The sequence below is a fragment of the Candidatus Blastococcus massiliensis AP3 genome (assembly GCF_000582785.1).
Classification (GTDB): Bacteria; Actinomycetota; Actinomycetes; order Mycobacteriales; family Geodermatophilaceae; genus Blastococcus; species Blastococcus massiliensis.
Map to the genome: position 1 here is coordinate 696,465 of NZ_HG931175.1, position 44,862 is coordinate 741,326.

47 protein-coding genes are annotated in these 44,862 nt (G+C 74.1%); 28 read left to right on the forward strand and 19 right to left on the reverse strand.

Annotation, left to right across the window (positions count from 1 at the left end; genetic code table 11):
- Nucleotides 1-307: 307 nt before the first annotated feature.
- Entirely contained in the window at nucleotides 308-607 is a 300-nt protein-coding gene (locus BN344_RS17420) for a DUF4193 domain-containing protein (protein WP_040339741.1), read from the reverse strand.
- 298 nt (nucleotides 608-905) lie between these two features.
- Between BN344_RS17420 and BN344_RS17425 the strand changes: the two genes are divergently transcribed.
- Together BN344_RS17425 and BN344_RS17430 are read left to right on the forward strand one after the other, a co-directional pair.
- Entirely contained in the window at nucleotides 906-1,952 is a 1,047-nt protein-coding gene (locus BN344_RS17425) for a phosphotransferase family protein (protein WP_040339742.1), read from the forward strand.
- 67 nt (nucleotides 1,953-2,019) lie between these two features.
- Nucleotides 2,020-2,565: a LytR C-terminal domain-containing protein gene (locus BN344_RS17430; RefSeq protein WP_040339743.1), complete on the forward strand. Its 546-nt coding sequence runs from the start codon at nucleotides 2,020-2,022 to the stop codon at nucleotides 2,563-2,565.
- A gap of 8 nt (nucleotides 2,566-2,573) precedes the next feature.
- On the opposite strand, the gene BN344_RS17435 is transcribed toward BN344_RS17430, so the two are convergent.
- Nucleotides 2,574-3,389, reverse strand: coding sequence for an inositol monophosphatase family protein (locus BN344_RS17435; RefSeq protein WP_040339744.1), 816 nt, complete (start codon nucleotides 3,387-3,389; stop codon nucleotides 2,574-2,576).
- A gap of 55 nt (nucleotides 3,390-3,444) precedes the next feature.
- Here BN344_RS17435 and ppgK point away from each other — a divergent pair, with 55 nt between their 5' ends.
- The 5 genes from ppgK to BN344_RS17460 all read left to right on the forward strand — a co-directional run bounded on the left by ppgK (nucleotide 3,445) and on the right by BN344_RS17460 (nucleotide 10,159).
- On the forward strand, nucleotides 3,445-4,218 hold the full coding sequence (gene ppgK / locus BN344_RS17440; protein WP_040339745.1) for a polyphosphate--glucose phosphotransferase: 774 nt from the start codon (nucleotides 3,445-3,447) through the stop codon (nucleotides 4,216-4,218).
- 308 nt (nucleotides 4,219-4,526) lie between these two features.
- On the forward strand, nucleotides 4,527-5,909 hold the full coding sequence (locus BN344_RS17445) for an RNA polymerase sigma factor (RefSeq protein WP_040339746.1): 1,383 nt from the start codon (nucleotides 4,527-4,529) through the stop codon (nucleotides 5,907-5,909).
- A gap of 509 nt (nucleotides 5,910-6,418) precedes the next feature.
- Nucleotides 6,419-6,643, forward strand: coding sequence for a DUF7455 domain-containing protein (locus BN344_RS17450; protein WP_081788800.1), 225 nt, complete (start codon nucleotides 6,419-6,421; stop codon nucleotides 6,641-6,643).
- Between the two features lie 142 nt (nucleotides 6,644-6,785).
- The gene (locus tag BN344_RS17455) at nucleotides 6,786-8,978 is read left to right on the forward strand and encodes a VanW family protein (protein ID WP_040339747.1); all 2,193 of its coding nucleotides are present in this window, start codon (nucleotides 6,786-6,788) and stop codon (nucleotides 8,976-8,978) included.
- A 71-nt stretch (nucleotides 8,979-9,049) separates the two neighbouring features.
- Nucleotides 9,050-10,159: a YihY/virulence factor BrkB family protein gene (locus tag BN344_RS17460; RefSeq protein ID WP_051516068.1), complete on the forward strand. Its 1,110-nt coding sequence runs from the start codon at nucleotides 9,050-9,052 to the stop codon at nucleotides 10,157-10,159.
- Between the two features lie 71 nt (nucleotides 10,160-10,230).
- Here BN344_RS17460 and BN344_RS17465 read toward each other — a convergent pair whose 3' ends face one another.
- The 3 genes from BN344_RS17465 to BN344_RS17475 all read right to left on the reverse strand — a co-directional run bounded on the left by BN344_RS17465 (nucleotide 10,231) and on the right by BN344_RS17475 (nucleotide 11,586).
- On the reverse strand, nucleotides 10,231-10,458 hold the full coding sequence (locus BN344_RS17465; protein ID WP_040339748.1) for a DUF3039 domain-containing protein: 228 nt from the start codon (nucleotides 10,456-10,458) through the stop codon (nucleotides 10,231-10,233).
- A 74-nt stretch (nucleotides 10,459-10,532) separates the two neighbouring features.
- Nucleotides 10,533-10,865, reverse strand: coding sequence for a DUF3099 domain-containing protein (locus tag BN344_RS17470; protein WP_040339749.1), 333 nt, complete (start codon nucleotides 10,863-10,865; stop codon nucleotides 10,533-10,535).
- Nucleotides 10,866-10,992: 127 nt separating this feature from the next.
- Entirely contained in the window at nucleotides 10,993-11,586 is a 594-nt protein-coding gene (locus BN344_RS17475) for an HhH-GPD-type base excision DNA repair protein (protein ID WP_081788733.1), read from the reverse strand.
- 247 nt (nucleotides 11,587-11,833) lie between these two features.
- Here BN344_RS17475 and BN344_RS17480 point away from each other — a divergent pair, with 247 nt between their 5' ends.
- Nucleotides 11,834-13,249 carry an NAD(P)-binding protein gene (locus BN344_RS17480; RefSeq protein ID WP_040339750.1) on the forward strand — a complete coding sequence of 472 codons (1,416 nt, stop codon included), beginning with the start codon at nucleotides 11,834-11,836 and terminating at the stop codon, nucleotides 13,247-13,249.
- A gap of 45 nt (nucleotides 13,250-13,294) precedes the next feature.
- Here the strand turns inward: BN344_RS17480 and BN344_RS17485 are convergent, their stop codons facing one another.
- Nucleotides 13,295-14,227 carry a DUF368 domain-containing protein gene (locus BN344_RS17485; RefSeq protein ID WP_197022368.1) on the reverse strand — a complete coding sequence of 311 codons (933 nt, stop codon included), beginning with the start codon at nucleotides 14,225-14,227 and terminating at the stop codon, nucleotides 13,295-13,297.
- A gap of 153 nt (nucleotides 14,228-14,380) precedes the next feature.
- On the opposite strand from BN344_RS17485, the gene BN344_RS17490 reads away from it, so the two are divergent.
- The 3 genes from BN344_RS17490 (at nucleotide 14,381) to sigB (ending at nucleotide 16,802) form a co-directional block, all read left to right on the forward strand.
- On the forward strand, nucleotides 14,381-15,058 hold the full coding sequence (locus BN344_RS17490) for a DUF1028 domain-containing protein (protein WP_040340113.1): 678 nt from the start codon (nucleotides 14,381-14,383) through the stop codon (nucleotides 15,056-15,058).
- Between the two features lie 76 nt (nucleotides 15,059-15,134).
- The gene (gene dtd / locus BN344_RS17495; protein ID WP_040339751.1) at nucleotides 15,135-15,566 is read left to right on the forward strand and encodes a D-aminoacyl-tRNA deacylase; all 432 of its coding nucleotides are present in this window, start codon (nucleotides 15,135-15,137) and stop codon (nucleotides 15,564-15,566) included.
- Between the two features lie 243 nt (nucleotides 15,567-15,809).
- Nucleotides 15,810-16,802 carry an RNA polymerase sigma factor SigB gene (sigB, locus tag BN344_RS17500; protein ID WP_040339752.1) on the forward strand — a complete coding sequence of 331 codons (993 nt, stop codon included), beginning with the start codon at nucleotides 15,810-15,812 and terminating at the stop codon, nucleotides 16,800-16,802.
- 52 nt (nucleotides 16,803-16,854) lie between these two features.
- On the opposite strand, the gene BN344_RS17505 is transcribed toward sigB, so the two are convergent.
- On the reverse strand, nucleotides 16,855-19,554 hold the full coding sequence (locus tag BN344_RS17505) for a bifunctional acetate--CoA ligase family protein/GNAT family N-acetyltransferase (protein ID WP_040339753.1): 2,700 nt from the start codon (nucleotides 19,552-19,554) through the stop codon (nucleotides 16,855-16,857).
- Nucleotides 19,547-20,728, reverse strand: a complete 1,182-nt coding sequence (locus BN344_RS17510) for an acetoin utilization protein AcuC (protein WP_040339754.1) — start codon at nucleotides 20,726-20,728, stop codon at nucleotides 19,547-19,549. Before BN344_RS17510 ends, BN344_RS17505 begins: the two co-directional genes overlap by 8 nt.
- Nucleotides 20,729-20,896: 168 nt before the next feature.
- On the opposite strand from BN344_RS17510, the gene BN344_RS17515 reads away from it, so the two are divergent.
- Together BN344_RS17515 and BN344_RS17520 are read left to right on the forward strand one after the other, a co-directional pair.
- Nucleotides 20,897-21,622, forward strand: a complete 726-nt coding sequence (locus BN344_RS17515; RefSeq protein ID WP_081788734.1) for a metal-dependent transcriptional regulator — start codon at nucleotides 20,897-20,899, stop codon at nucleotides 21,620-21,622.
- Nucleotides 21,623-21,709: 87 nt separating this feature from the next.
- Nucleotides 21,710-23,788: a S9 family peptidase gene (locus BN344_RS17520; RefSeq protein ID WP_051516071.1), complete on the forward strand. Its 2,079-nt coding sequence runs from the start codon at nucleotides 21,710-21,712 to the stop codon at nucleotides 23,786-23,788.
- A gap of 18 nt (nucleotides 23,789-23,806) precedes the next feature.
- On the opposite strand, the gene BN344_RS17525 is transcribed toward BN344_RS17520, so the two are convergent.
- From BN344_RS17525 to BN344_RS17535, 3 genes are all read right to left on the reverse strand, one after another.
- Nucleotides 23,807-24,925 (reverse strand): DUF4192 domain-containing protein, encoded by a 1,119-nt coding sequence (locus BN344_RS17525; protein WP_081788735.1) that lies wholly within the window; start codon nucleotides 24,923-24,925, stop codon nucleotides 23,807-23,809.
- Between the two features lie 79 nt (nucleotides 24,926-25,004).
- Nucleotides 25,005-25,760, reverse strand: coding sequence for a hypothetical protein (locus BN344_RS17530; RefSeq protein WP_155858934.1), 756 nt, complete (start codon nucleotides 25,758-25,760; stop codon nucleotides 25,005-25,007).
- A gap of 62 nt (nucleotides 25,761-25,822) precedes the next feature.
- Complete coding sequence (locus BN344_RS17535; RefSeq protein WP_040339756.1) at nucleotides 25,823-26,116, reverse strand: Dabb family protein; 294 nt, start codon at nucleotides 26,114-26,116, stop codon at nucleotides 25,823-25,825.
- Between the two features lie 96 nt (nucleotides 26,117-26,212).
- Here BN344_RS17535 and BN344_RS17540 point away from each other — a divergent pair, with 96 nt between their 5' ends.
- Genes BN344_RS17540 through BN344_RS17555 form a run of 4 tightly spaced genes read left to right on the forward strand, consistent with a single transcriptional unit; the run spans nucleotide 26,213 to nucleotide 30,177 of the window.
- Complete coding sequence (locus BN344_RS17540) at nucleotides 26,213-27,466, forward strand: glycosyltransferase family 4 protein (protein WP_081788736.1); 1,254 nt, start codon at nucleotides 26,213-26,215, stop codon at nucleotides 27,464-27,466.
- Complete coding sequence (locus tag BN344_RS17545; RefSeq protein ID WP_040339757.1) at nucleotides 27,460-28,236, forward strand: class I SAM-dependent methyltransferase; 777 nt, start codon at nucleotides 27,460-27,462, stop codon at nucleotides 28,234-28,236. Before BN344_RS17540 ends, BN344_RS17545 begins: the two co-directional genes overlap by 7 nt.
- The gene (locus tag BN344_RS17550; RefSeq protein ID WP_040339758.1) at nucleotides 28,223-29,332 is read left to right on the forward strand and encodes a prenyltransferase/squalene oxidase repeat-containing protein; all 1,110 of its coding nucleotides are present in this window, start codon (nucleotides 28,223-28,225) and stop codon (nucleotides 29,330-29,332) included. Before BN344_RS17545 ends, BN344_RS17550 begins: the two co-directional genes overlap by 14 nt.
- Complete coding sequence (locus tag BN344_RS17555) at nucleotides 29,329-30,177, forward strand: glycosyltransferase family 2 protein (RefSeq protein WP_040339759.1); 849 nt, start codon at nucleotides 29,329-29,331, stop codon at nucleotides 30,175-30,177. Before BN344_RS17550 ends, BN344_RS17555 begins: the two co-directional genes overlap by 4 nt.
- Here the strand turns inward: BN344_RS17555 and BN344_RS17560 are convergent.
- The 6 genes from BN344_RS17560 to BN344_RS17585 all read right to left on the reverse strand — a co-directional run bounded on the left by BN344_RS17560 (nucleotide 30,106) and on the right by BN344_RS17585 (nucleotide 34,617).
- Nucleotides 30,106-31,344, reverse strand: coding sequence for an RNA polymerase sigma factor (locus tag BN344_RS17560; protein WP_231486982.1), 1,239 nt, complete (start codon nucleotides 31,342-31,344; stop codon nucleotides 30,106-30,108). The two genes, BN344_RS17555 and BN344_RS17560, sit on opposite strands and share 72 nt — an antisense overlap.
- On the reverse strand, nucleotides 31,341-31,778 hold the full coding sequence (locus tag BN344_RS17565; protein WP_231486985.1) for a YciI family protein: 438 nt from the start codon (nucleotides 31,776-31,778) through the stop codon (nucleotides 31,341-31,343). Before BN344_RS17565 ends, BN344_RS17560 begins: the two co-directional genes overlap by 4 nt.
- Nucleotides 31,779-31,853: 75 nt before the next feature.
- A complete protein-coding gene (locus tag BN344_RS17570; protein ID WP_040339760.1) occupies nucleotides 31,854-32,180 on the reverse strand; it encodes a TraR/DksA family transcriptional regulator in 327 nt (108 codons plus the stop codon).
- Nucleotides 32,170-32,787 (reverse strand): class I SAM-dependent methyltransferase, encoded by a 618-nt coding sequence (locus BN344_RS17575; protein WP_231486986.1) that lies wholly within the window; start codon nucleotides 32,785-32,787, stop codon nucleotides 32,170-32,172. The genes BN344_RS17570 and BN344_RS17575 overlap by 11 nt, the downstream gene beginning before the upstream one ends.
- A 14-nt stretch (nucleotides 32,788-32,801) precedes the next feature.
- The gene (locus BN344_RS17580; protein WP_040339762.1) at nucleotides 32,802-34,070 is read right to left on the reverse strand and encodes a YibE/F family protein; all 1,269 of its coding nucleotides are present in this window, start codon (nucleotides 34,068-34,070) and stop codon (nucleotides 32,802-32,804) included.
- Between the two features lie 79 nt (nucleotides 34,071-34,149).
- Nucleotides 34,150-34,617: an STAS domain-containing protein gene (locus BN344_RS17585; RefSeq protein ID WP_231486988.1), complete on the reverse strand. Its 468-nt coding sequence runs from the start codon at nucleotides 34,615-34,617 to the stop codon at nucleotides 34,150-34,152.
- A gap of 46 nt (nucleotides 34,618-34,663) precedes the next feature.
- Here BN344_RS17585 and BN344_RS17590 point away from each other — a divergent pair, with 46 nt between their 5' ends.
- From BN344_RS17590 to BN344_RS17625, 8 genes are all read left to right on the forward strand, one after another.
- Nucleotides 34,664-35,332: a hypothetical protein gene (locus BN344_RS17590; RefSeq protein ID WP_155858935.1), complete on the forward strand. Its 669-nt coding sequence runs from the start codon at nucleotides 34,664-34,666 to the stop codon at nucleotides 35,330-35,332.
- A gap of 100 nt (nucleotides 35,333-35,432) precedes the next feature.
- Nucleotides 35,433-35,933: an Hsp20/alpha crystallin family protein gene (locus BN344_RS17595; protein WP_081788738.1), complete on the forward strand. Its 501-nt coding sequence runs from the start codon at nucleotides 35,433-35,435 to the stop codon at nucleotides 35,931-35,933.
- Nucleotides 35,934-36,006: 73 nt separating this feature from the next.
- Entirely contained in the window at nucleotides 36,007-36,366 is a 360-nt protein-coding gene (locus BN344_RS17600) for a helix-turn-helix domain-containing protein (protein ID WP_040339764.1), read from the forward strand.
- 56 nt (nucleotides 36,367-36,422) lie between these two features.
- A complete protein-coding gene (locus BN344_RS17605; protein ID WP_040339765.1) occupies nucleotides 36,423-36,725 on the forward strand; it encodes a metal-sensitive transcriptional regulator in 303 nt (100 codons plus the stop codon).
- Between the two features lie 28 nt (nucleotides 36,726-36,753).
- Nucleotides 36,754-36,960, forward strand: a complete 207-nt coding sequence (locus BN344_RS17610; protein WP_040339766.1) for a heavy-metal-associated domain-containing protein — start codon at nucleotides 36,754-36,756, stop codon at nucleotides 36,958-36,960.
- A gap of 27 nt (nucleotides 36,961-36,987) precedes the next feature.
- Complete coding sequence (locus tag BN344_RS17615) at nucleotides 36,988-37,914, forward strand: hypothetical protein (protein ID WP_040339767.1); 927 nt, start codon at nucleotides 36,988-36,990, stop codon at nucleotides 37,912-37,914.
- Nucleotides 37,911-40,208: a heavy metal translocating P-type ATPase gene (locus tag BN344_RS17620; RefSeq protein WP_040339768.1), complete on the forward strand. Its 2,298-nt coding sequence runs from the start codon at nucleotides 37,911-37,913 to the stop codon at nucleotides 40,206-40,208. Before BN344_RS17615 ends, BN344_RS17620 begins: the two co-directional genes overlap by 4 nt.
- Nucleotides 40,205-40,564, forward strand: coding sequence for a hypothetical protein (locus BN344_RS17625; RefSeq protein WP_040339769.1), 360 nt, complete (start codon nucleotides 40,205-40,207; stop codon nucleotides 40,562-40,564). Before BN344_RS17620 ends, BN344_RS17625 begins: the two co-directional genes overlap by 4 nt.
- Here the strand turns inward: BN344_RS17625 and BN344_RS17630 are convergent.
- Both BN344_RS17630 and BN344_RS17635 read right to left on the reverse strand, forming a co-directional pair.
- The gene (locus BN344_RS17630) at nucleotides 40,550-41,479 is read right to left on the reverse strand and encodes a M56 family metallopeptidase (RefSeq protein ID WP_040339770.1); all 930 of its coding nucleotides are present in this window, start codon (nucleotides 41,477-41,479) and stop codon (nucleotides 40,550-40,552) included. The genes BN344_RS17625 and BN344_RS17630 overlap by 15 nt on opposite strands.
- A gap of 19 nt (nucleotides 41,480-41,498) precedes the next feature.
- Nucleotides 41,499-41,849 carry a BlaI/MecI/CopY family transcriptional regulator gene (locus BN344_RS17635; RefSeq protein WP_040339771.1) on the reverse strand — a complete coding sequence of 117 codons (351 nt, stop codon included), beginning with the start codon at nucleotides 41,847-41,849 and terminating at the stop codon, nucleotides 41,499-41,501.
- A gap of 126 nt (nucleotides 41,850-41,975) precedes the next feature.
- Here BN344_RS17635 and BN344_RS17640 point away from each other — a divergent pair, with 126 nt between their 5' ends.
- The 3 genes from BN344_RS17640 to BN344_RS20415 all read left to right on the forward strand — a co-directional run.
- Nucleotides 41,976-43,580: a cytochrome ubiquinol oxidase subunit I gene (locus BN344_RS17640; protein ID WP_081788739.1), complete on the forward strand. Its 1,605-nt coding sequence runs from the start codon at nucleotides 41,976-41,978 to the stop codon at nucleotides 43,578-43,580.
- A 37-nt stretch (nucleotides 43,581-43,617) separates the two neighbouring features.
- Entirely contained in the window at nucleotides 43,618-44,661 is a 1,044-nt protein-coding gene (gene cydB / locus BN344_RS17645; protein WP_051516073.1) for a cytochrome d ubiquinol oxidase subunit II, read from the forward strand.
- On the forward strand, nucleotides 44,658-44,862 hold a 205-nt coding region (locus tag BN344_RS20415), incomplete at its 3' end, for a hypothetical protein (protein ID WP_040339772.1). The genes cydB and BN344_RS20415, both read left to right, overlap by 4 nt.

The following is a 44,862-nucleotide window of genomic DNA, read 5'->3' on the forward strand; positions in this document are numbered from 1 at the left end:
ACGGCGCCGAGGACGTCCCCGCAGCCCGGCTCGGGCGGTGGGCCCGGCCGTGTCCCCGCCTGGGGCGGCCTGTCCCGCACCGACCAGCCCCGACACGGCCTCGGCGACCAGCCGGGCCGCGCGACCCAGACCGCTCTCCTCCGCGGGGGCGGGGGCGGGGTCACCGGCCGCGGTGCCGGGACGTCCCGGACCGGCCCGCTGCGCGCGCCGTCCTCGGTCATCGCGTCCCTTCCCGGCCGATCGGCCACGGCCTCGTCACGGGGCCCGCCCCCGAGCCTGCGACGGGCGGGGAGGACGAGGTCCTTCCTCAGGCGCAGTCGCGGCAGTACAGCTCGTTGCCCTTGGTCCTGGTCAGCCGGCTGCGGTGCTGCACCAGGAAGCAGCGCGAGCAGGTGAACTCGTCCTCCTGCTTGGGCAGCACGCGGACGGTCAGCTCCTCGTTGGAGAGGTCCGCGCCGGGCAGCTCGAGGTTCTCGTTGAAGTCGGTCTCGTCGACGTCGACGGACGAGGACTGGGCTTCGGCGCGGCGTGCCTTGAGCTCCTCGAGCGAGTCCTCGCCGAGCTCGTCGGCCTCGTTGCGGCGCGGAGCGTCGTAGTCGGTGGCCATGGTGCCCTTCTTCCGGTGTTCTCGCGGGCGTCGCGCCCGCTTCGTCTGGCGCTGCGCCGGGTGGTGCGCATCGTCTGGTCCGGTCGCCGGTGGGCGACAGGTGGTCCGTCCGCAGGGCCCCCTGGTCCGGAGCGCCCGGCGGCGCCGGCTCCCGTTCCTCGCCCAGGTGGACGAGGGATGGATCCGCCAGCCGCCCAACGCCCTGAGGGCCGGGTTTGTGCCCGAAGGATCGCGGGCGACACCTCGGCCCGTGGAACGGGCTGCCGGGCTGCGGAGCGCCAGAGGTTACCCTGCCGCCGTGGCGACTCCCGTGGGTGCTGATCCGACCGTCGTGGGCCCCTACCTCGCGCGTGCGCTGGGGGACGAGCAGTGGCGGGAGGTCACCGTCGAACTCATCGCGGCGGGCATGTCGAACCTCACGTACATCGTGACCCCGCAGGGCGGCTCGCCCGACGACTCCGTGATCCTCCGCCGGCCCCCGACGGGCGCCGTCCTGGCCACGGCGCACGACATGGCGCGCGAGCACCGGGTCATCTCCGCCCTGGGCCCGACGAACGTGCCGGTGCCCCGCACGCTGCACATGTGCACCGACGACTCCGTGCTCGGGGCGCCCTTCTACGTCATGGAGCGGGTGCACGGCATCCACGCCGTCAGCGAGTTCCCGCCCGGGTACGCCGACGAGCCGGCACAGCGGCGCGCCGTGGGCGAGGGGCTCATCGACGTGCTCGCCGACCTGCACTCGGTCGACTACGAGGCCGTGGGCCTGTCCGACTTCGGTCGCCCGGAGGGCTTCGCCGCCCGCCAGGTGCGCCGGTGGACCAAGCAGTGGGACGCCACCCGCGACCGCGACCGCCCCGCACTCGACGCCCTGGCAGCCCGGCTGGCCGAGACGGTGCCGACCACGCAGCGGTCGAGCATCGTGCACGGCGACTACCGGCTGGACAACTGCCTGCTCGACCCGACGACGCCGGGGCGCATCCGCGCCGTCCTGGACTGGGAGATGTCCACGCTCGGCGACCCGCTGACCGACATCGGGATGATGTTCGTCTACTGGCCGCAGGCGGGTGAGGAGCGCGCCTCGAGCCAGAGCGGGCTGACGGCCCTGCCCGGCTTCCCCACCCGCCTGGAGGCGGCCGAGCGGTACGCGAACCGCACGGGCGCCGACCTGGCCGACCTCAACTGGTACGTCGGGTTCGCCTTCTTCAAGTTCGCCGCGATCATCGCCGGGATCGTCGCCCGCTCCGCCGCGGGCGCGATGGCCGGCAAGAACACCAGCGGCTACGCCGAGCGCATCGACCCCGTGGTGGAGATGGGACGCGCCGCACTCGAGGACGGTGCGATCTAGGGAGCCGGCCCGGCTCTAAGCTCCACCAGACCGGGATGTCCCCCCGGGCCCGGCGAGGAGAGTGACAGTGACGCTGCGCACCGAGCGCCCTGTGGTGCGGGCCCGCAGCGGGCGCCGGCCGCTGCCGCCGCTGATCTTCCTCGTGGCGCTGGCGCTCGTCGCGCTCGGCGTGTGGTGGAACGTCTTCCGCGCGGACGCCGAACGGCAGGCCGAGCAGGACGCCGCGTGCGCCGAGGCCGAGGCGGCGCCCCAGGCGCTGGACCCGGCCACCGTGTCGGTGCGTGTGTTCAACGCCTCGGACCAGGGCGGTCTGGCCCAGTCGGTCGCCGACGACCTGGCCGCCCGCGGGTTCACCATCGCCGAGGTCGCCAACGACCGCAGCGGCCGCGAGGTCACCGGTGTGGGCGAGGTGCGGCACGGCCCGAGCGGCAAGGGCACCGCGGCCTTCGTGGCGCTCTACCTCCCTGGCGCGGGCTCCTGGCAGGACACCCGCGCCACCCAGCAGGTGGACCTCGTCCTCGGGCCGGGGTTCGTGATCGGCGAGAGCCTGGCGACCGACGACGAGGTCAACGCCACGCTCGATGAGGCCGAGGAGGCCACGGCCGCCTGCTGACGCCGTCCTCAGGGGTGCAGCTCGGCCAGCAGGGCCAGGAACTCGTCGGCGACGGACGGCGCGGCGACCACCGCCAGCGGCTCGGCGAACGGCCGTCCCGGCAGACCGGCCACGACGAGGCCGGCCTCGGCGGCCACCAGGGCTCCGGCTGCGTGGTCCCACGGGTGGAGGCCGGCCTCGTAGTAGGCGTCCACCCGTCCGGCGGCGGCCGCGCACAGGTCGAGCGCAGCGCTGCCGAACCGGCGGATGTCCCGGACGCGGGGCAGCAGGGCAGCCACGACGGCGCCCTGCTCCCGCCGCTGCTCGACCCGGTAGCCGAAGCCGGTGGCGACCAGTGCCTGCTCGAGCGACGCCGGCCGGCTGCCACCCAGCCGCACCGGTTGCGGCGCCGCGGGGCCGGACACGAACGCGCCGCCGCCGGCGACGGCGGTGAACAGCTCACCGGTGGCCGCGTTGAGGACCACTCCGGCGCGGACGACGCCGTCGACCTCCGCCGCGATGGAGACGGCATAGGCGGGCAGGCCGTAGAGGAAGTTGACCGTGCCGTCGATCGGGTCCACCACCCATCTGACCCCGCTCGTGCCCGGGCGGTCGGCGCCCTCCTCCCCCAGCACGCCGTCGTCGGGCCGCTCCCCCAGCAACCGTCCGACGACGAGCTGCTCGCTGGCGGTGTCCACGGCGGTCACGACGTCCGTGGGGCTGGACTTGGCGTCCACGGAGTCGGCCGCGACCGCCCGGCCCTGCCGGACCAGCTCGGCCGCCTCGTGCGCGGTCGCGACGGCGAGCCTCAGCAGGGCCTGCGGATCGGGGTGCGCTGCGGTCACGGGCCGATCCTGCCGCAGCCGTGCCCGGGGACGCTCCCCTCAGTACGTTGGCCCGATGCAGGGCTTCGGCGTGGACATCGGTGGCAGCGGCATCAAGGGGGGTCTGGTCGACCTCGAGGAGGGCCGCCTCGTCGGGGAGCGGGTGCGGATCGACACGCCGCAGCCCGCCCGCCCGGAGCCCGTGTTCGACGTCGTGACCGAGATCGTCCGCTCCTTCGACTGGACGGGCCGCGTGGGGGTGACGTTCCCCGGCGTGATGAAGAAGGGCGTCGCCCATACGGCCGCCAACGTCGACCCCAGCTGGATCGGCACCGACGTCGACGCGGGCCTGTCGGGGCTGATCCCCGGCACCGTCGAGACCCTCAACGACGCCGATGCCGCCGGGATCGCCGAGATGCGCTTCGGCGCGGGCCGCGACCGGGACGGCGTCGTCCTCATGCTGACCTTCGGCACCGGCATCGGCAGCGCCCTGTTCGTCGACGGGCGCCTGGTGCCCAACACCGAGTTCGGGCACATCCAGGTCGACGGCGAGGACGGCGAGCACCGTGCCGCGGCGTCCGCACGGGAGCGCGAGGACCTCAGCTACCCCGCGTGGGCGAAGCGGGTCGACCGCTACCTCGACGTGCTCGAGGCCGGCCTGTGGCCGGACCTGATCATCGTCGGCGGCGGGGTGAGCAGGAAGGCGCACAAGTGGGTGCCGCTGCTGTCGACCCGGACACCGGTCGTGCCGGCGCTGCTGCAGAACACCGCGGGCATCGTCGGTGCGGCGCTGGCCGCCGCCGAGCGTCCGGAGGCCGGCCACGACCCGGAACCGGTGGGGCGCACGTGACCCCAGGGGCGCCGGGAAGCCCGCGCGGCTCCCGGACCCGGCGGGGCCCCGCACGCTCCACGGCGGGCGGAAACGCCCCGTCGGAGCGAGACCGGCGGTGCTGGGGCGGTGGAAACCGCGGGGGCCGTCGTTACAATGGAAAAGCCCCAGCCCGTCGCCCTCCAGCCGGGAGGGATCCCCTGCCCGTCAAGCGGTCAAACACCGCGCCGGTCTGCCGGGACCTCTCGACCCCAGGGCGAGAGCCGGAGCCGCTACCCGAGGACCACACGGTCCCCTGGAGTACGCCCCCAGCACGGGAAGGAACCTGAGTGCCCGCCGACAAGCCAGCACCGGACGCAGCCGCCGCGAGCACCGCCAAGCGGTCCAGGACGGTCGCTGCCGGTACCCGGGCCCCCAGGGCCACCTCGGCGGTCCCGGAGAGCGACGGCGCCGCGGCGCCGGCCACCCCGGCCCGTGCGGCGAAGAAGGCTCCCGCGAAGAAGGCGGCGAAGGCTCCCGCGAAGTCCCGGACGAAGCCCGCGATCGCACCCTCCCCCGGAACCGGTGAGGGCGCGGTCCTGACCGCCGTCGCCACCGACGGCGCGACGGTCGCGGTGGTCGACGCCGGCTCCGAAGGTCTCAAGCTCGACGAGACGGTCATGACCGGCAAGGACGGCGTCGAGGTCGCCCCCGCCGAGGACGAGGCCGCCGAGGGCGGCACCGACTTCGAGTGGGACGAGGAGGAGGAGTCCGAGGCGCTGCGGCAGGCCCGCAAGGACGCCGAGCTCACCGCCTCGGCCGACTCCGTCCGCGCCTACCTCAAGCAGATCGGCAAGGTCGCGCTGCTCAACGCCGAGGAGGAGGTCGACCTCGCCAAGCGGATCGAGGCCGGGCTCTACGGCTCCGAGCGCCTGCGCCAGGTCGAGGAGGAGGGCATCAAGCTCTCCCCACAGATGCGCCGCGACCTCAACTGGATCGTCCGCGACGGCGAGCGCGCCAAGAACCACCTGCTCGAGGCCAACCTGCGCCTCGTCGTCTCGCTCGCCAAGCGCTACACCGGCCGCGGCATGGCGTTCCTGGACCTCATCCAGGAGGGCAACCTCGGCCTGATCCGTGCCGTCGAGAAGTTCGACTACACCAAGGGCTACAAGTTCTCGACGTACGCGACGTGGTGGATCCGACAGGCCATCACCCGCGCCATGGCGGACCAGGCCCGCACCATCCGCATCCCGGTGCACATGGTCGAGGTCATCAACAAGCTCGGCCGCATACAGCGTGAGCTGCTCCAGGACCTGGGTCGCGAGCCCACTCCCGAGGAGCTGGCCAAGGAGATGGACATCACCCCGGAGAAGGTGCTGGAGATCCAGCAGTACGCCCGGGAGCCGATCAGCCTCGACCAGACCATCGGCGACGAGGGCGACAGCCAGCTCGGCGACTTCATCGAGGACTCCGAGGCCGTCGTGGCCGTCGACGCGGTCAGCTTCACCCTCATGCAGGACCAGCTGACCAGCGTGCTGCAGACCCTCTCGGAGCGGGAGGCCGGCGTCGTCCGGCTGCGCTTCGGGCTGACCGACGGCCAGCCGCGCACCCTCGACGAGATCGGTCAGGTCTACGGCGTGACCCGCGAGCGGATCCGCCAGATCGAGTCCAAGACCATGTCGAAGCTGCGCCACCCCAGCCGCTCCCAGGTGCTGCGCGACTACCTCGACTGAGTGATCGTTCGTCCACCGGACGACACCGCGGCCAGGAGCCGTACCCCGGCGGCGACGAGCGCGTCCGTCGTGCCTGCGCGGGACCCTTCGGGCCCCACTCGGCACGACCCTGGGTCGTCAGTTCCGTTCCGTGGACCGTCCGCGTTGCCGGTCGCGGCTGCCGTCCTCGGCTCCTCCCCACCACCCGGAAGGGGTCACCGGGGAAGCCGGGCGGGTTGGCGCCGACATCTGTCGGGTAGACCGCGTAGCGTGGGGGACGTCAGAACAGCAGCGGACCCACGGCCGCACCGGTCACCCGACCGGTACGGCGCGCGAGACCAGCACGTGCACGACCGGTACCACCCCAGTGACGTCCCCTGCTGAAGCCCGATCCGACGCCCGACATCACGGACTCATCTCATTCGGCGAGTCAGTGTTCACGGGCAGCGGAACGGGAACACGAGGGGCCATCCTGGCGCTGTGCAGGAGGCCGATCCGCAGCCGCGGGTCCGTGCGGTAGAGAGCGAGTGATGAGCCAGATGACCCAGACGCTGACGACGACCCCGCCCACCGAAGACCTCGTCGTTCCCTTCCACTGCGACCGCTGTGGGGCTCTGGCCAAGGTGCGAGTCGTACTCGCCAGTGGCAGCGACCTCGTCTTCTGCGGGCACCACGCACGCGCGTACGAGAGCAAGCTCCGCGACATCGCGGTCGACATCATCGACACCGAGGGCGACCAGCGCGTAACAGCGTGAGAGACCCGCTATCGTCGCGCCCGCGATGACAGCCTCACCCGACGACGCCGCCGGCACCTCCGTACCGCCTCGAGCGGACGGGGGGCCGGCGGCTCCGTCGTTCCCGGGGACCCCCGGTCGACGGCGACCGGAGGACACCCCGATGTCCCAGCACCACCCCGCGCCCGACGAGACGGTGCGCATGCGCGCCGACGGGGCCGACAACCGCCCGCCGCTCGAACCCGCACGGCCGTCGTCCGCCGAGGACGACGCGCCGCAGGGACCGGACGCCGCCGACGGCGTCGAGATCGACGACACCCGCCCCGTCCCGCGGGACTGGCTCAGCGGCGCGCCCGAGGCCGAGGCAGCTCCGGCCGACCCCTCCCCCGCGCCACGCGACGCTGCCCAGGCCTCCACGGCACCTCCTCCCGTCGCGCAGCCGGACGACGCGGAGTGGGAGACCCAGCAGCTCGGTTCCGCGGCCGACATCGCCGCGGCCCACCCGGGCGATGACGACGGCGGCGACGACGGCGGTCACGGCGCACTCCCGCCGGCCGGTGGCCGGGGCCGCTCCTGGTGGCGCCGGCGGGCAGTGCTGATCCCGGCCGGTGGCGTCGCGCTGCTGGCCGCCGTCTACGGCGTCGACCTGCTGGTCGCCTCCGGCGAGGTGCCTCGTTCCACGGTGGTCGCCGGCCTCGACATCGGCGGTCTCTCCCCCGCCGCGGCGCGCGGTGTGCTCGAGGAGGACCTCGCCCCGCGGGTGGCGGCCGACCGCCCGTTCGTGGCCGAGGACGTGGAGGGCACCTTCTCCCCGGTCACCGCCGGCATCGGCCTGGACGTCGCCGCCACCGTGCGCGACGCCGACGACCAGCCGCTGAACCCCTGGACGCGGCTCACCAGCCTCTTCTCGGATCGCGAGGTCGCCGCGGTCCTCGAGACCGACGACACCGCGCTGGACGCGCAGCTGGACGCGGTCGCCGCCTCGGTCGACCGGGCACCCTCCGACGCGACCATCGCGATCGAGGGCACCACGCCCCGCGTGCTGGAGCCGGCGGACGGACGGACGCTGGACCGCGAGGCCGCGGCGGAGACGATCCTCGACACGCTCGCCGGCGAGGCCGACCCCGCGGATCCCCTGGAGCTCCCCGTCGACGTGGAGCCGGTCTCCGTCGACACGGCGGAGGCCGAGCGGGTGCTCGCCGAGACGGTCGTCCCGGCCCTCGCCGCCCCCGTGGAGGTGAACGGCGCCGAGGGTGGGCGCTCCGCGGAGGTCCCTGTCTCCGCTCTCGCCGCCTCGCTGACCTTCACGCCGACCGAGGACGGAGAGCTGGAGGTCGGTATCGACCCGGCCGCACTGCAGACGGCGCTGGGCGACGAGCTCGCGGTCTTCGGCACGCCCGCCCGCGACGCCTCCTTCGAGGTGGCCGGCGGTGGCGTGCGGGTCGTCCCCTCGGTCGACGGCACCGGCGTCGACCCCGTCCGCCTGGCCGAACAGCTCATGGGCGTGCTGACCGACCCGGCCCCGCGCTCGGTGACCGCCGAGCTGGGCCCGGTGCCGGCCGAGTTCACCACCCAGGAGGCCGAGGCGCTCGGCATCCGGGAGGAGATCAGCTCGTTCACCACGAACATCGGGAACGCGGCCAGCGGCGAGAACATCCGCGTGGTCGCGGCCGAGGTGGACGGTGCGGTCGTGCTGCCGGGCGAGACGTTCAGCCTCAACACCTACACCGGGCCGCGCGGCACGGCGCAGGGCTACGTCGAGGCCACCGTCATCCAGGGCGGCGAGCTCGCCAAGGCCGTCGGCGGCGGGATCAGCCAGTTCGCCACGACGATGTTCAACGCCGTCTTCTTCGCCGGGCTCGAGGACGTCTTCCACAAGCCGCACAGCTTCTACATCAGCCGCTACCCGGCCGGGCGCGAGGCGACGGTGTACGAGGGTGCCATCGACCTGCAGTGGCGCAACGACAGCGACACCGGCGTCTACATCGACACCCGGTGGACGCCCGGCTCGATCACCGTGACCTTCTACGGCACCAAGCGGTACGACATCGAGTCGATCAGCAGCGAGCGGCGCAACCCGCGGGAGCCCGCCGTCCTCACCAAGGTCGACGACGGCAACTGCATCCCGCAGCCGGGCGTGCCGGGCTTCGACATCACCGTCACCCGCGTGTTCAAGGACCCGGGCACCGGCGCGGAGATCAAGCGGGAGACCTTCCAGACCCGCTACGCCGCCGAGGCCGTCATCACCTGCGTGCCGCCCGACGGTCCGCCGCCGCCTCCGGGTCCCGAGGGCACGGCGCCGGCCGGGCCCCCCGCCCCGGGCGGTCGCCGTCCCGGCGGCCGGCGGGGGCGCTGACCGGTTCACCCGGCGCATCGGCCCCCGATGCGACCGGGTCCGGCCCGGTCGAGGGCGTGCACACTGGTCGGATGAGCGCCGTGCTGCCCAGCGGCTCCCCGGCGCACGCCGGGGACGCCACGGGCGCCGACGGCGCGGACCCGCAGCCGGCTGCCGCGCAGCCACGGCCCGAGGTGGGCCCCCCGGCCACCGGCTCGGGTGCCACCCGCGACGAGGGTTCCCGCTCCCGGCGGCTGGACGCGTGGCCGGCGTTCGTCCGCGAACCGCTGCGGGTCCTCGGCCGCACCCTGGCGAAGGCCTGGCAGGACCGGATCCTGGGGCTGTCCGGCGAGGCCGCCTTCTGGCAGATCCTCTCCGTGCCGCCGCTGCTCATCGCCCTGCTGGGTTCGCTGGGCTACCTCGGTGACGTGATCGGCGCCGGTGCGGTCAAGGAGATCGAGGACAAGCTGCTGAGCGCCTCCTCCGAGGTGCTGACCCCGGACGTCGTCGACTCGCTGGTGGCCCCGACCCTCGAGGACATCCTGGGCTCGGGCCGGCTCGACGTCGTCAGCCTGGGCTTCCTGGTCTCGCTGTGGGCGGGCTCGTCGGCGACCGCCACCTTCATGAACACGATCGTCATCGCCTACGACCAGCGCGACGTCCGGGGCCCCATCCGCACGCGCCTCAAGGCGCTCTGGCTGTTCATCGTGGGCATGGTCGTCGCCGTCCTCACCCTGCCGCTGCTCGTGCTCGGCCGCGAGGTGCTGGTGTCGCTGCTCCCCGCGGGCTGGCGGCCGGTCGCCACCGTGCTCATCGACGGGATCTACTGGCCGGCGGTGCTCATCGGGCTCCTGCTGGCGCTCACCAGCTTCTACAACGTGGTGCTGCCCAAGCGGCTGCCGTGGAACCGGCACCTGCCGGGCGCCGTCCTGGCCCTGGGCTTCTTCATCGTGTCGGCCCTCCTGCTGCGGACGTACGTGACCGACATCCTGTCCGCGGCGCTGCCGTACGGCGCCCTGGCCGCCCCGATCGGCATCCTGCTGTTCTGCTTCTTCTTCGGCATGGCAGTGCTGCTGGGCGCGGAGCTCAACGCCGCCATCCAGGAGCGCTGGCCGGCCCCGCTGCGCCGGCACGACCGTCGCCGGCGGGCGCGGCGCGAGGCCAAGCTCCAGGAGGAGGCCAGGAGGCTCGGTCTGCAGTAGGCGCCCGGCCGCTGAGGCCCCGTCCCGAGGCTCGTCCCGAGCCTGCGTGGGATGAGGAGGACAGGGTCCTTCTACTTCTTGAGCTGCTCGTAGACCTCCTTGCAGGCCGGGCACACCGGGCTGCCGGGCTTGGGGGTCTTGGTCACCGGGAAGACCTCGCCGCACAGCGCCTCGACCATGGTGCCCATGACGGCGCTCTCCGCGATCTTGTTCTTGCGGACGTAGTGGAAGACCTCGTTGGCGTTGCCGGTGTCCGCATCGCGGACGTCGGGCCGCTCGAGGATGTCGCTGCTGCTCACTGATTCGCTCCCTGGGTCCTCTCCGCGGTCGGGCCCGGTCCTCCGGACGCCGCCGCACCGGCGTCCATGATGGCTCAGCCCTCGATGACGCGTGCGGGGCGACTCTCCAGGACACGGTCGGGACGGGCGTCGTAGCGGTTGACCTGCTGCCGCTTGATGGGCGGACGGTCGTTGGCCATGACCACGGCGATCCAGGGGAGGATGGTCCCCAGGACCGCGAAGATGAGCATCAGCCAGACGACCTGGTAGAAGACGGCGGCCAGGACGAGGCAGACGCCACGCACGAGCATGGTGATGGCGTAGCGCTTCTTCCGGGCAGCGTGCTCGTCCAGCCTGCTGGTCTGGGCCTCGGTGATGAGCACCGGCTCGGACCGGCGGGGCCGCGGGAACTGCTCGTTGCTGGCCACGGGTATCCATCCCTCCGCCGTGGGCGGACCGGGGCAGACCCCCGGCGCACCCCGGATCGCGCACCATGGTGCCACCGCGGAACGCGGCGTGCAGGCACCCGTGGCGCTGCCGACCTCGGGCCGGTGTTCAGGCGCGGTCGGCCTGCTTCGCCGCCTTGGCCGCCTGCTTCTGCTCCTGCTTGAAGCGGCGCACCTCGGCGAGCGACTCGGGTCCGCTGATGTCGGCCACCGACCGGCGCGAGTCCTGCTCGCCGTAGGCCCCTGCCGCCTCCTGCCAGCCGGCCGGGGTGACGGCGTACTGCTTGCCGAGCAGCGCGAGGAAGATGGCCGCCTTCTGCGCACCGAAGCCCGGCAGCTCCTTGAGCCGGCGGAGCAGCGTCGCGCCGTCGGGGACGTCGGCCCAGAGGTTCTCGGCGCGCCCGTCGTAGCGCTCGACCAGCAGCCGGCACAGCTCCTGCGTCCGCCCGGCCATGGACCCCGGGTACCGGTGCAGCGCGGGCGGGCCCTGGAAGACGCGGGTCAGCTCGTCGGCGTCCGCGCCGGCCAGCTGCGCGGCGTCGAGGGCGTCCACGCCGAGGCGGTCGGCCAGCAGACGGGGTGCCCCGAACGCCCGCTCCATGGGGAACTGCTGGTCGAGCAGCATCCCGATCAGCAGCGCGAGCGGGTCGCGGCCGAGCAGCTCGTCGGCGGCGGGGTCCTGGGCGATGCGGAGGGTCGGCACACCCTGAATGGTGCCGCACGCTGGTCCCGTCGCACCCACCCGCCAGCACGGTTGTCGTCACCACTCCGGGACCGGCTACGTCACCACCGGGGCTTACACGGCCCTGCGCCTGGGGCGATCCCGAGGACCTGGTCCGCCGACCGGGCGACCTGCGACGGAGCGCGCGGAAGGGGGCATCGGGAAGGCGCCCCGAGGCCTACCATCCCCTCCTGCCGTCCGAGGGGGCGGCCCGCGGCTGGGAGCGACCATGCGCGAGATCGACACCGACTATCTCGTCGTCGGCGCGGGCGCCTCGGCGATGGCGTTCGTCGATGTACTCCTGGCGCAGACGGACGCCCGGGTCGTCATGGTGGACCGTCGGCACCGGCCGGGCGGGCACTGGCTCGACGCCTACCCGTTCGTCCGGCTGCACCAGCCGTCGGCGTACTACGGCGTTCCCTCCCGGCGGCTCGGACACGATCGCATCGACGAGGCCGGGGGCAACCGGGGCTGGTACGAGCGCGCGGCCTCCGACGAGATCTGCGACTACTACGCGCAGGTCCTGGAGCAGGACTTCCTCGCGTCGGGTCGGGTCCGCTTCCTGCCGATGTCCGAGTACCGGGGTGCGGACAGCGAGGGGCACCACGCCGCGTCGCTGCTGACGGGCGCTGAGACGACGATCCGCGCACGCAGGCTCGTGGATGCGACCTACGTGCAGTCCGAGATCCCGTCGCAGCGTCGGCCGGCCTACGCCGTCGACCCCGGGGTGCAGGTCATACCGCCGAACCACCTCGTCCACCTGGGCGGGGCACCGGACGGCTTCACCGTCATCGGAGCCGGCAAGACCGCGATGGACACGTGCTGCTGGCTGCTCGAGGCGGGTGTCGACCCGGAGCGGATCCGCTGGATCCGGGCCCGCGACCCCTGGCTGTTCGACCGCGCGTTCATGCAACCCCTTGAACTGGTCGGATCGTTCATGCAGCTGCAGGCGCGGTGGCTGGAGGCGGCTGCCGACGCGGTCGACGGCGACGACTTCGCGGAGCGGCTGGAAGCGTCCGGCGTGTTCGTGCGGATCGACCCGGCCGTCGAGCCGCGCAGTTGGCGAGGAGCCACGATCAGCGTCGGGGAGATCGACGCATTGCGGTCGATCTCCCGGGTCGAGCGCGGGGGGTACGTGCGCCGGATCGGCCGGCACTCACTGGTGCTGTCCCGCGACGACGTCGTGACCGAGCTGCCGACGACGCCCGGCGAGGTGTACGTCGACTGCACCGCACCCGGGGTCCGCGCCACAGCCGCCCATCCCGTCTTCTCCGGCGATCGGATCCTGCTGCAGTACGTGACGGTCGGCCTCGTGCCGTGGAGCGCAGCCACGATCGGGTACGTCGAGGCGACCCGGGACGACGACCAGGAGAAGAACCGGTTGTGCCCCGTGCTCACCTTCGAGGACGACGTCGCGGGGGCGCTGCGGACGGCGTACGCAGGGATGAGTGGGCTGGCCGCGCGCGGTACCCAACGGGACATCGGCGCGTGGACCGAGGCCTGCCGGCTCAACCCTGCAGCCGGCGCGAGCAGCCATGTCGACGACCTTGACGTCGCCGGTGCGCTGACGTCGATGGCGACGAGCTTCGGGCCGGCGATGGCCAATCTCGCACGTCGTGGTGCCGATCGCACGAGTCCCACCTGACCTCTGGATGAAGGAGACCCGGTTCCCCCGCCGCTGGATCGGCCGTCAGGACTGCGCGGCCGCCCGGCGCTCGACGCGGGTCTGCAGCGCCAGCGCCGCCGTGACCGCCAGGCCGGCCCCGACCGCGAGCGCGAGCATGGGCAGCGCCCCGCTGTCCGGAGCCAGCAGACCGCGGTCCTGGTCCTGCCACGGCCACAGCGCCCTCAGCGAGCCCGCCATGAGACCGGTCATGACCGACAGCGTGAGGGCGTGGTGCCGCCGCAGCGCCGCCTGCAGGGCCTTGACGAAGAGGCCGAGACCCAGCGCGGCGCCGAGGGCGAAGGCACCCAGGTAGGCGAGTTCCCGGTCGTTCACCGCGGCCAGGGTGGGCTGGTAGAGCCCCAGGGTGAGCAGGAGGAAGGAGCCCGACACCCCCGGGAGGACCAGCGCGCAGATGGCGACCGCAGCGGCCAGTGCCACCACCACGAGCTGCGGCTCGACGTCGCCGCTCGGCGGCAGGCCGGTGAGCAGGAACGCCGCCAGCGCGGCCAGCAGCGCCGCCGCGACGTCCCGCCGCGCCCAGCGGCCCACCATCCGGGCGGGGACGACGATGGAGAACAGCACCAGCCCGAAGAAGACGGCGCGCGCCCCGACGGGGTGCTCCTCGATCAGCGGTTCGATGAACCGGGCCGCGAGCAGGACGGCGACCAGCATCCCGGCCACCACCGGCAGGATCGTCGACCAGTGTGCCCGGCCCAGCTCCGCACGGGCGGCCGCCCCCTGTCGCGTGACGGCCAGCCGGAGGGCGCTCACGACGTGCCCCGCGCCGTCGATGAGCCGCTCGTAGACGCCGACGACGAGGGCGACGGTGCCCCCGCTGACACCGGGCACCACCTCGGCGACGCCCATCGCCATGCCCCGGACGACGTGGCCAGGGGCGGCGGTCAGGCGCGACTCGGGCGCGGGCGGCGTGGAACTGCCGGACATCGGTGAATACACCGGCACGAGACTAACGGGCCGTCGGCCGTCGGCCCGGTCGCCCGCGGAGCCCGGGATCGGCGCGTCGGGCCTCCGGTCCCACGCGGCACACGGGATCCAGCGCGCACACCGGACCCGACGAATGGGCCGCTCCACCGTGGGCACGTGCGGACCATGACGTTCTCCATCGTCGCCCGCTGCCCTCGGACCGGGGAGATCGGCGTCGGCGCCCTGACCGCCATGGTCGGCGTCGGCAAGATCGCCTGTCACGCACGGTCCGGCGCCGGCGCGATCAGCAGCCAGGCCAGCATGAACCCCTACCACGCCTACGACGGCCTCCCGCTGCTCGACGCCGGACGGTCGGCTCAGGAGACCCTGGACATGGTGCTGGCCGTGGACCCCGGGGCGGAGTTCCGGCAGGTGGGCGTCGTCGACCGGCGTGGCCGCGTCGCCGTGCACTCCGGAGCCCGCACGCTCGACTGGTCCGGTGACCGGGTGGGCGAGGGCTACGCACTGCAGGGCAACCGGCTCGTCGGCCCGGAGACCCTCGAGGAGGCGGCCGCGGCGTTCGAGGCCCACCCGGAGCTGGACCTGGTCGAACGGATCCTGCGCGCCCTGGAGGCCGGCGAGGCCACCGGCGCCGACCGGGAGGGCGCGCTGTCGGGCTCGGTCCTGGTGCACGGCCAGGAGGCCTACCCCCTGTGGGACCTGCGGGCCGACCACGCCCGGGATCCGGCGGCCGAACTGCGCCGCCTCCACGACGAACTCGGCGAGCTGCTGGCGCCGGCGATCAGCAAGCTGCCGACCCGGGAGGACCCGCTCGGCCAGATGGTGCGCGAGCAGCTGGGCTGACCGTCGGAGGCCTGGTCGGCGACCGGCCTGTTCACCTCCTGACGCCGGTGGAGACGCGCCGCGGGAGGATGACCCCGTGCGCGCCGTCGTGAGCAGGGTGTCTACAGCGGCTGTAACCGTCGGCGGGGCCGTCGTCGGGGAGATCGGCCCCGGCTTGCTGTCACTGGTCGGAGTCGGACACTCCGACGACGGCGACCGGGCACGTCAGCTGGCCCGCAAGATCCACGCCCTGCGCATCTTCCCCGGGGACGACGGCGCCGTGTCGGCCGCCGATCTGGGCCTGCCGGTGCTCGTGGTCAGCCAGTTCACCCTCTACGCCGACACGCGCAAGGGACGGCGCCCCTCGTGGGGCGAGGCAGCCCCCGGCGAGGTCGCGGAGCCGCTGGTCGAGGAGGTGGTGGCCGAGCTGCGCCGCCGCGGCGCCCGGGTGGCGACCGGCGTGTTCGGCGCGCAGATGCAGGTCTCGTCGGTCAACGAGGGGCCGATGACCTTGCTGCTGGAGGTCTGAGCCGGAGCTCCCCGGGTAGCAGAGTGAGGGACAACACTACCTGCGGGTTGCCTGTGAACCGGGGTCCTGTGGAACACGCGCCCCCGTCCGGGCCGTTGTGCAGTGCGTACCACACCGGACAGAAGAGCAACGGGGTAGGTCCGGACACCCCCGGAGCCCCATTGACGCCCGGATGCCAGCGCCGCCGCGCCACCGATGACCGGCGGGGTGCATCCGAACCGAAGGCAAGGACGAAGAAGCACCGTGACGCTGCTGCAGTCTTCCCCCAACGACACCCTCGAGGTGCGCTCCCGCACCGCGCGCCGCGAGCCCGACACCACCGGGCTCGTGTCGACCGACCTCGTGCGCGTGTACCTCAACACGATCGGCAAGACCGCGCTGCTCACCGCTGAGCAGGAGGTCGAGCTCGCCAAGCGGATCGAGGCCGGCCTCTACGCCGACCGCCTGCTCGGCGAGAAGCCGGACCTGACGCCGGCCAAGAAGCGCGACTACAAGGCGCTCGCCGTCGACGGCAAGGCCGCCAAGGCTCACCTGCTGGAGGCCAACCTGCGCCTGGTCGTCTCCGTGGCCAAGCGCTACACCGGCCACGGCATGACCTTCCTGGACCTCATCCAGGAGGGCAACGTCGGCCTGATCCGCGCGGTGGAGAAGTTCGACTACACCAAGGGCTTCAAGTTCTCGACCTACGCCACCTGGTGGATCCGGCAGGCGATCACCCGCGCCATGGCCGACTCCGGCCGCACGATCCGGCTGCCCGTCCACCTGGCCGAGCAGGTGAACAAGGTCGTCCGCACCCGGCGCCGGATGCACCAGGAGCTGGAGCGCGAGCCCACCCCCGAGGAGATCGGGCTCGAGCTGGACATGACCGAGGAGCGCGTGGTCGAACTGCTCGAGCACAGCCGCGACCTGGTCAGCCTCGACCAGACCGTGGGTGCCGACGAGGAGTCGCGGCTCGGTGACTTCATCGAGGACGCCGACGCCGCGGTGGCCGAGGACGCCGTCGCCTTCCAGATGATGAAGGGCGACGTCCGCAACGTGCTGAACACGCTCGAGGACCGGGAGCGGGACGTCGTCGTCCTCCGCTTCGGCCTCGACGGCTCGCAGCCGCGGACGCTGGAGCAGATCGGCAAGCAGTTCGGCCTGTCGCGCGAGCGGGTGCGCCAGATCGAGCGCGAGACGATGGCCAAGCTCCGCGACCCGGAGCGCGCCGACGCCCTGCGCGACTACCTGGCGTAGCACCAGCGACCGACGAGAGCCCGTCCCCGGCAGGGGGCGGGCTCTCGTCGTGTCACACCGGTGAGCGCATCCGGCGGGGGCCGGGCTCCACCCGGGCGGTCGGCGGGCCGATGCTGGCGGTGCCGCCGGCGACCACGAGCGAGCGTCCGCCGTGCCACGGGTTGGCCGGGCCCACGATGACCGGCTCCAGCGTCAGGCGGAGCACCTCGGGCAGGTCGTCGGCCAGCCGTGCCACCCGCAGCAGCAGGTCCTCCAGCGCGGCGGTGTCGACCGGCTCCGAGCCGCGCCAGCCGTTCAGCAGCGGCCAGGCCCGCGGTCCGCGCACCAGCTCGGCCGCGTCGAGGTCGCTGAGCGGCAGCGTGCGGAAGGCCCGGTCGCCGAGCAGTTCGGTCGCCACTCCCCCGACGCCGAAGCTGACCAGGGCACCGAACGACGGGTCGTCGACGATCTCCACGACGGTCGCCACCCCGGGCGCCGCCATCTCCTGCACGATCACCGGGTCGCCGGACGGGATGGCCGCGAACGCCGCGCGCACGGCATCGGCGTCGGCGAGGTCCAGCCGCACACCGCCGAGGTCGGAGCGGTGCCGCAGCCAGGGCGCCGTCGACTTGAGGACAACGGGGTAGCCGATCTCCTCCGCCGCGGCGACCGCCGCCTCCGCGTCGGTGACCGTGCGGGTGCCCAGCAGCGGGACCCCGTAGGCGCCCAGCAGCGCGATCAGCTCGTCGTCGTCCAGCTCGCGGCCGGCGGGCGCGGCCTTCAGCGCGCCGCGCACCAGCGCCCGGGCGGCCGCCTCGTCGACGTCGGGCAGCTCGGGCACGTCACCGACGGGCCGACGGCGCCAGCGGGCGTACTCGGCGACCTTCGCCAGCGCGATGACCGCCCGCTCGGGCGTGCTGTACGAGGGCACCGAGCCTCGCGCCGGCATCCCGTGCTCGTCGGGGACGGCGAGCTCGGGCGGCACGCCCTCGGTGGACAGGAAGCTGGCGAGCACCGGCTTGGAGGAGCCGACGGCGACCTCGCGCAGCGCCGGTCCGAACTCGTGCGACCCCGCCATCAGCGGCGGCAGGAAGACCGCGACCACGGCGTCGACACGGTCGTCGTCGACCGCGGCCTGCAGGGCGTCGCGGAACTCCTCCGGCGTCCCGCTCACGCCGATGTCGACCGGCGCCTCGTGCGCGAGGTCCAGGCCCTCCTCGAGCACCGCGTCGGCCACCAGGACCCCGATGGCCGTGGAGTTGCCGACGATCGCGACCCGGTTGCCCGCCGGCAGCGGCTGGTGCGCGAGCAGGGTGCCGACGTCGAACATCTGCGCCACCGTCTCGACGCGGATGACCCCGGCGGAGGCGAACAGCGCGGCGACCGACTGCTCCGGCACGGCCACCGACGTGCCGGCCAGGCCCGGGGTCACGCCGACGTGGCGGCCGCTCTTCACCGCGACGACCGGCTTGGTGCGGCCGACGGTGCGCGCCAGCCGGGCGAACTTGCGCGGGTTGCCGAAGCTCTCCAGGTGCAGCAGCACCACCTCGGTGCCGGGGTCGGTGGACCAGTACTGGAGCAGGTCGTTGCCGCTGACGTCGGCGCGGTTGCCGGCCGAGACGAAGGTGGACAGCCCGATGCCCCGGCTGCGCGCCTGCTCCAGCAGCGCCACCCCGAGCGCGCCGGACTGGGCGAAGAAGCCCACCCGTCCCCGGCCCGGCACCATGGGCGCCAGCGAGGCGTTGAGCCGCAGCGCGGGGTCGGTGTTCACCACGCCGAGACAGTTCGGGCCCACGACCCGCATCCCCGAGGCACGCGCCGAGGCGACCAGCCGCCGCTCCACCTCCCGGCCCTCGGGGCCCACCTCGCCGAACCCGCCGGACACCACGATCAGCCCGCGCACCCGCTTGCGCCGGCAGGCCTCGACCACGCCGGTCACCTCGCCCGCAGGAACGGCCACGACCGCGAGATCCACGTCGTCGGGGATGGACTCGATGTCGTCGTACGCCGGCACCCCGCGCACGTGCCGGGCCGAGGGGTTCACCGGGTAGACCGGACCGGCGAAGCCGTAGTCGAGCAGGTGCCGCAGCAGCGCGTTGCCGATCTTGCCCTCGTCGTTGCTGGCGCCCACGACCGCCACCGACGACGGGGTGAGCAGCCGGGCGATGGAGCGGGACTCGCTGCGCTGCTCGCGCTCGTAGGCGACCGCGAGCGCGTCCTCGGTCTGCTCGATGGGGAAGGTCAGGTGGACGATGCCGTCCTCGTAGGAGCGCGAGGCCTTGTAGCCGGCGTCCTGGAAGACCCGCACCATCGTGCTGTTCTGCGCCAGCACCTCGGCGACGAACCGCTTGATCCCGCGCTCCCGGCCGGCCGCGGCCAGGTGCTCGAGCAGCACCGAGCCCAGTCCGCGGCGCTGGTGGGCGTCCTCGACGAGGAAGGCGACCTCGGCGTCGTCGGTCCCGGGGTAGCGGTCGTAGCGCCCGACCGCGATGACCTGGTCGCCGAGCAGCACCACGAAGGCCACACGGGCGTCGTGGTCGACGTGGGTGAACCGGTGCAGGTCCTTGTCCGACAGCCGCTTCATCGGCCCGAAGAACCGGTAGTACCGGGTCTGGTCGCTGCTGCGCTCCATCAGCCCGGTCAGGCCGTCGGCGTCCTCCGGGCAGATCGGGCGCAGGTGCACCGTCCCGCCGTCGGCGGCGACGATGTCGGCCTCCCAGTGCGGCGGCGGGGTGGGGGCCGCCTCGTCAGGGCCTGTCGGGCGCTCAGTCACGGGGGTCGTCCGGGTCGAGGCCGAACAGCGGGAAGCTGGCCCGGCGGGTGCGCAGGATCGCCCGGTCCACCCGGGAACCGCTGAGGGCGTCCCAGTGCGAGAAGCCGGTGTACCCGCCCTCGGTCATGTGCGTCGGGGGGCGGGCGCGCATGCCCCGGGTGACGACGTCGTCCCGCCAGGACTGCGGGATCTCCGTCGCCGGGTCCAGCGGCGAGCCCGCCGCTTCGGCGATCAGATGGGTCCAGGCGCGGGGCACGGCGCGCACCAGGCCGTAGCCACCGCCGCCCAGGGCGATCCAGCGGCCGTCGCAGAGCTCGTGCGCCAGGTCGTGCATCGCCCGGTAGCTCGCCCGCTGGCCGTCGATGGTCAGCCCGAGGTCGGCCAGCGGGTCCTCGTGGTGGGAGTCGCAGCCGCACTGGGTGACCAGGATCTGGGGCCGGAACGCGCGCAGCACGCTGGGGACGACGGCGCTGAACGCGCGCAACCATGCGGAGTCGTCGGTGCCGTTGGGCAGCGCCAGGTTCACCGCGCTGCCCGAGGCCTTCTCCTCGTCGCCGGTCTCCTCGGGGAAGCCGGTGCCCGGCCACAGGGTGAGCGGGGTCTGGTGGATGCTCACCGTGAGCACCCGCGGGTCGTCGTAGAAGGCGGCCTGCACGCCGTCGCCGTGGTGGACGTCGAGGTCGACGTAGGCGATCCGCTCGTAGCCCTTCCCCAGCAACCAGGCGATGGCCACCGCGGCGTCGTTGAACACGCAGAAACCCGACGCGGCGTCGCGCATCGCATGGTGCAGCCCGCCGGAGATGTTGACCGCGTGCTGGGCGGCCCCGGTGTGGATCTGCTCGGCGGCCAGCACGCTGCCGCCGGTGATCAGCGCGGCGGCGTCGTACATGCCGTCGAAGATCGGGTTGTCCGAGGTGCCCAGGCCGTGGCCGACGGTCGGATCGGCCGGCGCCCGGCGGACCGCCTCGAGGTAGGCCGGATCGTGCACCAGGGTCAGCAGGTCGGGGCCGGCCGGCGTGGGGCGCAGCACGCGCACGCGGTCGGTCCCCAGGACACCGAGCCCCTCGGCCAGGCGCATGGTGAGGTCGAGCCGCACCGGGTGGAGGGGGTGGTCCCCGCCCATGGTGTAGCCGAGCAGCGCCTCGTCCCAGACGACGGCGACCGAGTCGCTCACCGCACCTCCTCGTGCCGCGGTGCTCCGCTCGCGCACGTCGCACGCGGACCGCCGGCGGGATCGACGCTACCGGCGCGGCCCGGGACGCGTCGGCCGGACCGCGTTCCGCGCGGCCCTGTCCGGCCACCTCGCCCCCGTAGACTGGCCGATCGACACGGAGGAGTACCTGTGAACGACCTGATCGACACCACGGAGATGTACCTCCGCACCATCTTCGAGCTCGAGGAGGAGGGCATCACGCCTCTCCGGGCCCGGATCGCGGAGCGGCTCCACCAGAGCGGCCCCACCGTGAGCCAGACGGTGGCCCGCATGGAGCGCGACGGCTTGCTGACCGTCGAGGGCGACCGTCACCTGCAGCTGTCGGACGAGGGTCGCAAGCTGGCCACCGCCGTCATGCGCAAGCACCGGCTGGCCGAGTGCCTGCTCGTGGACGTGATCGGGCTGGACTACGCCGACGTCCACGAGGAGGCCTGTCGCTGGGAGCACGTGATGAGCGAGGCCGTCGAGCGCCGGCTGCTCTCCCTGCTGGGCAACCCCAGCGTCTCGCCCTTCGGCAACCCGATCCCGGGGCTGGAGTCGCTGCGCGGCGAGGAGCCGCTCGGTGGCGAGACGTCCGCGGTGCTGGACTCCCTCGCGCTCCTGTCGACGATCGCGACCGCGGAGGGCCGCCCGGTGGTGATCCGGCGGATCAGCGAGCAGCTGCAGGAGAACGCCGACGTGCTGCGCGCCCTGGCCGACCACGGGGTGCGGCCCGGCGTCACGATGCGCGCCCGCCTGGTCGAGGGCTCCGTGGCCCTGGACGACTACGTGCTGCCCGTGGGCGTGGCCCAGCACATGTTCGTGAGCGCCGCCGACGAGGAGCTGACCCCGCTCGAGGCCGCCCCGCTGCTCTGACCGCCGGGGCGGGGAGCGGCCGGCTGGGGACGGCGGCTCGCTCACTACGGTGGGGCGGTCCCCGCCGCCCGTCGGAAGAAGGCCCCGGTGAGCTCCTCCGCTCCTGCACCCGCCGACCCGGCCGCCGAGCCGGCGCCCACACCCTTCCACCGGCTGAGCGACTTCGTCACCCTGCCGCGGATCGGTGCGCTGGCCCTGTCGGCGGACGGATCCCGGCTGGCGGTCTCGCTGGCCACCCTGGATCCCGCCAAGAAGAAGTGGCAGACGGCGCTGTGGGAGGTCGACCCGGCGGGAGCGCGGCCGGCCCGCCGGCTCACCCGCAGCGTCCCCGGCGAGTCCGCGCCGGTGTGGGCCCCCGACGGCTCGCTGCTGTTCACCTCGGCCCGCCCGGACCCGGGGGCCGCGGAGGCGGGGGAACCGAAGCCGGCCCTGTGGAGCCTTCCCCCTGGGGGCGGTGAGGCCCGTCCGGTGCTCGCCCGCCCCGGCGGCATCTCGGCCGTGGCGGTGGCGGCCGACAGCGGGGACCTCGTCGTCGCCTCGGCCACGGTCCCCGGAGGCTCGGAGGCCGAGGCCGACGAGCAGCGCCGCAAGCAGCGGGCCGACGCCGGCATCACCGCGATCCTGCACGAGGCCTATCCCGTCCGGTACTGGGACCACGACCTGGGTCCGGCCGCGCCGCACCTGTTCTGGGCCGGGCAACTGCCCGACGAGGACCCGACGGGGGCCGGCGAGCCGCTGCCGCTGCGCGACCTGACGCCCGAGGCGACGCCGCCGCACGGCGCCGGTGAGGACTTCACCCTCTCGCCCGACGGGCGGCTGCTCGCCCGCGCCGAGGAGATCCCCGACGGGCCGGCCGGCCACCGCAACCGGGTGGTGCTCATCGCCACCGACGGCAGCGGGACGCGGGTGCTGGTCGACGATCCGCTGGCCGACGTCTACGGCGCCCGGTTCTCCCCCGACGGCACCTCGCTCATCTGCGTCCGCGAGTCGCTGTCCAGCTACGCCGAGCCGCCGGACTACACGCTCCTGGTCGTCGACGTCGAGAGCGGCACGGCCCGCGACCTGACGCCCGAGTTCGACCGGTGGCCGAGCGCTCCGCAGTTCAGCGCCGACGGCACGGCCGTCTACTTCCTCGCCGACGACGACGGCCGGCACGCCGTCTTCCGGGTGCCCGTGGACGGCGGCACGCCGACGCGGCTGACCGGCGACGGGGCGTACAGCCACCTGCAGGTCGCCCCCGACGGCACCGCCCTCTACGCGCTGCGCTCGGCCTACGACTCCCCCTCGGTGCCGGTACGGCTGGACCCGGAGGCGCCCCTGCAGGACCCGGTCGTGCTGCCCAGCCCGGGCACCGTCGACGCGCTGCCCGGCACGCTGACCGAGGTGCGGGCCACCACGGAGGACGGCGTCGAGGTGCAGGCGTGGCTCGTGCTCCCCGAGGGCGCCTCGGCGGAGACCCCCGCGCCGCTCGTGCTGTGGATCCACGGCGGACCCCTGATGAGCTGGAACTCGTGGTCGTGGCGCTGGTGCCCGTGGGTGCTCGCCGCCCAGGGCTACGCGGTGCTGCTGCCCAACCCGGCGCTGTCGCAGGGCTTCGGTCAGGACTTCGTCCGCCGCGGCTGGGGCGAGTGGGGCGGCGCGCCCTACACGGACCTGATGGCCGCCGTCGACGCCGCGGAGGCCCGTCCCGACATCGACGCGGACCGGACGGCGGCCATGGGCGGCTCGTTCGGCGGCTACATGGCCAACTGGGTGGCCACGCAGACCGACCGCTTCCGGGCGATCGTCACCCATGCCGGGCTCTGGCACATCGACTCGTTCACCGGGACCACCGACGCCGCGTACTACTGGGAGAAGGAGTGGGGCGACCCGCTGCAGGAGCCCAAGCGCTACGAGCAGAACTCGCCACACCGGTACGCCGACGCGATCCGCACGCCGATGCTGGTGATCCACGGCGACAAGGACTACCGCGTGCCCGTGGGCGAGGCCCTGCACCTCTGGTACGACCTGCAGAAGCGGGGCGTGCCGTCGAAGTTCCTCTACTTCCCCGACGAGAACCACTGGGTGCTCACCTCCGGGAACTCCGCGGTCTGGTACGAGACCGTGCTGGCCTTCCTGGGCGAACACGTTCTCGAGCAGGAATGGCGGCGCCCGGAGCTGCTCTGAGCCACCCGGTCGCCCGCATCAGCCCGACGGCATCCCGGCCGGGTCCAGGTCCTCCGGCCAGCGGGCGGCCTCGACGAGGAACGCGCGCAGCCGGCTTGGCGGCACGCAAGCGGCCAGGGCGTCGGCGATCAGTGCGGCGAGCGAGTAGTCGGGGTCGCTGTCGAGCGCGCGGTCCACGGCGATGTTGGCCATCGCCCCGTCGCCGCGCAGCCAGGCGCTGACGGCCAGCAACGTCGCCGGGGCGGCGTCCAGCGGGGACGGCGCCCGACGCGTGCACTCGGTCCAGAGCACCTCGGCCGCCGCCGCGTCGTCGGCGAGGGACAGCTGGAGCGACCAGTCGCGGACGGCGACCTCGCGCAGGCCCCACAGGATGCGGGCGACGTCGTCGTCGGGGAGGCGTTCGCTGTCCGGTCCCGGCCGGCAGCGCTCGACCGCTCGCCGGATCAGCCGGCGCGAGGCCTCTGCCCGGGCCTGCCTGCTGGGTTCCTGCGCGAGCTCCTCGACGGTGCGCAGGCACGCGCTCCGCATGGCGGCCTGCGCGCCGGCCCCGGGGCGGGCGATGCGCTGCTCCAGCGCCGACCGGTCCCCCGCCACCACCGTGCCGGCGGCCACGGAGGCGGCCTCGATCTGCCCGACCTCCGCCGGCAGCAGGGTGCCGGCCCCGGGACCGCAGCAGGGATGGGGGCAGTCGAAGTCCCACCACCGCCCGCCACGCACGAGCAACGCCTGCTCCAGCGGGATCCCGGCCGCGTCCAGGGCGAGCACGAGGTCGTGCACCAGCGCCCGGTGCGGCAGGCCGGTGCCCGGCCAGGGCTCGTCGGGGAGCTCGGAGAGCACGAGGGCCACGGCCCCCCGCGGATCGTCGGTGCCCAGGCTGTCGGCCAGGGCCGAGGCGAGTGCCCGGCGGTGCGCCGCGGCCGGGAGATCGGCGCGCACGGTCAGCCCGACCCGGCGTCCGGACTCCCCACCCAGGCCGATGAGCACCACGGACTCGTCGGGCCGGTAGCCGAGCAGGTGCGGCAGGCCCGCGGCGAGCTCACCGGGGTCCCCGACCCGGACCGGGTCGGGGGCGGGTGGCCCGTCGGGAAGGGTGGAGGACCGGGGTGGCGGGCGGTCGGTCGGATGCGGCGTGTCCATGGACCGACCGTGCCCGCGGCCGTGCTCGCCCGGCGGCCGCCCATCGGATCTGTGGACCGGCCGCCGGGCTGTGGACGGTTCAGTCGAGCGCGTCGGCCTGCGTCTCGTAGGCCTGCTCGAGCAGCGACGCGAATGCCGCGGGGTCCAGCGCGGCACCCGCTCCGCTCGGGTCCGCCGACAGCGTCGTCATGATGATCAGCCGGTCGCCGTCCTGGACGGCGCCGAGCAGCACCGGCACCGACGCCTGCGTCCCGTCGGGGAGCGCCACCACGGTGGTGTAGCGCAGCGCGGCCGAGCCGTCGCCGAGGTCTGCGACCGGCAGCTCCTCGAACGTGACGGTGGCGTCCCCGATCTCCGGCGAGCTGATCTGCGCCTGCGGGCAGCGCTCGACGGCGCTCGCCAGCTCGTCGATGGCGCCCTCGACCGGCCCACCGCGGGTCAGCATCTCGACGGTGACCGTGGTGCCCACCGTGGCGCTCACGGCGGCGATGTCGTCGAAGTCCGCGAGGTCGGGCTGGGTGCCCTCGACGGCGCCCGCACACGACTCGGGCGTGATCTGCACGTCGCTGAACTGCTCCGCGAGGCCCGCGCCCCGCTCGAGCTCCTCCGGTGACACCGCGGCCACGACCGCGTCGGGCCCGAACGCGTCGGCGGGCAGCAGACCGGAGGCGAGATCCGGCTGCTTCGCCGGCTCCGAGGAGGCGGCGGACTTCTTCGAGCCGGAGGCCGACCGCTCGTCGCCGTCGTCGCCACCCCCGCACCCGGTGAGGACGGCAGCGCAGGTCAGGCCCGCGGCGAGCAGCCGCAGCCGGCCGGACCGGGAAGTCATCGACATGGCCAGACGGTAGCCGCCCGGCCGGGCACCGCGGGTCACCCGAGCAGGCGCGCGGCTGCCGCTCAGACCCGGTACTGCACGGCCGCGCGCGCGGCGAGGATCGGCCGGACGTGCTCGGCGACCACCGCCTGGTGCACCGGGTCCCGGGCGTAGCGGGAGAACGCCTCGGCGTCCGGGAAGTCGGCGATGAGCACCGCGGAGGCGTTGCCCTCGGACAGCCCGGCGTCCTCGGCGACCACCAGGGAGGTCATGCCCCCGACCTCCCGCCGCAGCCCCCGCAGCGCCTCGACGGCGGCGCTGCGCCGCTGCGCGTCGGCCGCCGGAGACCACGTGAACGTGACGACGTGACGGATCATGGGCTGCACCCTGCCAGGTGGCGGATGCACCCGGACGGGGGTCGCGCGCCCGGCTGGTGGCCGGACGCGGCGGGTGGCCTCGTTAGAGTCCCGGTCATGGGACGGTCGTTGCGCATCGCACTGCTGTCCTACCGCAGCAAGCCGCACGGCGGCGGGCAGGGCGTCTACGTCCGTGCGCTGTCGCGGGAGCTGGCCGAGCTCGGCCACCGCGTCGAGGTCTTCAGCGGTCAGCCCTACCCCGAGCTCGACGACGGCGTGCCGCTCACCAAGCTGCCCAGCCTCGACCTGTACCGAGAGCCGGATCCGTTCCGCATCCCGCGGCTCTCGGAGTTCCGCGACCGGATCGACGTCCTCGAGTACGCGACCATGTGCGCCGCCGGCTTCCCCGAGCCGCTCACCTTCACGCTGCGCGCCGCCCGGCACCTGCTCCCCCGGGCCGCCGAGTTCGACGTCGTCCACGACAACCAGTCCCTCGGCTACGGGCTGCTGAAGCTGACCCGCGCCGGTCTGCCGACCGTCGCGACGGTGCACCACCCGATCGCCATCGACCGCGAGCTCGAGCTCGCGGCCGCGCCGTCGCTGTACAAGAAGCTGACGCTGCGCCGCTGGTACGCGTTCACCCGCATGCAGGCCAGGGTCGTGCAGCAGCTGGACGCGATCACCACGGTGTCGGAGACCTCGCGCACCGACATCGCGAAGTACATGGGCCTGCCCGCCTCGCGGGTCGACCTCATCCCGAACGGCATCGACCCCGGCACGTTCGCGCCCCCGGCCGAGGGGCAGCGCCGCGAGAGCGACTCGATCCTGGCCATCACCAGCGCCGACGTGCCGCTCAAGGGCCTGGTGCACCTGCTCGAGGCGGTGGCCAAGCTGCGCACCGAGCGCCCGGCCACGCTCACCGTCGTCGGCAGCGCGCGCCCGGGCGGCCCCGCGGAGGCGGCACTGGACCGGCTCGCCCTCCACGACGCCGTGCGCTTCACCGGGTCGGTCTCCGAGGAGGAGCTGATCGGGCTGCTGCAGCGGGCGACGGTGATGGCGATCCCCTCCCTGTACGAGGGCTTCTCGCTGCCCGCGATCGAGGCGATGGCCTGCGCGACGCCGCTGGTCACGACCGACGCGGGTGCGCTGCCCGAGGTCGTGGGCACCCGGGCCGGGCTGCGGGTGAAGGCCGGCGACGTCGGCGAGCTCACCGCGGCGCTGAAGCTGGTGCTCGACTCGCCGTCCCTGGGCGAGCAGCTCGGCCGCGCCGGCCGGCGCCGCGTGCTGGACAACTACACCTGGCGGGCCACCGCCGAGCGCACCGCCGCCTGGTACGCGCAGACCCTGGACCGGAAGGGGCCCCCTTGCTGACCGTCGACTACGACTCGCTCGACCTGCGGCCGGGCATGCGCGTCCTCGACCTGGGCTGTGGCGAGGGCCGGCACGCCTTCGAGGCGATCCGCCGGGGGGCCGACGTCGTCGCGGTCGACTGGGGCGTCTCCGAGGTGGAGACGACGAAGCGCTGGCTGGGCGCGATCGTCGAGTCCGGCGAGGCGGGCCTCCGGCCCGACGGCACCCCGGCCCGCTTCGAGGTGGTGCGCGGGGACCTGCTGCGCCTGCCCTTCCCCGACGCCAGCGTCGACCGGGTGATGGCGTCGGAGGTCCTCGAGCACATCCCCGACGACGTGACGGCGATGGCGGAGATCTTCCGGGTGCTCAAGCCCGGCGGCCGGATGGTGATGACCGTGCCGCGGTACGGCCCCGAGCGGATCTGCTGGGCGCTGTCGGACGAGTACCACGCCAACGAGGGCGGCCACATCCGCATCTACCGCCGCGGCGTGGTCCGCGAGCGGCTCGCCTCGGTCGGCCTGCAGCCCGGCCGCACCCACCACGCCCACTCGCTGCACGCTCCGTTCTGGTGGCTGAAGTGCGCGGTCGGGGTGGAGAAGGACAACGCCGCCGTCCGCGCCTACCACCGGCTGCTGGTCTGGGACCTCATGCACCGCCCGTGGCTCACCCGCACGGCCGAGAAGCTGATGGACCCGGTCTTCGGCAAGAGCTTCGTCATCTACGCCGACAAGCCCGCGGACGCCGGCGGCGTTCCAGCCGACGAGGTGGAGCGGGTCCTTGCCGCCGGCTGACGCGCGGCGGCTGCTGCCCGAGCTGCCGGGCGTGCTCACGGGCGACCAGGTGCGGACGACGGTCGCCTGGATCGCCGGGCAGCAGCTCACCGACGGCGCCCTCCCCTGGTTCCGCGGCGGCCAGCTCGACCCCTGGGACTCCGTCGAGGCGGCCATGGCCCTCGACGTCGGCGGGGAGCACGACCGCGCCGCCGCCGCCTACCGCTGGCTGGCCGGGCGGCAGCGCCCGGACGGCTCCTGGGCCGCGGAGTACCGGGACGGCGCCGAGGTCTCCGCCGACGTCGAGAGCAACCACGCCGGCTACCTCGCCGTCGGCCTGTGGCACCGGTGGCTGATCGCTCGCGACGAGGCGCTCGTCGCCGAGCTGTGGCCGGTCGTGCGCCGCGGGCTCGACCTGGTCGTGGCCATGCAGCTGGACGGCGGCGCGATCGGCTGGGCGCTGCGCCGCGACCGCACCCCGGACCAGCTGGCCCTGCTGACCGGCAACGCCAGCCTGTTCCAGGCGCTGCGCTGCGGCATCGCGCTGGCCGGCCTCGTGGGCGAGCCGCAGCCGGACTGGGAGCTGGCGGTCGGCGACCTCGGCACGGCGCTGCGCACCCGGCCGGACGCCTTCGCCGACCGCTCGCGCTACTCGATGGACTGGTACTACCCGGTACTGGGCGGCGCGGTCACCGGCGAGCAGGCCCGCGAGCGGCTGGCCGCCGGCTGGGACACGTTCGTCGTCCCGGGCCTGGGCGCCCGCTGCGTCTCCGACCGCCCCTGGGTCACCGGCGCCGAGACCTGCGAGCTGGCGCTCGCGCTGGTCGTCGCCGGCCAGCGGGACGCCGCGCTGGAGCAGGTCGCGGCCATGCAGCACCTGCGCGACGACGACGGTTCCTACTGGACCGGCTACGTGTTCGCCGACGACGCCCGCTGGCCGATCGAGCGGACCACCTGGACCGCCGCCGCGGTGCTGCTGGCCGCCGACGCGCTCTCCGGCGCGACACCGGCTTCGGGGCTGTTCGCCGACCCCGCCGCGCTGCCCGCGGCCGGCACCGACGACACCGCCCAGCCCGCCGATTGGGTGCCGGGAGGTGCGGGCACGGCACGTCCGTGACCGAGCCTCCCGACATCGCGGTCGTGGTGATGTCCCGCGACCGGCGGGAGGAGCTGCTCGCCACCCTCCCGCGGCACGAGGCGCCGGTCGTCCTCGTGGACAACGCATCGGCCGACGGCTCGGTCGACGCGGTCCGCGCGGCCTGCCCCGACGTCACGGTGGTGCCCCTCGAGGACAACGTCGGGGCCTACGCCCGGACGATCGGCGTGGCACGCGCCGGGACCGAGTTCGTCGCGTTCGCCGACGACGACTCCTGGTGGGCGCCGGGGGACCTGGCACGGGCCGTCGCGCTGTTGCGGGCCCACCCCCGGCTGGCGGTGGTCAACGCGCGGATCCTGGTCGGCCCCGAGGAGCGGCTGGACCCGGCGTGCGCGGAGATGGCGCGCAGCCCGTTGCCGCGGGGCGACCTCCCCGGGCCCGCGCTGCTCGGCTTCGTCGCCTGCGGGGCCGTCGTGCGGACCGCGGCCTTCGGGGCGGTGGGCGGGTTCGACCCCGTCGTCCGCTTCCCCGGCGAGGAGGAGCGGCTGGCCCTCGACCTCGCCGCCGCCGGCTGGGCCATGGCCTACGTCGACGCGCTCACCGTGCACCACCACCCCTCGCCGCGGCGGCACTCCCCCACCCGCCGTCAGGCGGCCGTGTGGCGCAGCCGGTTGCTCACCGCCTCGATGCGGCTGCCGCTCCCCGACCTCGCGCGGCTCGTGGCCGGTGCCGTGCGATCCGGGCGACCCGGCGTGGCCGGGCTGCTCCGGGCCCTGCCGGACCTCCTGGCCGCGCTACGACGACGGCGGGTCATCCCCTCCCGCGTGCGTGCCGACCTGCGGCTCCTGGCCGGCCGGGCGGTGTGACGCCCGGACGTCCGCGTTGAGCCGGGCGGCCTGCCGGGTGAGGTGGTCCCGCTCGGGCAGGTTCGGCGCCGACCGGGCGGCCTCGGCGTAGAGCCGGGCGGCGGTCTCCCGGTCGCCGTCCCGCTCGTGCAGGTAGGCGGCGACGGCGGTGTGCCGGGGCACGGAGGGGTCGACCTGGGCCAGGGCGGCAAGCCCGGCCCGCGGCCCGTCGGCCTCACCGACCGCGACCGCCCGGTTCAGGCGGACCACCGGGCTCCCGGTGAGCCGCACGAGCTCGTCGTACCACTCGACGATCTGCACCCAGTCGGTCTCGGCCGCCGTGCGTGCGTCGGCGTGCAGCGCGGCGACGGCAGCCTGTGCCTGGAACTCCCCCAGCCGGTCACGGGCCAGCGCGGCCTGGAGCACCTCCACGCCCTCGGCGATCTGCCGGGTGTCCCACCGGCTCCGGTCCTGCTCGGCCAGCGGCACCAGGCTGCCGTCGGGGCGGGTCCGCGCGGGCCGTCGCGCGTGGTGCAGCAGCATCAGCGCGAGCAAGCCCGCCACCTCCTCGTGGTCGGTCATCGCCGCGAGCTGACGGGTGAGGCGGATCGCCTCGGCGGCAAGATCGACGTCGCCCGAGTAGCCCTCGTTGAAGACCAGGTAGAGCACCCGCAGCACCGTGCCGACGTCGCCGGGCCGGTCGAACCGGACGCCGGTGACGGTCCGCTTCGCCCGGCTGATGCGCTGCGCCATGGTCGCCTCGGGCACCAGGTAGGCCTGGGCGATCTGCCGCGTGGTCAGGCCGCCGACCGCGCGCAGGGTGAGCGCCACCGCCGATGCCGGGCTCAGGGACGGGTGGGCGCAGAGGAAGTAGAGCCGGAGGGTGTCGTCCACGACCTCGGCGGGGCCGGGGGCCGGCTCCTGGTCGAGCACGAGCTCACGCCTGCGCCGGGAGGAGTCGGCGCGGACGGCGTCGAGGAACCGGCGCCAGGCCACGGTGACCAGCCAGCCCTGCGGGTCGCGCGGCGGGTCGTGCGGCCACACGCGCACGGCCTCGACCAATGCCTCCTGGACGGCGTCCTCGGCCGCCGCGAAGTCGGCTCCGCGGCGGCCGAGGATCCCGATCACGGTGGGAGTGAGCGCCCGCAGCAGGGTTGCGTCGACGGCGCTGTCCACCACGACCGTCACTCCGTGATGGTCGGGGGCGCAGCCAGGAAGGGACGGACCTCGAGCCACTCGTGGATCGGCTCGCCGCCCGCGCCCGGCGCCGACGACAGCTCGCCGGCCAGCTCGACCGCCCGTTCCTGGCTGTCGACGTCGATGATCATCCAGCCGGCGATGAGGTCCTTGGTCTCCGCGAACGGGCCGTCGGTGACCGGGGGCCGTCCGGCGCCGTCGGAACGCACCCACATGCCGTCGGGCGACAGCGCCTGCCCGTCCACGAACTCGCCGGTGCCCTCGAGCCGGGCGGCGAAGTCCTGCATGAACTGGATGTGCGCGGTCACCTCGGCCGGCGTCCAGCGGTCCATCGGCACGTCGTTCACCGCCGCCGGGGCGCCGCGGTAGTGCTTGAGCAGCAGGTACTTGGCCATCGTCTTCTCCTCGCGGGACGTGCGGCCCATTCTGGCCGCCTGCACCCCTGGGTCGGAGCCGCGTCCGGCTTCTCGACATCCGCCGGGAACTTTCCTCCGCGAGTTCTAGCGGGCGCAGTCGATGCAGGTGCGCGCGGTGGGCCGGGCGGCCAGGCGCTCCTCGCCGATGGGCCGCCCGCAGGTCTCGCAGCGCCCGTACGTGCCCGCCTCCACCGCCGTCACCGCGGCGTCGACGTCGGCCAGCCGGCGACGGGCCTGGTCCAGCAGCGCCGCGACCTGCTGGCGCTCGAAGGCGATCGTGGCGCCCTCGGGGTCGTGCTCGTCGTCGGCGTTCGAGGCCTGCGACGCGGCCACGATCTCGTCGAACTGACGGGTCAGCGCCGCGATCTGCGCCAGCGCCGCGACCCGCTCGGCCTCCAGCTCACCGCTCACGACGCAGCAGCCGCATCGACCCGACGCCGGGCAGCTCGGTGAAGTCGCCGGACTCCAGGACCCGCCGGTAGACCCCGTAGGGCGCCTGACCGCCGTCGGCCGGATCGGGGAAGACGTCGTGGATGGCCAGCGTGCCGCCGACCGCGAGCTTGGCGACCCACGCGTCCTGGTCGCGCCGCGCCGACTCCTCGGTGTGGCTGCCGTCGAGGAACAGCAGCGCCAGCGGGGTGCTCCACAGCGGGGCGAGCACCTCCGACCGGGTCACCACGGCGACGACGACGTCCTCGGCGCCGGCGGTGGCGATGGTGTTCCGGAACCGGGGCAGCGTGTCGATCAGCCCGACGGCGGGGTCGACCAGCGACGGGTCGTGGTACTCCCAGCCGGGCTGGTGCTCCTCGGAGCCGCGGTGGTGGTCGACGGTCACCACCTGGCGGCCGGTCTCCCGGGCGGCGGCGGCCAGGTAGAGCGCCGAGCGGCCCATCCAGCTGCCGACCTCCAGCAGCGGGCCGGGGACGGCGACACCGCGGGCGGCCTCGTAGAGGGCGAGCCCCTCGTCGTCGGGCATGAAACCGGGGGCGGCCTGGGCGGCGGCGAGCAGATCGGACACGTGCACAGCTTGGCTCACCGCGCGAAGCGGGTGCGCAGGGCGGTCACCCGGCGCTCGGTCGCCTCGCCCGCGGAGGTGCTCGCGGCCGTGGCGAAGAACGCGCCGACCGCCGTCGTCACCGGGACGGCGAGGACCAGGGCGATGGCCCCCACCAGCGTGCGGATGACCTCCTCGGCGAGGGCGGCCGAGGTGAGGACGGTCCAGAAGGGCTGGTCGTAGAGCTCGAAGAGCAGCAGCAGGGGCAGTGCGGCGCCCGAGTAGGCGAACACGATCGTGTAGACCGTCGACGCGATGTGGTCGCGGCCGACCGCCATGCCGCGGTTGTACAGCTCCCGCCAGGTCATGCCCTCGTCGACCTCGTGCAGCTGCCAGATGGCCGAGGCCTGCGTGATCGTGACGTCGTTGAGCACGCCCAGCCCGGCGACCACGATCCCGGCGAGGACCAGGCCGGAGAAGCTCAGCGTCGGGTCGTAGGTGTTGAGCGTGTTGGTCTCCTCGCTGGTCAGGCCGGTGAGCCGCGCGGCCGACACCGCCATGGACCCGAGGACGGCGACCAGCGAGAGCCCGAACAGGGTGCCGACCAGCGCCGTCGTCGTGCGCGCCGAGAAACCGTGCGCGAGGTACAGGACGACGAACATGATCGCTGCGGAACCGACCAGGCTGACCAGCACCGGCGAGGACTCGGACAGCAGGCCGGGCAGCACGAACTTCAGCAGGACGACGAAGGCGAAGGCCAGCCCGACGAGGGAGGCGAGCCCGCGCCAGCGCGCGACCAGCCCCACCACGAGGGCGAAGGCGACCGCGAGCGTGATGATCGGGGCGTCGCGCTGGAAGTCGAAGAACTGGTAGCTCGGACCGCCCTCGGCGCCGGCGTCGCGGGTCAGGACCAGGGTGTCGCCCTCCTCGACCCCACCGGCGACGACGTCGGGCTGCAGGTCCACCTGCTGGTAGTCCCCCGTCCCCTCCCCCTCGAGCACCTCGACGACGGCTCGTGCGCAGGTGGCCGGGCGGCCGGGGTCACCGCAGTCGTACGTCTCGATCGAGACCACCCGGCCGTCGGGATAGGTGGTGCCGGGCGGCAGGTAGGTGGCGGCCACCTGCTCGGCGCGGGTGGGCTCGCCGTCGGGCCACATGACCAGCAGGCCGATGACGGTGGCCAGCCCCACGGGCACCAGGAGGAGCAGCATCAGCCAGACGGCGCGCTTCCGGAGACGGACCGCCTCGGGGCTGGGCGGCGGCGCGTCGGGATCGGGGCCGTGGCTGTGCGAATGGCCGGTAGACACCCGGACAGGCTAGGAGCCCGGCCGCCGTGGACCGGTCCCCGACACCGACCGGGATCAGGCTCCCCGACACCGACGGGGATCAGGCATGGTCGCGGGGCGACCCGTCGGGACCCTCCGGCGACACCTCTGCGGGCCGCTCGGCACCGTTCTCGTCCACGACGGGGAACCGGTGCCACAGGCCGCTCAGCTGCAGGGGCCGGGCGACCGCCGGCGGCGGCGCGACCAGCGCCACCTCGATGCCGCGCGGAGCCGCCATCCTCTGCAGCTGGACCAGCACGGCCAGGCCCGGGGAGTTCATGAAGGTCACCCCGGCCAGGCGCAGCTCGGCGCGGGTCAGCGACTGCCCCGACAGGAGCGCCTCGGTCATGGCCCGCACCAGCGGACGACGCGCCGCCTCGGTCAGCTCCCCGGCCACCGTGAGGCTCATGGTGTCCCCCTCGCTGACGGAGGTGACCACCGGTTCGTCAGCGTGCGTGCCCGCCTGCTGCTCTGCTGCGTCCGTCGTCTCCTCCACGGACCTGGACTGCCCCGTGCGGGTGGAGTTCACGCGTGCCGCACTCTGCCGGCGCGGGCGTTCTGCCACCCTCCGCGCCATGACTCCGCCCGCTCCCCCACCCCCGGTCGGCACCCGGACGCGCCCCGATCTGCCGTGGCCCACGATCGCCGTGACCGGTGTCCTCACCGTCCTGGCGATCGTGGTCGGGCAGCGCGACTGGGCGGTTCCCGAGCGGGTGCTCGGTGGCTGGCAGATCGCGGACGTCCCGTCGTCGCTCACGGCGCTCCTGCTCGCCGGCAGCGCGGTCTGCCTGGTCCTGGGCGCGTGGGCCACGCTGCGGGACGCCTCGCTACGCCCCTCGGACCCGGCCTTCCTGGTCTGGGTGGTCGTCTCGCTGCTCGCGGTGGCGGCCCTGCTCTGGAACGCGCTCGTCCTGGCCGCCGACGCCGAGTTCGAGACCGGCGCGATCATCCCGGTCCTCCACTGGGTGTTCACCTTCGTGCCGGCGCTGCTGGCGGGTCTCGCGGCGCGGAACAGGGGTGTCGCCGGGGCGGTCGCCGCGGCGCTGGGCACCGGCGTGGTGACCCTGCCGCTGTTCGGTCTGGGCTGGTCGCTGCTGAGCTCGCGCGAGTCGGTGACCGGCGGGGTCTCGAGCAGCCTCTGGGCCACGGCGGTCCTCGGCGTCGTCCCGCTCGTGATCGCGGCGGCGATGGCACGGAGCAGCGCTCGGACCGCCGCCTGGAAACGGGAACATCCGGGGCGCTGACACGTTTACCTGGATGCACGAGTGAGGTAATCTCTAGTCGCCACTAGAGGTTCACTCCTCGGGCAGCGAACACACCAGAGACACTCCGGAGGTATCGATCATGATGCTGACCGCCTACGACCCGTTCGCCGCCACGTCCGCCGCCTTCCGGGCGCTGGACCAGCTCACCGGGCGGGCCGGTTCGCAGACCGCCCGCGCACTGTCGGGCATGCCGATGGACGCCTACCGCGTGGGTGACAACTTCGTCGCCCACTTCGACCTCCCCGGCGTCGACCCCGGCTCGATCGACCTGTCGATCGAGGGCAACACCCTCACCGTCAGCGCCGAGCGCAGCGTCCCCCAGCTGGAGAACGCCGAGTGGGCCGTCGCCGAGCGGCCGTTCGGCAGCTACACCCGCCAGCTGGTCCTGGGACGCAGCCTCGACACCGACCGGCTCGAGGCGAGCTACCACGACGGCGTGCTCACGGTGAGCATCCCGGTCGCCGAGAAGGCGAAGGCACGCAAGATCAGCGTGACCAGGGCCGACGCCCCCGCCGCCGTCGAGGGCCGCACGATCGAGGGCGAGTCCGCGCAGGCGGAGCAGAAGTCCGTCACCAGCTGATGGCGGCGACCGGAGGGGCCGGGCCCGGCGGGTCCGGCCCCTCCGTCGTCCCACGACTCGAAGGAGGACGGTGATGGCCGAGGCCACCGATCCGCTGCGCCGCCTGGACGATCCCGACTTCCCCGCGCTGACCATGAGCCAGGCCGCCGAACTGCTGGGCGTCCAGGCCGCCTTCCTCCGCAGCCTCGACTCCTCCGGGGCCCTCCAGCCGCACCGGTCGGCCGGCGGTCACCGCCGCTACTCGCGCACGCAGCTCGGCCTGGCGGCCCGCTTCCGCGGGCTCCTCGACGACGGGCACTCCCTGGCCTCGGCGGAGACGATCGTCGGCCTGCAGGACCAGCTCGCCACCGCACACGCGGACCTGGAGCAGCTCCGGTCCGACGTCGCCCGGATGCGCGACGACGGCACCGACCCGCTTGCGCGGGAACCCTAGGGGGGTATAGTTCCGGTCGTGCCGCGAGGTCCGCGGCCACGGCAGGAGGGACCGGCGTGGAGACCGTCGAGCACGCGGGGCACGGCTACATCAACCGCAAGGACGACTACCTCAAGCGGCTGCGCCGCATCGAGGGCCAGGCCCGCGGCCTGCAGCGCATGGTCGAGGACGAGAAGTACTGCATCGACATCCTCACCCAGGTCTCGGCGATGACGAAGGCCCTGCAGGCGGTCTCCCTGGGGCTGCTCGAGGAGCACCTGAGCCACTGCGTCGTGCAGGCGGCGCAGCAGGGCGGCCGCGAGGCGGACGAGAAGATCCGCGAAGCCTCCGACGCCATCGCCCGCCTCGTCCGCTCCTGACCGCTCCCCCACCCCGAGAGGAACCCCCATGACCACCGCCAGCTTCACCGTCGTCGGCATGACCTGCGGCCACTGCGTCAACTCCGTGACCGAGGAGGTCTCCGCCGTCCCGGGCGTCAGTGCCGTCGACGTCGACCTCGAGTCCGGCGGGCTCACGGTCACCAGCGACGCCCCGGTCGACGAGTCCGCCGTCCGCGCTGCCGTGGAGGAGGCCGGTTACTCCGTGGCCGGCTGATCCAGCCCGCCCGGCGACCGCATCGCCATGAACACACCGGTCAAGCTCGCCGCCTTCGGCGTCGGCCTGCTCGCGCTCTTCGGCGCCGCCACCGGCCTCGGTGCGGTGGTGGGCCCGGTCGGCGCGGCGGCCGACGAGCCCTCGTCCGCCGGGCACGACATGGGGTCGCAGCCCGGGGCCGGGCACCAGGAGCAGGCGCCGCACGAGGCGGCCGGCGCGCACCTGCCCGCCGGCCTCGTCGTCTCCGAGGACGGGTACACGCTCGTCCTCGACCAGCCCACCCTCCCGGCCGGTGCCGGTGTGCCCCTCGCCTTCAGGATCGAGGGCCCCGACGGCCACGCCGTCGCCGACTACGAGGTCCGCCACGACGAGGACCTGCACCTGATCGCGGTGCGCCGCGACCTGACCGGCTACCAGCACGTGCACCCGGAGCAGGACGCCGACGGCGTCTGGCGGGTGCCGCTGGACCTCTCCCCCGGCTCGTGGCGGGTGTTCGCCGACTTCGCCGCGAGTGCCGACGGCGAGGACCGCGTCCTCGGCGCCGAGCTCGCCGTCGGCGGCGAGTACGCCCCGCAGCCGCTGCCCGCTCCCGCCGCCGTGGCCGAGGTGGACGGCTACACCGTCGTCCTCGACGGCGCGCTGACCGCCGGCGAGGAGACCGAGCTCCGCTTCGGCATCAGCCGCGACGGCGTGCCGGTCACCGACCTGGAGAGCTACCTGGGCGCCTACGGGCACCTGGTGGCCCTGCGCCAGGGCGATCTGGGGTACCTGCACGTGCACCCGAGCGACCCCCCGGGCGGCGCGGCGCCGGCACCCGGCCCGAACGTCGGCTTCGCCACCACCGCCCCCTCGGCCGGCACGTACCGGCTGTTCCTGGACTTCAAGCACGGTGACGTCGTCCGGACGGCCGCCTTCACGGTGACGGTCGGCGCGCACGAGGAGCACGGATCATGACCACCGCCCCGACCGGGCCGCTCACCGACGTCGAACTGCTCATCGGCGGGATGACGTGCGCCTCGTGCGCGTCCCGCGTGGAGAAGAAGCTCAACAAGCTCGACGGCGTCACGGCCACGGTCAACTACGCCACCGAGAAGGCCAAGGTCAGCATCGCCGGCGACGTCACCACCGAGGACCTCATCGCCACCGTCGAGAAGACCGGCTACACGGCGTCGCTGCCGGAGCCGCCGACGGCCGAGACGCCGGCCGAGGTCGACGAGGTGGCACCGCTGCGCACGCGGCTGGTCGTCTCCGCCCTGCTCAGCGTGCCGGTGATCGCCCTGGCGATGGTGCCGGCCTGGCAGTTCGAGTACTGGCAGTGGCTCTCGCTCACCCTGGCCGCACCCGTCGTGGTCTGGGGCGGGCTGCCGTTCCACCGCGCCGCCTGGACCAACCTCCGGCACGGCGCGGCCACCATGGACACCCTGGTCTCGCTGGGCACGCTGGCCGCGTTCGGCTGGTCGATCTACGCGCTGTTCTGGGGCACCGCCGGCATCCCCGGCATGGTGCACCCCTTCGAGCTGACCATCGAGCGCTCCGACGGCAGCGCCAACATCTACCTCGAGGCCGCCGCCGGCGTCACCACCTTCATCCTGGCCGGCCGGTACTTCGAGGCGCGATCCAAGCGGCGGGCCGGGGCCGCCCTCCGGGCCCTGCTGGAGCTCGGCGCCAAGGAGGTCTCGGTGCTGCGCGACGGCGCCGAGGTGCGCGTTCTGGTCGACCGGCTGGCGGTCGGCGACCTGTTCGTCGTCCGGCCAGGGGAGAAGATCGCCGCCGACGGCGAGGTCACCGAGGGCTCCTCGGCCGTGGACGCATCGATGCTCACCGGCGAGTCCGTCCCGGTGGAGGTCGGACCCGGCGACACCGTCGTCGGCGGCACGGTCAACGCCGGCGGCCGGCTGGTCGTGCGGGCCACCCGGATCGGCGCGGAGACCCAGCTCGCCCAGATGGCGCGGCTGGTCGAGGACGCGCAGAACGGCAAGGCCGAGGTGCAGCGGCTCGCCGACCGCATCTCCGGGATCTTCGTCCCGATCGTGCTGGCGCTGACCGCCGCCACCCTCGGCTTCTGGATCGGCACCGGCGCCGGGCTGCCGGCGGCGTTCACCGCGGCCGTCTCCGTCCTGATCATCGCCTGCCCGTGCGCGCTCGGGCTGGCCACGCCGACGGCGCTCATGGTCGGCACCGGCCGCGGCGCCCAGCTGGGCATCCTGATCAAGGGCCCCGAGGTGCTCGAGAGCACCCGCCGGGTCGACACCGTCGTCCTGGACAAGACCGGCACGGTGACCACCGGCCGAATGACCCTGCTCGACGTCGTCGCCGCCGAGGGCGAGGACCGCGACCTGCTGCTGCGGACGGCCGGCGCCCTGGAGGCGGCGTCGGAGCACCCGATCGCCCAGACCGTCGCCCGCGCCGCCGCCGAGCGCGGGCCGCTTCCCCCGGTCGAGGGCTTCACCAACGTCGAGGGGCTCGGCGTGCACGGTGTCGTGGACGGCGCGGCGGTCGTAGTCGGCCGTCCGCGCCTGCTGGCCGACTGGTCGCTGACCCTGCCGGAGGCCCTCGAGCGGGCCGCCGACGAGGCCGAGGAGGCCGGGCGGACGGCGATCGCCGTCGGCTGGGACGGCGCCGCCCGCGGCGTGCTCGTCGTCGCGGACGCGGTCAAGCCGACCTCGGCCGCGGCGATCGGGCAGCTGCGCGGGCTGGGGCTGACGCCGATCCTGCTCACCGGTGACAACGCACGGGCCGCGCGGACGGTGGCGGCGCAGGTGGGGATCGACGAGGTGGTGGCCGAGGTGCTGCCGCAGGAGAAGGTCGACGTCGTGAAGCGGCTCCAGGGCGAGGGCCGGGTCGTGGCGATGGTCGGTGACGGCGTCAACGACGCCGCCGCCCTCGCCCAGGCCGACCTGGGGCTGGCCATGGGCACCGGCACCGACGTCGCGATCGAGGCCAGCGACCTGACCCTCGTGCGCGGCGACCTGCGGGTCGCGGCCGATGCCATCCGGCTCTCCCGCCGGACGCTGTCGACCATCAAGGGCAACCTGTTCTGGGCGTTCGGCTACAACGTGGCGGCGATCCCGCTGGCGATGGCCGGGCTGCTCAACCCGATGATCGCCGGCGCGGCCATGGCGTTCAGCTCGGTGTTCGTCGTCTCCAACTCGCTGCGGCTGCGGAGCTTCGCGCCGCTGCCGGAGAATCGCGACGCCGCCACGGCGCTGCCGTCCGGACGCGCACGCACGGAGGAGCCCGCCCGATGACCGACCCGGCCCGCCTCGGCGCCGCCGCCGGCGCCACCGCCGGCGCCACCGCGGGGCTGCTCCTGCTCACCCGGCCGCAATGGGCGCTCGACGCGGTCGCGCCGGCTTTCCCGCGGGAGCGCCGCTGGATCGTGCGCGCGCTCGGCGCCCGCATGCTCGTCCAGCACGGCGCGGTGCTGGCCCGACCGGAACCCGCCGTCCTCACCGCGGGCGCCGGCATCGACCTGCTGCACGCCGCGAGCATGCTGCCCTTCCTCGGCTCGGGCCGGTACGGGCGGGCGGCACGGATCAGCGCCGCGGTCGCGCTGGGCTCCGCGGTGGCCGGACGCGTGCTCGCCGGCTCACAGCGCCGGTAGCAGCAGCAGCGCCGTCGGCAGCAGGAGCAGGAGTCCGGCGCTCAGCAGGGCAGCGGCCCGGGCGGGCGCGGGCAGCGGGGACGGCGGTTCGAGCAGCCGCACGACCCGGGCGTGCACCGCACCCCCGGTCACCGCGAGCGCGCCGCCGGGTACCTCCGCGCCCCCGGGCCGCCCGGCCGCGGCGACGATCGCCTGCGCCAGCGTGCGGCGCGGATCAGCGCCGTCGAGCTCGCGCAGCCCGACGTCGTCGGCCCGCATCTCGACCAGCTCCCGGACGGCGGCGTGCGCACGCCCGGCCGCCGGCAGCACCGGCAGTGCCGCCTCCCACGCCACGAACGGCAGCAGGTAGAGGTGGTGGTGCTCGCGCAGGTGCGCCCGCTCGTGCGCCACGACGGCGGCGAGCTCGGCCTCGTCGAGCTCGGCGACCATGCCGGAGGACAGCACCAGCAGCGGCCGTGCCCCGGGGATGCAGAAGGCCACCGGGGCGGGGTGCTCCAGCAGCCGGGTGTCCGGTGCACCACCCGGCTCGACGACCAGCTCCAGCAGCTGCCGGTGGCGGCGCCGGGTGCGGGCGGTCCGGAGCCAGGACAGCGCCAGCACGCCGACCAGCTGGAGGGCCAGCACCGCGGCCAGGGTCAGGGTCACCCAGTGGTCGCCGCGCACCGGGCCGCCGGCGGACTCGCCGCGGATCCACGACCACCACGCCTCCGGCAGCGAGTGACCCCACGGCGCGAGGCCGTGCACCAGCAGGGCGCCGATGATCGACAACCCACCGGCCAGACCGATCGCCTGCCAGCAGACCAGCGCCACCAGCGGGTCCCGGCCCGGCCAGCGGGCCCGGCCGAGCAGCGCCGGGATCGGCCACGCCAGCAACGCGGCGAGGACGGCGAGGGCGGCCGCGGTGACGGGCAGCATCGGTCAGGGTGTGGCCGGGTCAGCGACCGTCGCCGGCCAGCAGCTCCCGGAGCAGGCGCGCCTCGTCGTCGTCCACACCGCCGACGAAACGGGCCAGCACGGCCTGCCGGTCGGCGGACTGACCCAGCACCTCGTGCATGAGCTCGGCGGCGTGCTCCTCGCGGCTGGCGCGGGCGGTGAAGCGCCGCGGCCGGGCGTCGTCGTGCACGACGAAGCCCTTCTGCTCCAACCGGGTCAGCACCGTGTGCACGGTGGTCAGCGCGATCCCGCGGTCGGCGAGCCCGTCCCGCAGGGCGGTCGCGGCCACCGGCCCCTCGGCCGACCACAGCTGGTCCATGACGGCCCGCTCCAGCTGGCCCAGCGTGGCCATCGCTCCTCCTGTCGTACGACTCACAGCACCTTCTTCTACGTGTCGTAGAAGAGACTCTTCTACTCAGCGTAGAAAGAACAGGTCGATCGTACGACGGTCGGAGCCGAGAGACGAGGAGCAGGTGCCGTGGACGTGCTGGGCCTCGACACGTTGGACATCGCGCGCTGGCAGTTCGGGATCACGACCGTCTACCACTTCATGATGGTCCCGCTGACCATCGGCCTGGGGATCCTGCTGGTGGTCATGCACACCATGTGGGTGCGCACCGACAGCCCCGAGTGGCTCCGCATGACCCGCTTCTGGGGCAAGATCTTCCTGATCAACTTCGTCCTGGGCGTGGCCACCGGCCTGGTCCAGGAGTTCCAGTTCGGCCTGGCCTGGAGCGAGTACTCCCGCTTCGTGGGCGACGTCTTCGGCTCGCTGCTCGCCCTGGAGGCCCTGCTGGCCTTCTTCCTCGAGTCGACCTTCCTCGGCCTGTGGATCTTCGGCTGGGGACGGATCCCGAAGAAGCTGCACCTGGCCACCCTGTGGGCGGCGGTCATCGGCTCGGTCGTGAGCGCGTACTTCATCATCGCGGCCAACTCCTGGATGCAGCACCCGGTCGGGGTTGTCGCCGACGACGCGACCGGCCGGCCGCAGCAGGTCGACTTCCTCGCCGTGCTGACCAACAACACCGCGCTGGCGGCCTTCACCCACACCATCGTCGCCGCGCTGATGGTCGCCGGCGCCCTGCTCGTCGGCGTCGGGCTCTACCACCTGCGCCGGCGGCGGCTCGCCGGGCGCTCGCCCGAGGAGATCGATCACCAGGTCTGGCGCCGCTCGGTCCGGATCGGTGGCTGGGTGTCGCTCGCGGCCTTCGTCCTGGTGGCGGTGACCGGCGACTGGCAGGCCAAGCTGATGTACCACCAGCAGCCGCTGAAGATGAGCTCGGCCGAGGCGCTGTGCGAGACGGAGGCGCCGGCGTCGTTCTCGATCTTCGCCTGGAGCAAGCTCGGCTCCAACGAGTGCGACGACGTCCACTCGATCACCGTCCCGGGGCTGCTCTCCTTCCTCGCCAACGGGAACTTCACCAGCGAGGTGCCGGGCGTCAACGAGCTGCAGGAGCGCTACGCCGAGGTCTACGGCGCCACCTACCCCGACGACCCGTCGCGCTTCGGCAACCTGGCCGGGGAGCCGGTGGACTACCAGCCCCTGCTGGCGGTCACCTACTGGAGCTTCCGGCTGATGATCGGCATGGGGGCGGTGTCGGCCGGGGTCGCGGCCTACGCGCTGTGGTCGACCCGGCGCGGCCGGGTGCCCACCTCGCGGCTCGGCGTCTACGGCTCGCTGGCGGCCGTGGGTGCGCCGTTCGTGGCCAACGCGTCGGGGTGGATCTTCACCGAGATGGGCCGACAGCCCTTCGTCGTCGTCCCCAACCCGGACGTGCCGCTCGACGAGCAGATCTGGTTCTTCACCGCCCAGGCCGTCTCCCCCGGCGTCACCGCCGGCGAGGTCTGGACGTCGCTGACCGCCCTGACCCTGGTCTACGGGGTGCTCGCGGTCATCGAGATCGGGCTGCTCACGGCGTTCATCCGCTCCGGCGTCACCGCGAGCGACACCGCCGTCGAACCCCCGATCGGCACCGGCCGGGACGACGACCGCCGCTCCGGCCCGGACGGCGACGCCGGAGGTGCCGGCAGCCCGGGCACGGACCGCCGCGCCGACGACGACGTCCTCCAGTTCGCCTACTGACGCCCCCCACCCCGACCCGTAGACCCGAGGACCCGTCATGGACCTGCAGACCCTGTGGTTCGCCGCCGTCGCCGTGCTCTGGATCGGCTTCCTGTTCCTGGAGGGCTTCGACTTCGGCGTCGCCGCCCTGCTGCCCGTGCTGGGCCGCAGGACGGCCGACCGGCACCTGATGCTGCGCAGCATCGGCCCGCTCTGGGACGGCAACGAGGTCTGGCTGATCACCGCCGTCGGCGCGGTGTTCGCCGCCTTCCCGGGCTGGTACGCCACCTGGCTGCCGGCGCTCTACCTGCCCTTCGTGCTGGTGCTCTTCGGCCTGATCATCCGGGCGGTGGCCTTCGAGTGGCGGCACCAGTCGCACGACCCGCGCTGGGACGGCACCTGGACGCACGTGATCACCGCCGGCTCGCTGATCGCCGCCCTCGGCGTGGGGGCGGCCCTGGCCACCACGACGCTGGGCCTGCCGATCGACGGCGACGGCATCCGGGTGGGCGGCAGCTTCGCCGGCGTGGGGTGGACGGCGCTGCTGGGCGCGGTCGCGGTGCTCGCCTTCTCGGCCGTGCACGGCGCGCTGTTCCTGGCGCTGAAGACCGACGGCGACGTCCGGCTCCGCGCCCGCGCCTTCGCCCTGCGCTGGTCGCCGGTGGCCGCGCTGCCGCTGCTGGCCTGGGCCGGGCTGGTGCACCTGCGCTCCGGGACACCGGTCACCGCCGTGCTGTGGGTCGTCGGCGCGCTGGCCGTCCTGGTGACCTGGGCGTGCATCCGGGTCGACCGCGAGGGGCCGGCCTTCGCCGGCTGGGCGGGAATGCTGGTCAGCTCGACCGCGACGATCTTCGGAGCCGCCTACCCCGTCGTCGTCCCCTCGACGATCGACCCCGCGTTCGACCTGACGATCGCCGACGCGTCGGTCAGCGACTACACGCTCACCGTGATGACGTGGGCCGCCGCCGTCGGGCTGCCGGTCGTGCTGGCCTACCAGGCGTGGACCTACTGGGTGTTCCGCAAGCGACTGACCGCCGAGCCGCAGCACGAGGACGCCCCCGGCAGTGGCGACGCCCCCGCGCCCAGCGAGGTGCCCGCATGAGCACCGGCGCCGAGGCGCCTCGTGGACCGCTGGGCGCGCTGGCCGGCGTCCCGGGGCTGACCGGCGCACTGGTCCGTGCCGCGCTGGCGGCACTGGTCCAGACCGCGGGGCTGGTGCTGCTCGCCGCCGGCCTGGCGCACGCGGTGGCCCGCGGCTCGGGGTTGACCGACGGGCCGCTGACCGGCCCGCTGGTCCTGGCGG

What these genes read in the sequence shown, in the direction of transcription:
- BN344_RS17420 (WP_040339741.1), bottom strand. Translation starts at nt 607, where the DNA reads ATGGCCACCGACTACGACGCTCCGCGCCGCAACGAGGCCGACGAGCTC.
- ppgK (WP_040339745.1), top strand. Translation starts at nt 3,445, where the DNA reads ATGCAGGGCTTCGGCGTGGACATCGGTGGCAGCGGCATCAAGGGGGGT.
- BN344_RS17450 (WP_081788800.1), top strand. Translation starts at nt 6,419, where the DNA reads ATGAGCCAGATGACCCAGACGCTGACGACGACCCCGCCCACCGAAGAC.
- BN344_RS17455 (WP_040339747.1), top strand. Translation starts at nt 6,786, where the DNA reads ATGTCCCAGCACCACCCCGCGCCCGACGAGACGGTGCGCATGCGCGCC.
- BN344_RS17460 (WP_051516068.1), top strand. Translation starts at nt 9,050, where the DNA reads ATGAGCGCCGTGCTGCCCAGCGGCTCCCCGGCGCACGCCGGGGACGCC.
- BN344_RS17480 (WP_040339750.1), top strand. Translation starts at nt 11,834, where the DNA reads ATGCGCGAGATCGACACCGACTATCTCGTCGTCGGCGCGGGCGCCTCG.
- BN344_RS17490 (WP_040340113.1), top strand. Translation starts at nt 14,381, where the DNA reads ATGACGTTCTCCATCGTCGCCCGCTGCCCTCGGACCGGGGAGATCGGC.
- BN344_RS17525 (WP_081788735.1), bottom strand. Translation starts at nt 24,925, where the DNA reads ATGGACACGCCGCATCCGACCGACCGCCCGCCACCCCGGTCCTCCACC.
- BN344_RS17530 (WP_155858934.1), bottom strand. Translation starts at nt 25,760, where the DNA reads ATGTCGATGACTTCCCGGTCCGGCCGGCTGCGGCTGCTCGCCGCGGGC.
- BN344_RS17535 (WP_040339756.1), bottom strand. Translation starts at nt 26,116, where the DNA reads ATGATCCGTCACGTCGTCACGTTCACGTGGTCTCCGGCGGCCGACGCG.
- BN344_RS17540 (WP_081788736.1), top strand. Translation starts at nt 26,213, where the DNA reads ATGGGACGGTCGTTGCGCATCGCACTGCTGTCCTACCGCAGCAAGCCG.
- BN344_RS17565 (WP_231486985.1), bottom strand. Translation starts at nt 31,778, where the DNA reads ATGGGCCGCACGTCCCGCGAGGAGAAGACGATGGCCAAGTACCTGCTG.
- BN344_RS17590 (WP_155858935.1), top strand. Translation starts at nt 34,664, where the DNA reads ATGACTCCGCCCGCTCCCCCACCCCCGGTCGGCACCCGGACGCGCCCC.
- BN344_RS17595 (WP_081788738.1), top strand. Translation starts at nt 35,433, where the DNA reads ATGATGCTGACCGCCTACGACCCGTTCGCCGCCACGTCCGCCGCCTTC.
- BN344_RS17600 (WP_040339764.1), top strand. Translation starts at nt 36,007, where the DNA reads ATGGCCGAGGCCACCGATCCGCTGCGCCGCCTGGACGATCCCGACTTC.
- BN344_RS17610 (WP_040339766.1), top strand. Translation starts at nt 36,754, where the DNA reads ATGACCACCGCCAGCTTCACCGTCGTCGGCATGACCTGCGGCCACTGC.
- BN344_RS17615 (WP_040339767.1), top strand. Translation starts at nt 36,988, where the DNA reads ATGAACACACCGGTCAAGCTCGCCGCCTTCGGCGTCGGCCTGCTCGCG.
- BN344_RS17620 (WP_040339768.1), top strand. Translation starts at nt 37,911, where the DNA reads ATGACCACCGCCCCGACCGGGCCGCTCACCGACGTCGAACTGCTCATC.
- BN344_RS17625 (WP_040339769.1), top strand. Translation starts at nt 40,205, where the DNA reads ATGACCGACCCGGCCCGCCTCGGCGCCGCCGCCGGCGCCACCGCCGGC.
- BN344_RS17630 (WP_040339770.1), bottom strand. Translation starts at nt 41,479, where the DNA reads ATGCTGCCCGTCACCGCGGCCGCCCTCGCCGTCCTCGCCGCGTTGCTG.
- BN344_RS17635 (WP_040339771.1), bottom strand. Translation starts at nt 41,849, where the DNA reads ATGGCCACGCTGGGCCAGCTGGAGCGGGCCGTCATGGACCAGCTGTGG.
- cydB (WP_051516073.1), top strand. Translation starts at nt 43,618, where the DNA reads ATGGACCTGCAGACCCTGTGGTTCGCCGCCGTCGCCGTGCTCTGGATC.